The sequence below is a fragment of the Streptomyces sp. NRRL S-87 genome (genome assembly GCF_000719335.1).
GTDB lineage: Bacteria > Actinomycetota > Actinomycetes > Streptomycetales > Streptomycetaceae > Streptomyces.
On the sequence record NZ_JOGB01000015.1, the window covers coordinates 56,817 to 114,487 of the forward strand.

The 57,671-nt window shown below is 75.7% G+C and carries 43 protein-coding genes (2 of these 43 cut by a window edge); 20 read left to right on the top strand and 23 right to left on the bottom strand.

The genetic code is table 11. From position 1 onward, the window contains the following. From IF43_RS0111940 to IF43_RS0111950, 3 genes are all read right to left on the bottom strand, one after another. A protein-coding gene (locus tag IF43_RS0111940) for an alpha/beta hydrolase (protein ID WP_030198140.1) crosses the window boundary here: on the bottom strand, window positions 1-643 show its 5' portion. Its footprint begins 983 nt before the window's first position; 643 of the gene's 1,626 nt are visible here — the first part of the coding sequence; the start codon lies at window positions 641-643; its stop codon lies off the left edge, out of view. A gap of 16 nt (window positions 644-659) precedes the next feature. Further along, a complete protein-coding gene (locus IF43_RS0111945) occupies window positions 660-2,249 on the bottom strand; it encodes an alpha/beta hydrolase (protein ID WP_234332114.1) in 1,590 nt (529 codons plus the stop codon). A gap of 214 nt (window positions 2,250-2,463) precedes the next feature. Continuing rightward, window positions 2,464-3,810, bottom strand: a complete 1,347-nt coding sequence (locus IF43_RS0111950) for an MFS transporter (RefSeq protein WP_078910090.1) — start codon at window positions 3,808-3,810, stop codon at window positions 2,464-2,466. A 121-nt stretch (window positions 3,811-3,931) separates the two neighbouring features. On the opposite strand from IF43_RS0111950, the gene IF43_RS0111955 reads away from it, so the two are divergent. The 6 genes from IF43_RS0111955 (at window position 3,932) to IF43_RS0111980 (ending at window position 10,013) form a co-directional block, all read left to right on the top strand. Next, window positions 3,932-4,291 carry a helix-turn-helix transcriptional regulator gene (locus tag IF43_RS0111955; protein ID WP_030198150.1) on the top strand — a complete coding sequence of 120 codons (360 nt, stop codon included), beginning with the start codon at window positions 3,932-3,934 and terminating at the stop codon, window positions 4,289-4,291. Window positions 4,292-4,514: 223 nt separating this feature from the next. Then, on the top strand, window positions 4,515-4,718 hold the full coding sequence (locus IF43_RS0111960) for an NAD(P)-binding domain-containing protein (protein WP_030198153.1): 204 nt from the start codon (window positions 4,515-4,517) through the stop codon (window positions 4,716-4,718). An 11-nt stretch (window positions 4,719-4,729) separates the two neighbouring features. Next, entirely contained in the window at window positions 4,730-6,214 is a 1,485-nt protein-coding gene (zwf, locus tag IF43_RS0111965; RefSeq protein WP_030198155.1) for a glucose-6-phosphate dehydrogenase, read from the top strand. 4 nt (window positions 6,215-6,218) lie between these two features. Further along, window positions 6,219-6,962: a beta-phosphoglucomutase family hydrolase gene (locus IF43_RS0111970; RefSeq protein ID WP_030198158.1), complete on the top strand. Its 744-nt coding sequence runs from the start codon at window positions 6,219-6,221 to the stop codon at window positions 6,960-6,962. Beyond that, window positions 6,959-9,379, top strand: coding sequence for a glycoside hydrolase family 65 protein (locus IF43_RS0111975; protein WP_030198163.1), 2,421 nt, complete (start codon window positions 6,959-6,961; stop codon window positions 9,377-9,379). Before IF43_RS0111970 ends, IF43_RS0111975 begins: the two co-directional genes overlap by 4 nt. 124 nt (window positions 9,380-9,503) lie before the next feature. Then, window positions 9,504-10,013, top strand: a complete 510-nt coding sequence (locus IF43_RS0111980) for an SRPBCC family protein (protein WP_030198166.1) — start codon at window positions 9,504-9,506, stop codon at window positions 10,011-10,013. Window positions 10,014-10,153: 140 nt separating this feature from the next. Here IF43_RS0111980 and IF43_RS0111985 read toward each other — a convergent pair whose 3' ends face one another. The 13 genes from IF43_RS0111985 to IF43_RS0112045 all read right to left on the bottom strand — a co-directional run bounded on the left by IF43_RS0111985 (window position 10,154) and on the right by IF43_RS0112045 (window position 27,199). Beyond that, on the bottom strand, window positions 10,154-11,464 hold the full coding sequence (locus IF43_RS0111985) for an AarF/ABC1/UbiB kinase family protein (protein WP_030198169.1): 1,311 nt from the start codon (window positions 11,462-11,464) through the stop codon (window positions 10,154-10,156). Between the two features lie 44 nt (window positions 11,465-11,508). After that, a complete protein-coding gene (locus IF43_RS0111990) occupies window positions 11,509-13,884 on the bottom strand; it encodes an anthranilate synthase component I (RefSeq protein ID WP_063753316.1) in 2,376 nt (791 codons plus the stop codon). 167 nt (window positions 13,885-14,051) lie between these two features. Further along, window positions 14,052-15,494: a lyase family protein gene (locus tag IF43_RS0111995; protein ID WP_030198175.1), complete on the bottom strand. Its 1,443-nt coding sequence runs from the start codon at window positions 15,492-15,494 to the stop codon at window positions 14,052-14,054. Next, window positions 15,491-17,632, bottom strand: coding sequence for an FAD/NAD(P)-binding domain-containing protein (locus IF43_RS0112000; protein ID WP_078910091.1), 2,142 nt, complete (start codon window positions 17,630-17,632; stop codon window positions 15,491-15,493). The genes IF43_RS0111995 and IF43_RS0112000 overlap by 4 nt, the downstream gene beginning before the upstream one ends. A 34-nt stretch (window positions 17,633-17,666) precedes the next feature. After that, window positions 17,667-18,809 carry an acyl-CoA dehydrogenase family protein gene (locus IF43_RS0112005; protein ID WP_051795167.1) on the bottom strand — a complete coding sequence of 381 codons (1,143 nt, stop codon included), beginning with the start codon at window positions 18,807-18,809 and terminating at the stop codon, window positions 17,667-17,669. Next, a complete protein-coding gene (locus IF43_RS0112010; RefSeq protein WP_030198180.1) occupies window positions 18,802-19,308 on the bottom strand; it encodes a PaaI family thioesterase in 507 nt (168 codons plus the stop codon). The genes IF43_RS0112005 and IF43_RS0112010 overlap by 8 nt, the downstream gene beginning before the upstream one ends. Window positions 19,309-19,423: 115 nt before the next feature. Beyond that, window positions 19,424-20,542, bottom strand: coding sequence for a diiron oxygenase (locus tag IF43_RS0112015; protein ID WP_030198182.1), 1,119 nt, complete (start codon window positions 20,540-20,542; stop codon window positions 19,424-19,426). Beyond that, window positions 20,539-22,110 carry a class I adenylate-forming enzyme family protein gene (locus IF43_RS0112020; RefSeq protein WP_051795172.1) on the bottom strand — a complete coding sequence of 524 codons (1,572 nt, stop codon included), beginning with the start codon at window positions 22,108-22,110 and terminating at the stop codon, window positions 20,539-20,541. Before IF43_RS0112020 ends, IF43_RS0112015 begins: the two co-directional genes overlap by 4 nt. Before the next feature lies 1 nt (window position 22,111). Further along, window positions 22,112-22,423: an acyl carrier protein gene (locus tag IF43_RS0112025; RefSeq protein ID WP_030198186.1), complete on the bottom strand. Its 312-nt coding sequence runs from the start codon at window positions 22,421-22,423 to the stop codon at window positions 22,112-22,114. Further along, window positions 22,420-23,454, bottom strand: a complete 1,035-nt coding sequence (locus IF43_RS0112030) for a hypothetical protein (RefSeq protein WP_051795174.1) — start codon at window positions 23,452-23,454, stop codon at window positions 22,420-22,422. The genes IF43_RS0112025 and IF43_RS0112030 overlap by 4 nt, the downstream gene beginning before the upstream one ends. Continuing rightward, entirely contained in the window at window positions 23,451-23,765 is a 315-nt protein-coding gene (locus tag IF43_RS0112035; protein ID WP_051795176.1) for an acyl carrier protein, read from the bottom strand. The genes IF43_RS0112030 and IF43_RS0112035 overlap by 4 nt, the downstream gene beginning before the upstream one ends. After that, the gene (locus tag IF43_RS0112040; RefSeq protein WP_051795177.1) at window positions 23,762-25,555 is read right to left on the bottom strand and encodes an AMP-binding protein; all 1,794 of its coding nucleotides are present in this window, start codon (window positions 25,553-25,555) and stop codon (window positions 23,762-23,764) included. The genes IF43_RS0112035 and IF43_RS0112040 overlap by 4 nt, the downstream gene beginning before the upstream one ends. 3 nt (window positions 25,556-25,558) lie before the next feature. Beyond that, entirely contained in the window at window positions 25,559-27,199 is a 1,641-nt protein-coding gene (locus IF43_RS0112045; RefSeq protein ID WP_051795179.1) for a class I adenylate-forming enzyme family protein, read from the bottom strand. A gap of 447 nt (window positions 27,200-27,646) precedes the next feature. On the opposite strand from IF43_RS0112045, the gene IF43_RS0112050 reads away from it, so the two are divergent. The 3 genes from IF43_RS0112050 (at window position 27,647) to IF43_RS37970 (ending at window position 31,519) form a co-directional block, all read left to right on the top strand. Further along, window positions 27,647-28,189, top strand: a complete 543-nt coding sequence (locus IF43_RS0112050; RefSeq protein WP_030198196.1) for an SRPBCC family protein — start codon at window positions 27,647-27,649, stop codon at window positions 28,187-28,189. Between the two features lie 66 nt (window positions 28,190-28,255). Continuing rightward, entirely contained in the window at window positions 28,256-30,553 is a 2,298-nt protein-coding gene (locus IF43_RS0112055) for an MMPL family transporter (protein ID WP_051795181.1), read from the top strand. 255 nt (window positions 30,554-30,808) lie between these two features. Continuing rightward, window positions 30,809-31,519 carry a calcium-binding protein gene (locus IF43_RS37970; protein ID WP_078910093.1) on the top strand — a complete coding sequence of 237 codons (711 nt, stop codon included), beginning with the start codon at window positions 30,809-30,811 and terminating at the stop codon, window positions 31,517-31,519. Between the two features lie 99 nt (window positions 31,520-31,618). Here the strand turns inward: IF43_RS37970 and IF43_RS37975 are convergent, their stop codons facing one another. Beyond that, window positions 31,619-32,380, bottom strand: coding sequence for a 4'-phosphopantetheinyl transferase superfamily protein (locus tag IF43_RS37975; protein ID WP_051795184.1), 762 nt, complete (start codon window positions 32,378-32,380; stop codon window positions 31,619-31,621). Window positions 32,381-32,590: 210 nt separating this feature from the next. Between IF43_RS37975 and IF43_RS0112070 the strand changes: the two genes are divergently transcribed. Then, complete coding sequence (locus IF43_RS0112070; RefSeq protein ID WP_051795186.1) at window positions 32,591-33,079, top strand: hypothetical protein; 489 nt, start codon at window positions 32,591-32,593, stop codon at window positions 33,077-33,079. Window positions 33,080-33,275: 196 nt separating this feature from the next. Here IF43_RS0112070 and IF43_RS0112080 read toward each other — a convergent pair whose 3' ends face one another. Beyond that, window positions 33,276-35,522, bottom strand: a complete 2,247-nt coding sequence (locus IF43_RS0112080) for an MMPL family transporter (protein ID WP_037888226.1) — start codon at window positions 35,520-35,522, stop codon at window positions 33,276-33,278. A gap of 173 nt (window positions 35,523-35,695) precedes the next feature. On the opposite strand from IF43_RS0112080, the gene IF43_RS0112085 reads away from it, so the two are divergent. From IF43_RS0112085 to IF43_RS0112095, 3 genes are all read left to right on the top strand, one after another. After that, a complete protein-coding gene (locus IF43_RS0112085; RefSeq protein ID WP_030198209.1) occupies window positions 35,696-36,868 on the top strand; it encodes a sensor histidine kinase in 1,173 nt (390 codons plus the stop codon). After that, window positions 36,843-37,505: a response regulator transcription factor gene (locus IF43_RS0112090; protein WP_030198212.1), complete on the top strand. Its 663-nt coding sequence runs from the start codon at window positions 36,843-36,845 to the stop codon at window positions 37,503-37,505. The genes IF43_RS0112085 and IF43_RS0112090 overlap by 26 nt, the downstream gene beginning before the upstream one ends. 244 nt (window positions 37,506-37,749) lie before the next feature. Further along, window positions 37,750-39,003, top strand: a complete 1,254-nt coding sequence (locus IF43_RS0112095) for a YhgE/Pip domain-containing protein (RefSeq protein ID WP_030198215.1) — start codon at window positions 37,750-37,752, stop codon at window positions 39,001-39,003. An 84-nt stretch (window positions 39,004-39,087) separates the two neighbouring features. On the opposite strand, the gene IF43_RS0112100 is transcribed toward IF43_RS0112095, so the two are convergent. The 3 genes from IF43_RS0112100 to IF43_RS0112110 all read right to left on the bottom strand — a co-directional run bounded on the left by IF43_RS0112100 (window position 39,088) and on the right by IF43_RS0112110 (window position 41,172). Next, window positions 39,088-39,615, bottom strand: a complete 528-nt coding sequence (locus IF43_RS0112100; protein WP_037888189.1) for an RNA polymerase sigma factor — start codon at window positions 39,613-39,615, stop codon at window positions 39,088-39,090. Between the two features lie 181 nt (window positions 39,616-39,796). Further along, window positions 39,797-40,192 (bottom strand): hypothetical protein, encoded by a 396-nt coding sequence (locus IF43_RS0112105; protein WP_158939283.1) that lies wholly within the window; start codon window positions 40,190-40,192, stop codon window positions 39,797-39,799. A gap of 191 nt (window positions 40,193-40,383) precedes the next feature. Next, window positions 40,384-41,172 (bottom strand): hypothetical protein, encoded by a 789-nt coding sequence (locus IF43_RS0112110; protein ID WP_030198225.1) that lies wholly within the window; start codon window positions 41,170-41,172, stop codon window positions 40,384-40,386. A gap of 166 nt (window positions 41,173-41,338) precedes the next feature. On the opposite strand from IF43_RS0112110, the gene IF43_RS0112115 reads away from it, so the two are divergent. Beyond that, window positions 41,339-42,649 carry a chloride channel protein gene (locus IF43_RS0112115; RefSeq protein ID WP_078910094.1) on the top strand — a complete coding sequence of 437 codons (1,311 nt, stop codon included), beginning with the start codon at window positions 41,339-41,341 and terminating at the stop codon, window positions 42,647-42,649. A gap of 88 nt (window positions 42,650-42,737) precedes the next feature. Here IF43_RS0112115 and IF43_RS0112120 read toward each other — a convergent pair whose 3' ends face one another. After that, a complete protein-coding gene (locus IF43_RS0112120) occupies window positions 42,738-43,295 on the bottom strand; it encodes a gluconokinase (RefSeq protein WP_030198230.1) in 558 nt (185 codons plus the stop codon). Between the two features lie 96 nt (window positions 43,296-43,391). On the opposite strand from IF43_RS0112120, the gene IF43_RS0112125 reads away from it, so the two are divergent. Then, the gene (locus IF43_RS0112125) at window positions 43,392-43,844 is read left to right on the top strand and encodes an ATP-binding protein (protein ID WP_234332115.1); all 453 of its coding nucleotides are present in this window, start codon (window positions 43,392-43,394) and stop codon (window positions 43,842-43,844) included. Between the two features lie 155 nt (window positions 43,845-43,999). Here the strand turns inward: IF43_RS0112125 and IF43_RS0112130 are convergent, their stop codons facing one another. Further along, window positions 44,000-45,319: a geranylgeranyl reductase family protein gene (locus IF43_RS0112130; protein ID WP_030198236.1), complete on the bottom strand. Its 1,320-nt coding sequence runs from the start codon at window positions 45,317-45,319 to the stop codon at window positions 44,000-44,002. Window positions 45,320-45,619: 300 nt separating this feature from the next. On the opposite strand from IF43_RS0112130, the gene IF43_RS0112135 reads away from it, so the two are divergent. From IF43_RS0112135 to IF43_RS0112155, 5 genes are all read left to right on the top strand, one after another. Further along, on the top strand, window positions 45,620-46,486 hold the full coding sequence (locus IF43_RS0112135; protein WP_030198239.1) for a DUF4132 domain-containing protein: 867 nt from the start codon (window positions 45,620-45,622) through the stop codon (window positions 46,484-46,486). Beyond that, a complete protein-coding gene (locus IF43_RS0112140; protein ID WP_234332116.1) occupies window positions 46,483-51,591 on the top strand; it encodes a DNA-binding protein in 5,109 nt (1,702 codons plus the stop codon). The genes IF43_RS0112135 and IF43_RS0112140 overlap by 4 nt, the downstream gene beginning before the upstream one ends. A gap of 239 nt (window positions 51,592-51,830) precedes the next feature. Then, complete coding sequence (locus IF43_RS0112145) at window positions 51,831-53,003, top strand: AAA family ATPase (protein ID WP_030198244.1); 1,173 nt, start codon at window positions 51,831-51,833, stop codon at window positions 53,001-53,003. A 107-nt stretch (window positions 53,004-53,110) separates the two neighbouring features. Then, window positions 53,111-56,998 (top strand): DUF5682 family protein, encoded by a 3,888-nt coding sequence (locus IF43_RS0112150; RefSeq protein ID WP_234332119.1) that lies wholly within the window; start codon window positions 53,111-53,113, stop codon window positions 56,996-56,998. Further along, window positions 56,995-57,671 carry the 5' end (the start) of a hypothetical protein gene (locus IF43_RS0112155; protein WP_158939285.1) on the top strand. The gene runs 1,318 nt beyond the window's last position, so the window shows 677 of its 1,995 coding nt (coding positions 1-677); its start codon is at window positions 56,995-56,997; its stop codon lies off the right edge, out of view. Before IF43_RS0112150 ends, IF43_RS0112155 begins: the two co-directional genes overlap by 4 nt.

Consider the following 57,671-nt stretch of genomic DNA (forward strand, 5'->3'; position numbering starts at 1 on the left):
TGCGGTCCGCCCCCCGGCTCTCCACGCGGTCGCGGCAGACGCGGGTCGCCTCGACGTGCAGGCGCCCGGTGGACGGCGCGTTGGAGACCAGGCCGAGGGCGCGGGCGTTGAACTCGTCGATGTTCGGGCAGGTGAGTTCGGGGTCGGCCGAGTAGGTCCCCCGCTGGGACATGAAGACGACGTCGCGGTCGCGGTTCAGGTGGCCGGCCAGCGCCATCGGGATCTCGGAGACCGCGTCGTCGCCGGGTCCGCCGGCGAGCCACACGATCGGGTCGGGTGCCGGCGTGCCGGACTCGGCGGGCATGATCGCGACAGCGAGGGTGATCGTGCGCCCCGGGTGGCCCTCGTGGCCCTCGTGGCCCTTGGAGCCCTTGGCTCGGGAACGCTTCTCGGGGACGGTGAGCGTGCCGCAGCGGGCGCGCTCCAGGTCGGGGATCGGGTCCGCCGTGCGGGGGCAGGGGCCCGGTTCGTAGTGGGCGTCGCCCACCGTGCGGGCGACCGTGCCGATCGGGGCTCCGGAGCCGGAGTCGGCGCGCGCGGGCATCGCGGCGAGGCCGGCGACGAGGGCGCCGGCGGTGGCTCCGGCCAGCGCGGCCGGGAGCCGTCGTGCGGGGCGCCGACGGGGCGTCGGGCGAGGGGGCATCGTGCGTCCTCCGAGGTCAGGGAATGATGGTGAACGGCTTGGGAACGACACCCGCCACGCAGCCGGTGTCGGGCGAGGTCGGCCGCTTCAGGAAGGAGCGCAGGACCGACGCGGCGCAGGGCTCCTGGGGCACCACCCAGTGGGTGATCCCGGGAACCACCACGGCGGTCGAGCGGGGCAGCGTACGGCCCGTGAACGGACCCCAGCTCGCGCCGGTCTTCGCGTCGAAGGTCCCGGAGACGATGAGCGTGGGCACCTTGCTGCGGGTGGCCACCCGCTGCACCGCGGTGCGGTCCGGGACGTTCCAGGCGCGGCACAGGTCGTACTCGAAGGGCAACTGCGGTGCGTGGGCCAGGACCGAGTCCGGCCAGCCGGGGAAGGCCCGGCGGCCCGCCTCGAGCACGTCGCGCTCCGTGAAGCCCGGTGCCCACTCGGCGCAGGCCACCGAGTGCGTCAGCCCGTGGGCGAACTCGCCGATGGCGGGCGTCGCCCCGGCGGCCTGGGCCCGCGCGAGGCGCTCCGGATTGCCGCCGGCGAGTTCGTGGAGCGCCGCGGGAACGTCGGCGGACGGCACCAGCTGACCGTTGGCGACCAGCAGGTTCACCAGGGTTCCCCCGTCGAGGACGACCTTCACGGGGGTTCCGCCACCGGGCGGCGGCACGGTCAGCGTCAGCGGGTTCGCCTCCAGCCGCCGCACCTGCTCCGTGAGCGTGCGCGAGAGGTGCGGGTAGCGGGCGTTGCAGGCGGGTCGGGCCTCACATGCGGCGAAGATCGCGTTGATCCCCTCCTGGGCGCTGTCCCAGGCCCACGGCAGGCTCACGATCTGCGGCGGGACGACCGAGTCGATCGCCAGCGAGCGGATCCCCTGGGGGTGCCGGCGCAGGTAGGTGAGGCCGAGGTCGGTGCCGTAGGAGTAGCCGTAGACGTTCCACTTCCTGATGCCCAGGGCCTTGCGCAGGGCGGCGAAGTCCGCCGCGTTCTCCGTGGTGTTGTAGGAAGGGAGGTCGGCTCCCTCGGCGGTCAGGCGGTCCCGGCACTCCTTCGCCGCGCGCACCAGCCCCGCCCCGGTGGAGGGCGCGTCGTAGGGCAGGCCCACGGCGGTCGCGTTGAACCGGTCGATCTCCGGGCAGGCGAGGTTCGGCTGCGAGTGGAGGCCGCCGCGCTGGGTCATGACGATCAGGTCGCGGTCCGCGTTGACGCCCGAGGCGATGAGGAAGGGGATGGCCCCGATCGCGTCGCCGCCCGGACCTCCCTCCATGAACACCACCGGGTCCGGGGCCGGTGAGGCCGATTCCGCGGGGATGATCGCGACGGTCAGCCGGATGGTCCGACTGCCGTGGCGGGCGCGGTTCTCCGGGACCTCGAGGAATCCGCACCGCCCGGGGATCGGATCCGGCACGTCCGGGCACGGACCGGGTACGAACCGGGCCCCGGCTCCTGACGGGGACTCGGGGGCGGGCGGCGACGCGGCGCTGGTCGGGGTCGGGGCGATCGCGCCGAGCAGCGCCAGGCCGGCCGTGGCGAGCGCCGCCGCGGTGCGCGGGCGCGCGACGCGCCGCGGTGCGCACCGGTGGCGCGCTCGCGTGGGCCCGGCGGGCCCGAACACGGACCGTCGCCTCCCTTCGGGTCCGAAGCCTTGCTCTGCCATGTGACCCCATCTCTCGGGTGCCTTCGGCCCGCCCGGCCGGGACGGCAGCGGGCGTCCGCGCCCGCCTGCCCCCGGATGGCGGGCGGACACGACCGTCAGCCTGGGGCCGCAGGGGGCCGGCCACCACTCGTGGGCGCCACACGGAGCAGGGCGCTGTCACCCCGACAGGGCGTCACCTCGTGCGGGCGGGTCCCGAGGTCAGCGGGGCGTGCCGGATCCCGCGGGTGGCGGTCGCCGCGGGATCCGGAAGGAGACCGGTGGTGCGGTCGGCGTCGCGGGCGGGCCACAGCAGGACCGCGGCCACGGCCGCCGCCAGGCCGATCAGCCCGAGGGCCACGACGGCGGCGAGCAGTCCGGCCCGGGCCCCCACCCAGCCGGCCAGCGGGTACGTGACCAGCCAGGCGGCGTGGGAGAGGGAGAACTGGGCCGCGAACACCGGCGTGAGCTCCGCCGGCCGCACCGAGCGCCGCACGAGCCGGCCCGTCGGGGTCAGGACCATCGAGGTGCCGGCACCGAAGGCCGCCCACGCGACCAGCAGCGCGGGCCACCGCCAGCCGCCGCCGGAGGCGGCCGTGACCGCACCGGCGGCGGCGAACACGACCGTCAGCGAGAGGGCGCCGCGCAGCATGACCGTACGGTCGGCCACCGTCTCCAGGACCCGCGGCAGCAGCAGGGCCACCAGCATGGACCCGGCCCCGTAGGCGCCCAGGGCGAAGGCCACGTCGCCGGTGGACCGGCCGAGGTGGTCGCGGACGTAGACGACCGTGTTGACCGTGACCAGGGCGCCGGCCGCGGCCACGGCCAGGTTCAGCAGCAGCAGGGCGCGCAGCCGCGGGACGCGGAGCAGCACGCGTCCGCCCTCCGTGGCCCTGGCGTACACGCCGCGGGCCCGGGACGGCCGCGCCGCCGCGGCCGGCTCCCCGACCGGGGCGGGGGCGGGGGCGGGGGCCGGCCGGGGCAGGACGGCGGAGACGACCAGCGCGGCGGAGGCGAGGAACCCGCCCACGGTGCCGAGGAACAGCCGGTCGTAGCTCGTGAAGGCCAGCAGTGCGGCGGCCAGTGCCGGGCTGAAGAGGCTCTCCAGGTCGTAGGCGAGCCGGGACAGCGACAGCGCCCGGGTGTACTCCCGCTCCTCCGGCAGCACCTCCGGGACGACGGCCTGGAAGGTCGGGGTGAAGACCGCCGAGGCCGCCTGGAGGGCGAAGACCAGCACGTACACCTGCCAGACCTGGCCGACGAGCGGCAGCGCCAGCGCCACCGCGGCCCGGACCAGGTCGGAGCCCACCAGCAGCGCCCGGCGCGGGATCCGGGGGGCGACCGCGCCGACCACCGGGGCGATGGCGACGTACGCCACCATCTTGATCGCCAGGGCGGTGCCCAGGACGGACCCGGACCGGGCACCGGCGAGGTCGTACGCGAGCAGGCCCAGCGCGACGGTCGCCAGCCCCGTGCCGACGAGGGCGATCACCTGGGCGGCGAACAGGTGGCGGTAGGTGCGGTCGTGCAGCACGGAGAGCATCGGGCGCCCTTTCGGACGGAGGAGCTGACCCCTCCATCCTAAGCTCATGTGCGCATCTGCGCACATGTGTGACCCGTGGGGCTCCGGCCGGGGCCCGCCGCGGCCGACATACCCTGTTCGCATGCCCGCGAGCGAACCGATCCCAGCAGCAGACACCGCGCACGTGCGCGCCCCGGACGACGCGCGCCTCGCCGAGGCCGCCTCGGTGTTCGCGCTGCTGTCGGACGCCACGCGGCTGCACCTCCTGTGGCTGCTCGCCCAGGGCGAGTCGGACGTCGGCTCGCTCACCGAGAAGTGCTCCGCCTCCCGGACCGCGGTCAGCCAGCACCTGGCGAAGCTGCGCCTGGCGGGGCTGGTGGAGACCCGGCGCGACGGCCGGCACGTGTTCTACCGCCTCGGTGACGGGCACCTGCGCCGGCTGGTCGTCGAGGCGCTCAGCCACGCCGACCACCGGGTGACCGGGGAGGCCCCGCACGACTGACCCGCCGGCCGCCCCCGCCCCCCGGCGGCCTCTCGACCGCCCCCGGCCGCGCCTACACCGCCCCCGGCCGCGCCTCGACCGCCCCCGGGCGCGTCCCGGCCGTTCCCCGATGGCCCCACCGCCGCCCGTTCCCGGGTGCCGGATCCACCGTGTGCGTGCACAGTGGGTGGAGGTGGGGTGACCGGAGCGCTGCCGTTCAGGCGGCCGGGAAGGGGAGACGGCGATGGCCTCTGACGCCCCGATGCAGCTCGGCCTGGTCGGACTCGGCCGGAGGGGCGCCCCCCTCGCACCCCGTCTGATGCGGGACGGGCACCGACTGGCCGTCAACGACGTCCCGCCCGACGCCGTCCGGGCCCTGGCGCAGGAAGCGGTGACGCCCGCCGAGTGCGGCGACCACGCCGAGAAGCAGCCCGGAACGGACCGGTGAGGACGCCCGCCATGGACCGCTCCGACGCGCCCTCCGCGACCGGCACGCCCCCCGCGGCCCGCCCCGACGACCACGTCGTCGTCCTGTTCGGCGCCACCGGCGACCTGGCCCGCCGCAAGCTGCTGCCGGGCCTCTTCCACCTCGCCAAGGCCGGACTGATGCCCCGGCGCTTCCGCATCGTGGGCACCACCCCCGCGTCCGCGGCGCTGGGCGACGACGAGTTCCGCGCGCACGCGCGCCAGGCGGTGGCCGAGTTCGGGCGGACCCCGCCCGAGGGCCCCGCCTGGCAGGAGTTCGAGGCCGCGCTGTCCTTCGGCGCGGCCGACCCGGACGCGCCGGAACCACTGGTGGCGGCGGTGCGCGCGGCCGAGCAGGCCGTCGGCGGCACGCCGCGCCGGCTGTTCCACCTCGCCGTCCCGCCCGTCGCGTTCACCTCCGTCATCGACCTCCTCGGCGCCACCGGCCTCGCGCGGGACGCCCGCGTCATCGTCGAGAAGCCGTTCGGCACCGACCTGGCGTCCGCGCGTGCGCTCAACGCCACCATCCACGCCGTCTTCGACGAGTCCCGGGTGTTCCGCATCGACCACTTCCTCGGCAAGGAGGCGGTCGACAACATCCTCGCCCTGCGGTTCGCCAACGGGCTCTTCGAGCCCGTCTGGAACCGCGAGCACATCAGCCACGTGCAGATCGACGTGCCCGAGAAGATCGACATCCAGGGTCGGGCCCAGTTCTTCGAGGGCACCGGGACCTTCCGCGACATGGTCGTCACCCACCTCTTCCAACTGCTCGGGTTCGTCGCCATGGAGCCGCCGGTCGCCCTGGAGGCGCGGGCGCTGCGCGACGAGCAGGTCAAGGTGTTCCGGAGCATGCGGCCCCTCGACCCGGCGGACGCCGTCCGGGGCCAGTACGCCGGCTACCGCGACGAGCCCGGGGTCGATCCCGCCTCCGACACCGAGACCTTCGTCGCCCTGCGCGTCGCCGTCGACAACTGGCGCTGGGCCGGGGTCCCGTTCCACCTGCGCACCGGCAAGGCCCTGGCCGAGGGCCGGCACCAGGTCACCATCGGCCTGCGCGAGCCCGTCCTGCGCATGTTCCCCCTCGACGCACGGACCGCGGCAGGCGGCCGCGGCAACGCGCTGGTCATCGACTTCGCCGACCCGGGCAGCCTCACCACCCGCCTCCTCGTCAAGGAGCCCGGCGCCGACATGCGGCTGGCGGAAGCGGAGATGGTCTTCGGCTACGACACCTCCTTCACCTCCGAGCACTCCCTGGAGGGGTACGAGCACCTCATCCTGGAGGCCATGCTCGGCAACCAGTCCCTCTTCACCCGCTCGGACGGCATCGAGCGGCTGTGGGAGCTGTCGGCCCCGCTGCTCGACGCGCCGCCGCCGGTCCGCCCGTACGCCCCCGGGAGCTGGGGCCCCGACGCCATCGACGCGCTCGTGGCACCCCACCGGTGGTACCTCCCCGACCGGCACCGAGACGAAGGGCCCTGACGGCATGCTGGGACTCCCGGACCACGTGACCACCTGCCTGTTCGACCTCGACGGCGTGCTCACCCGGACCGCGAAGGTCCACGCGGCCGCCTGGAAGCAGATGTTCGACGACTACCTGCGGGAGCAGGCCGGCCGCGACGGGTCGGCGTTCGTCCCGTTCGACGCGGTCCGCGACTACGACGAGTACGTGGACGGGCGCCCCCGCGAGGACGGCGTGCGCACCTTCCTCGCCTCCCGGGGCATCACGCTGCCCGAGGGGACGCGCGACGACGACGCCGCGCGGGAGACGGTCAACGGGCTGGGCACCCGCAAGAACGCCCTGGTGCTGCGCATGATCCGGGAGGAGGGCGTGGAGGCCTACGAGGGCTCCGTGGCGTTCGTGCGCGCCGTCCGGGACGCCGGCCTGCACCGGGCCGTCGTCTCCTCCAGCGCCAACTGCCGCGACGTACTGGTCTCGGCCGGCATCGAGGACCTCTTCGAGCAGCGGGTCGACGGCGTGACCGTCGCCGAGCAGGGACTCGCCGGCAAACCCGCCCCCGACAGCTACCTGGCCGCCGCCCGCCTGTTCGGCACCGACCCCCGCCACGCCGCCGTGTTCGAGGACGCCCTGGCCGGGGTGGCCGCGGGCCGGGCGGGCGGCTTCGGCTTCGTGGTCGGCGTGGACCGGGCGGGACAGGCGGCCGCGCTGCGCGAGCACGGCGCCGACGTCGTGGTCACCGACCTCTCCGAACTCCTGGACCGCCGATGATCCCGCACCCGTCCTTCGCCACCGAGCCGTGGCAGCTGCGCGAGACCGAGCTCGACCTCGACGTCCTCGCGCAGAGCGAGTCCGTGTTCGCCCTGTCCAACGGCCACCTCGGCTGGCGCGGCAACCTCGACGAGGGCGAACCCCACGGCCTGCCGGGCAGCTACCTCAACGGCGTCCACGAGACGCACCCGCTGCCCTACGCCGAGGCGGGCTACGGCTATCCCGAGTCCGGCCAGACGGCCATCAACGTCACCGACGGCAAGGTCGTCCGGCTGCTCGTCGACGACCACCCGTTCGACCTGCGCTACGGCCGGCTGCACTCCCACGAGCGCGTCCTGGACTTCCGCACCGGCATCCTGAGCCGGACCGCGCAGTGGACCACGCCCTCCGGCCGCACCGTACGGCTGACCACGCAGCGGCTGGTGTCCCTGGCGCAGCGCGCCGTCGCCGCGATCGCGTACACGGTCGAGGCCGTCGACGGCCCGGCCACCGTCGCCGTGCAGTCCGAGCTGGTCGCCAACGAGCAACTGCCCACGGCCTCCGACGACCCCCGGGTGGCCGCCGTCATCGACCGCCCGCTGCGCCCCGAGGAGCACCACGCCCACGGCACCCGGCTGCGGCTGGTCCACTGCACCGGCGCGACGGGCCAGCGGGTCGCGGTGGCCGCCGACCACCTCCTGGACGGCCCCGAGGGCACCACGTACGCGGCGGAGAGCGAACCCGACGTGGCCCGCCTGACCGTCACCGCCGAGCTCGCGCCCGGGCAGCGGCTCTCGCTGGTGAAGTTCGTCAGCCACGGCTGGTCCGCCCAGCGGTCCCTGCCCGCGCTGCGCGACCAGGTGGAGGGCGCGCTCGCGGCGGCCCGCAGCACCGGCTGGGAGGGGTTGTGCGCGGCGCAGCGGACCTGCCTGGACGACTTCTGGGCCGACGCCGACGTCGAGGTGGAGGGCGACGACGAGGTCCAGCAGGCCGTCCGGTTCGCCCTCTTCCACCTCTTCCAGGCCGCGGCCCGTGCCGAGGAGCGCGCCCTCCCCGCCAAGGGGCTCACCGGCACCGGCTACGACGGCCACGCCTTCTGGGACACCGAGTCGTTCGTGCTGCCCGTCCTCACCCACACCGCGCCGCACACGGTCGGCCCGGTCCTGCGCTGGCGGCACTCCACCCTGCCCGGCGCCCTGGAGCGGGCCCGCCAACTGGGCCTGCGGGGCGCCGCGTTCCCCTGGCGCACGATCAGCGGCGCCGAGTGCTCCGCGTACTGGCCGGCCGGCACCGTCGCCTTCCACGTCAACGCCGACATCGCCGCGGCGGCCGAACGGTACGTCGCCGCCACCGGCGACCAGGAGTTCCACCGGGGCCCCGGGCTCGACCTGCTGGTGCACACCGCCCGGCTGTGGCGCTCGCTCGGCCACTTCGACTCCGGGGGCGTCTTCCACATCGACGGCGTGACCGGCCCGGACGAGTACAGCGCGGTCGCACGCGACAACCTGTACACCAACGTCATGGCCCGCAAGAACCTCCTCGCCGCGGCCGACGCGGTGGCGCGCCACCCGGAGCGGGCCGCGGAGCTCGACGCCGGTCCGGCGGAGGCCGAGGACTGGCGGCGCACGGCCGCCGCCGTCGCCGTTCCGTACAGCCCCAGGCTGCAGGTGCACGAACAGGCGGCCGGCTTCACCGACCAGGAGGTCTGGGACTTCGACGGCACCGCGGAGGAGCAGTACCCGCTGCTGCTCCACTTCCCGTACTTCGACCTCTACCGCAAGCAGGTGGTCAAGCAGGCCGACCTGGTGCTGGCCATGCTCACCTGCCCGGAGGCGTTCACCCCCGAGGAGAAGGGGCGCAACTTCGCCTACTACGAGCCGCTGACCGTCCGGGACTCCTCCCTCTCCGCCTGCTGCCAGGCGGTGCTGGCCGCCGAGACGGGGCATCTCGGGCTGGCCTGGGCGTACACGCGCGAGGCGGCGCTGATGGACCTGGACGACCTGGAGCACAACACCCGCGACGGCCTGCACATGGCCTCGCTCGCCGGCACCTGGATCGCCCTCGTCCAGGGCACGGGCGGGCTGCGCCTGCACTACGGCCTCCCGACGGGACCCGACACGGGGTCCGACAGCACCGCGGCCGACGCGGGCGCGTCCGAGGCCGACGGCGGGACGGGGACGCCCGTGCACTGCGCCCCGCGGCTGCCGTCCGCCCTGACCCGGCTGGCCTTCACCATCCGCGTCCGCAACCGCCGGCTCCGGCTGGAGATCGACCGGACCTCGGCCCGGTACGCCCTCCTGGAGGGACCGCCGCTGCAGGTGGCCCACCACGGCGAGACCGTGTGGCTCACCACGGACGCGGTGGCCGACCTGCCCGTCCCGCCGTTGGCCGAGGCGCCCGCGCCGCGCCAGCCCAGGGGTCGTGCGCCCCGGACCTGAGGCCGCCCGCGTCCGCGTCCGGCCGGGCGCGGCGGTCCCCGGACGCGCCACCGGCACGTATTACCGGCGGGTAGTCACCGGGGTGGCGAGGCAGTAGCCTCGGCGGGTCGAGAAGGGAAGGCCCATGCCCCGTACGTTCACGGTCTCCGACGGGATCGTCATCCACGCCCTCCCCGGTGAGGTCTACCGCCGCATCTCCGACCCCGCGCGGATGGGCGAGTGGAGCCCGGAGAACCTCGGCGCCACCGTGCACGGGGACCGCGGGGCCCGGGCCGGGTCGGTCTTCGACGGGAGGAACAAGCGCGGACCGCTGCGCTGGACCACGCGGTGCACCGTCACGGCCGCCGAACAGGACCGGCTGTTCCGGTTCCGGGTCCACGCCTTCGGCCTCCGGCAGCCGCGCATTCCGGTGGCCCTGGCCACCTGGGAGTACCGCCTGGAGGCCGTCCCCGAGGGGACCCGGGTGACCGAGACCTGGACCGACGACCGCCGCGCGTGGCCGTACCCCGTCGTGCAGGTTTTCGACCGCGTCGCGACGCGCGGGCGCACGTTCGCCGAGTTCCAGCGGTGGAACATCCGGACGACCCTCCACAACCTCAAGGCGGCGCTGGAGCGTCCCGCCGACCCGTCCTGACCCGGCCGGGTGAGGGCACCCTTCATCACCGGGTCGTCGTCAACACCTCCCGCCGGCCCCCGCCCTGAAGCCGGCGCTCTCGAGGGCGGCGAAGTAGTGCCACAGCGCCGGGGAGTCCGGAGGACAGCCCGGATCGCCCGCTACGCCGGGTCCGGAGCGTCCGCGCCGTCCGGGAGCCAGCGCAGGAGCTCCTCGCGGAACGGCAGGGTGCAGTCCAGCTGGGCCAGGACCGCGACCGCGCTGCCCACGACGCGGTTGACCAGCACGTACGAGGGCGGCAGGTTCAGACTGCGCAGCAGCGCCGTCCGGTGGGCGCCGGCGGCGTTCGCCACCTGCGCGCGCAGCCACTCCCGGCTGAAGCGGTGCCGTTCCGCGCGGGCCGGCTCGGCGATCGGCGTCAGGAACGCCCTGAGCGCGTCCTCCTCCAGCCGTGCGTCGGGCCGCAGGAAGCCCTCCTGCACGAGCACGGCTCGGGCGCCCTCCCAGTCCTCGGCCAGCGCGAGCCGCACCAGCCGGCCCATGGCGGGCGGGAACCCGTCCGGCAGCTCCTTGACCGCGCCGAAGTCGACGGCGCCCAGCCTCCCGTCCGGCAGCAGCCGGAAGTTGCCGGGGTGCACGTCCGCGTGCAGGTAGCCGGCCCGGCTCGGCCCCGACAGCAGGAACCGTACGTACGCCAGCCCGGCGGCGTCGCGTTCGGCCGGGCTGCCGTCCCGGACCACCCGCGAGAGCGGGGTGCCGTCCAGCCACTCGGTCACCAGGACCCGCTCCGTGGCGGCCACCACGTCCGGCACCACCACCTCGCCACCGCCCCGGTAGGCCTCCGCGAAGGCCCGCTGCGCCACCGCCTCCCGTCGGTAGTCCAGCTCCTCGGCCACCCGCTCGCGCAGTTCGTCGAGCATGGGCTGGACGTCGAGCCCCGGCGCGATGACGGAGCAGAGCTTGACGGCCCGCCCGAGACGGGCGTAGTCGCCGAGCAGGGCCTCACCCGCACCCGGGTACTGGATCTTCACGGCGACGGGCCGGCCGTCGCCCCAGATGGCCCGGTGGACCTGGCCGATCGAGGCGGCCGCCGCCGGCTCGTCCTCGAAGGACTGGAAGGCCGTGCGCCAGTCGGGGCCCAGCTCGGCGGCCAGCACCCGGTGGACCTGCTCGGCGGGCAGGGCCGGCGCGGCCTCCTGCAGCAGCGTGAGCGCCGCCCGGTACGGGCCCATCGCCTCGGCCGGCAGCGCGGCCTCGAACACCGACAGCATCTGGCCGAACTTCATGGCGCCGCCCTTGAGCTCGCCGAGCACCCGGAAGAGGTGCCGGCTCGTGCGCCGCTGGAGCTCCTCCGTCAGCAGCTCCGCCGGCTGACCGGCCAGCAGCTTGCCGGCCCGGACCGCGGACCGGCCGGCGAAGCCCAGCGGCAGCGCCGCCAGGCGCGCGCCCCGCGCCAGGGCGGACAGCGGCACCGTCCGCCCGGGACGCGGCGAACGGAGGGGAGGGGGAGGCGGGGTCATCGGGCACTCCGGATCAGCGAAGGGTACGGGTGGTGGGCGGCGGCGGTGGCCGGGCTCCCGGCCCGGTCCGCCCCCGCCCGGTCCGCCAGGGGCAGTTCGGCCAGGGGCCGGTCCGCCAGGGGCGGGACCGCACCGGGTCGGGCCAGGGCGGCGACGGCGTTGGCGATGATCCGCTCGCCCGCCCCGCCGGCCATCGACATGAGCGACTCCGGATGGAACTGGACGGCGGCGAGGGGGAGTTCGCGGTGCTCCACGGCCATCACCACACCGTCGTCCGTGGCGGCCGTGACCCGCAGCCCGGCCGGCACCTGCTCGGGCCGGACGTACAGCGAGTGGTAGCGGCCCACCGCCAGCCGGGACGGCAGCCCGGCGAACAGCGCCCCGGCGTCGGGCGCCACGGTGATCGTCGACGGCTTGCCGTGCACCGGCCGCTCCAGGGTGCCCAGACGCCCACCGAAGTACTCGACCAGCCCCTGCAGGCCCAGGCACACCCCGAACACCGGCAGTTCCCGCTCCCGCGCGGCGTCCAGCAGCGCGGCCATGCCGAAGTCGGCCGGGCGCCCGGGCCCGGGGGACAGCACGAGCAGGTCCGGGCGCAGCTCGTCGAGCAGGGCGGGCGGGAACCCGGCCCGGTAGGTGGTGACCTCGGCCCCGGTCCGGCGCAGGAAGTCGGCGAGCGTGTGCACGAACGAGTCCTGGTGGTCCACCAGCAGGACCCGCGCGGGCCGCCCGCGCGCGACACCGGCGGCCGCACCGTCCGCGGACCGGCCGCCCACCGCGCTGCCCGGGGACTCGTCCGCCGTGCCGTCCGCCCCGGCGCCGCCCCCTGCCCCGGCCGGCTCCAGCACCTCCAGCAGCGCCTTCGCCTTCAGCCGCGTCTCGCGCTCCTCCGCCTCCGGATCGGAGTCGTACAGCAGGGTGGCGCCGGCGCGCACGGAGGCGACGCCGTCCCGGTAGTGGACGGTGCGCAGGGTCAGCGCCGTCTCCAGGCCCCCGTCGAAGCCGATCCGGCCCACCGCGCCGCCGTACCAGCGCCGCGGGCTGCGCTCGTGGCGCTCGACGAAGGCGATCGCCGCCCGCTTCGGCGCCCCGGTGACCGTGACGGCCCACATGTGGGAGACGAACGCGTCCAGCGCGTCACGGTCCGGCCGCAGCCGCCCCCGCACGTGGTCCACGGTGTGGATGAGGGTGGCGTACAGCTCGATGTGGCGGCGCGCCAGCACCTCCACGGTGCCGGGCAGGCAGACCCGCGCCTTGTCGTTGCGGTCCACGTCGGTGCACATCGTCAGCTCGGACTCCTCCTTGGCCGAGCCGAGCAGCTCCCGCACCCGCTGCGCGTCCTCCAGGGCGTCCGCGCCGCGGGCCACGGTCCCGCTGATCGGGCAGGACTCGACCGTCCCGGCCGCGGCGTCCACCCGTACGAACATCTCCGGGGAGGCGCCCACCAGGTGCTCTCCCTCGGCGAGGTTCATCAGCAGCCCGTACGGGGCCGGGTTGCGGGCGCGCAGCCGCCGGAAGGCCGCCACCGGCGGGGTGTCGGCCCGGCGGTGGAAGACCTGCCCGGGAACGGCCTCGAACAGGTCGCCGGCGCGGAAGCGCTCCTGCGCCCGCCGCACCAGCGCGGCGTAGGCCCCCGGTTCGTGGTCGCCCGCGGCGGGCGGGTCGGCGGGCGGGGCGGCCTCGGCCGGCGGGTTCGTACGGGGCAGGCAGTGGCTGGACCGGCCCCGGTACTCGAACTCGTAGCGGTGCAGCGTCCCCGCCCCGGTGTGCGGGTCCCGCTCCAGCACCGTGTCGGGCAGGTGCAGGACGACCGTGCGCTCGCGCGGGTCCCGCTCCTGGTGCCGGGGCACCGGGTCGAAGTCGAGGGCCAGGTCGTAGCCGAAGGCCCCGTACAGTCCCCACACCGGATCCTGCGGGCTGGCCAGCGCGGCCACGACCGCGCGCAGCGCCGCGAACAGCGAGGCCCGCCGGGTGCGGTCCTCCTCGGGCGCGCCGGCGGCCGGGGCGTCCCGGTCAGGATCGGGCAGGTCGGCGACCAGGTGGTGGGCGCCCTGCCGCTCGACCGGGAACAGCGGCTGCAGCGCGTCGCCGAGGGCGTCGAGCAGGATCAGGCCGCGGTCGTTGAGGGCGGCCAGCTCCAGGCGGCCGGCGCGCAGGGTGAGTTCCAGCGGCGGGTCGGCATGGCCGAGGTCGTACGGGCGATAGCGGCCCGGCTGCTCGGTGCGGCCGGAGAGCAGCAGGCCGCGGCGGCGCCCGAGCCGCGATTCCAGGTCGGCCAGCGCCTCCTGGGCGTGGCGCGGGTCCAGAGGTTGGGAAGTGCGGGTGACGCGGAGCCCGCCGGGGGTCGGCCACGAGTGCACGGACAGGGTCATGGGAGCGACGGTCCTTGGGAGAGAACGGAAGGGAACGGAAGGGAAGGGAACGGAAGGGAAGGGAACGGAAGGGGAGGGAAGGGAACGGAAGGGGAGGGAAGGGAGCGGGAGGGGATGGGAGGGGAGGGGAGGAGACCCGGGCAAGGGAAGGGAGGGCGGGACGGGCTTCAGCGGGCGGTCCGGCCGCGCGCGTCGTGGCGGGCCACGACGCGGTCCACGAAGAGTCCGGCGGCACCCGTGTACCGCTCGGGCCCGCACAGCGCGTGCAGCGCGGCGGCGTCGAACCGGCCCCCGGGGTCCGGCCGTCCGGCCAGCAGCTCGGCCAGTACGTCGGCCAGGTGCCGGCCGTCCGCCGCCGCCAGCGCGCTGGCGCCGCCGACGACGGCCTTGGCCTCGGCGCGCCCGAGGTCGGCCGCCAGCACCGCGGCCAGCCGCTCCGACACCACCAGGCCCCGGGTGAGACGGAGGTTGGCGGCCATCCGGTCCTCGTGCACCACGAGCCCCTCGGCCAGCTCGGCGGCCGTCCGGGCCGCGCCGCCCACCAACCGCAGGCACTCCCGCAGCGGCTGCCACTCGGCGTGCCAGGCCCCGGCCGGCCGCTCGTCGTCCACCACCGCGGTGTGCGCGAGCGTCGCCAGCATCGAGGGCACCTGGTAGGCGGCCGAGCGGACCAGGGCGGACAGTGCCGGATTGCGCTTGTGCGGCATGGCGGAGGAGGCGCCCCGGCCGGCCGCGCCGGGCTCGCTCAGCTCGCCGGTCTCGGTGCGGGCGAGCAGCTGTACGTCCGCCGCCACGGTGCCCAGTGCGGTCGCCGCCCCGCACAGCGCCGCCGCCAGCCCGAGCAGCGGCGTACGGACCGACTGCCACGGCACCAGCGGGTTCGCCAGCCCCAGCCGCGCGGCCACCAGGGCCGGCAGCCGGGCGGCGAACTCGCCGGGCGCCGGAACCTGCGGGACGCCGCCCGAGCGGGACGCCAGTGCCGCGTACTCGAGGTAGCCGGCCATCGTGCCGGCGGCCCCGCCGAGCTGCACGGGCAGCCCGTCGGCGTGCAGGTCCCGCAGCCGGTCGGCCGCGTCCATCACGCCCTGCAGCCAGCCCGCGGCCTTCAGCCCGAAGGTGGTGGGCACGGCGTGCTGGCCGAGCGTCCGGGCCGGCATCACCGTGTCGCGGTGCCGGACGGCCAGGTCGCGCAGGGCCGCGGCGGTGCGGTCCAGGTCGATCAGCAGGGGCTCCAGGGCGCGCGAGGCCACCAGCATCAGCGCGGTGTCGAGCACGTCCTGACTGGTGGAGCCCTGGTGGACGTAGTGCGCCGCGGCCGGGTCCAGCGCGGCCACGCGGTCGGCGAGCACGGCCACCAGCGCCACCACCGGATTGGCCGACTCCCGGCCGCGTCGGGCCAGTTCGGGCAGGTCGAAGTCCTCCGCCCGGGCCGCCGCGCGGATCGCCCGGCCGGCCTCGGCCGGGACGCTGCCCAGCCGCACCTGGGCCAGCGCGAGCGCGGCCTCCACGTCGAGCATCGCCTGCAGGCAGGCGGTGTCGCTCGTCGCGGCCTCGGCCGCGGTGCCCGCCCGCACGGGGGAGAGCAGCCCCGCGTCGCCGTACGCCCTCATCGGCCCCCCTGCCCACGGCCACCGGCGACCAGCGCGCACGGAACGGGCACGGGATCAGGCCCCACCGCCGGCCGCCCCGGCGCGGGAACGGTCGCGGGCCCCCGTCCCGCCACGGCTGCGGCCACCGGCCCCGGAGCGACCGCCGTGCCACCGACACCTTCCCGGTCGCTCCCGCGGCCACCCCCGCCGGCGGTACCGGCGGCGCAGACGCCGTCACCGGCCCCGGCCCGTCCCGGACCCGCCGGTGCCAGCACCGCGAGGGCGATGGCGTCGGCGTCGGCGAGCGTCACGGAGTTGACCCCGGGCCGCACCCCCGCCGCCGTGACCCAGTGGACCCCCTCCGTCGGCACGCCGTACGCGAACCGGCGCGGATGCGTCCGCCCCGCGGCGTCCAGGACCCGGTAGGGGCGCCCGGTGACGGCCAGCCCGCCGGTCTCGTACCCCGCCCCCTGAGGGCCGGGTACCACGTACGGCCGGCACCCGCCCGCCTCGCGCAGCGAGACCAGCAGCGGATCGGTGCTCGTGCGCAGGTCCGGGGCCGGCAGCCGGGCCTCGACGAGCGCGGTGGCCCGCACCGCCGAGCCCGCCACCCGGGGCGAGGAGACGGTGAAGGCGCCGGCTGCGGCGTCGGCGGTCACCTCCATCCCCGGACCCACGACGTCCACGACGCCGGCCTCGATCAGCGCGACCAGTTCCTCGATGCGCCGCGCGGGCGGCCCGATCGACAGGAACGCGTTCAGCGGGGTGTACCAGCGCTCCAGGTCGTCGCGGTGGGACCGGCCGGTCAGCCCGCCGTGGTCGACCAGCAGCCGGATCTCGTTGCGCAGGTCGCGCAGGGCGTCCAGGGCCGCCTTCAGCGGACCGCTCACGTTCCCCGCCGCCGCGGCCGCCACGTCGGCCCGCAGGACGCCCAGCAGCCACCGGCGGTGGGCCCCGGGGTCGTCGAAGGACCAGGCCGACGCGGGGTCGGCCAGGCGCGCCCAGTCCCAGCGGTCGGCCTCGGCGACGCCGAACCGGTCCAGCACGCGGGCCTCCTCGGCCGAGCCGTGCGGCACCGGCAGGAAGGCCCGCCGCAGGCGCGCGGCCTCGCACCCGCAGGACCGCCCGGCCAGCAGCGCCCCGTAGTAGACCGTCTCCACCTCCTTGGCGACCAGCGGCCAGACGTCGCGGCCGAAGTCGAGGCCGCCGTCCGCGGCCCGCTCCCGTAGCCGCGCCACCCGGTCGGCGGTGAGCACCAGGGGCTCGTGCCGGCCGTGCGCGCCCTTCTCGTTGCGGCCCCGGCTGTGGTACGGCAGCCCGCGCCGGGACGAGGCGTACAGCCGCGGCTCGCGCCCCGACGGCACGTACACCAGCCGGCCGAGACGGCGCTCGAACCGGCCGCCGCGCCCGACGGTCAGCAGCGCCATGTGGTCGAAGAAGTTCAGCCCGAGGCCGCGCAGGGCGACCGCCTCGCCCGGCACGATCCCGGACAGGTCCGCGTCCGCCGGATTGCCGGGGGCGACGTACGTCAGACCGTGGGCGGCGGCGAAGGCACCCAGCTCCCGCTCCCGGGCGGTGGGCCGGGCGGCGCCGTGGCCCTGCGCCAGTACCACCGCGTCCAGTCCGGTGAGCACGGTGCCGTCGTCCAGGGTGACGCGCTGGCGGCCGCCGGGCCCGTCGTCGACCGACGTCGCGGTGGCGGGGTGCACCACGATCCGCACGCGCTCCGGCGCGGTGGCGACGATCCGCCGGAACGCCCAGGTCAGGTAGTGGCCGTAGAAGGCGCGGCTGGGGTAGGAGTCCGGGGTCAGGGCCCGGGCCTCGGCCAGGACCTCCTCCTCGTAGTCCTCCAACGGACCCATCAGGACCAGGTAGTTGGCCCACTCGTACAGGCTGGGTCCGGGGGAGAGCCGGCCGGCCATCTCCACGCTCGCGTCGGTGAACACCGTCACCTGCGAGGCGATGGTGTTCATCAGCAGCAGCCGGGACTGGTCCGTGCGCCACACGGCGCCGGCACCCGGCGGGTGCGGGTCGGCCACGTGCACGGTCACACCGGTGACCGCCCCGTCCGCGGGGGCGTTCGCGCACAGCCGCTCCAGCACGGCGAGGCCCCGGGGCCCGGCTCCTACGATGCAGACCTCAAGGTGTCCGTCTCTCACGTGTCTCTCCGTGTCACGGGGATCATCGGGGCGCTCACACACCGAGATCGCGGCCGATGATCTCTTTCATGATTTCGTTCGTGCCGCCGTAGATCGGGTGCACGCGGTTGTCCACGAAGGCCCGGGCCACCGGCGTCTCGCGCATGTAGCCGTAGCCGCCGTGCAGTTGCACGCACCGGTCCAGCACCCGGCGCTGGACGTCGGTGGCCCACCACTTCGCCTTGGCGGCGTCCACCGCGGACAGCCGGCCGGCGTTCAGCTCGCCGATCGCCCGGTCGACGTACGTACGCGTCACGTCCAGTTCGGTGGCCATCTCGGCCAGCTCGAACCGGTTGTGCTGGAACGATCCGACGGGCCTGCCGAAGGCCGTCCGGGTGCGGCAGTACTCCAGCGTCTGCTCCAGCGCCGTCTCCGCCGCGGCCACCGCGTACGCGGCGATGCCCAGGCGTTCGCGCGGCAGGTTGTCGGACAGGTGCAGGAACGCCCGCCCGGGGGTGCCCAGGACGTTCGCCACCGGCACGCGCACCTCGTCGAAGAACAGCTCGGCGGTGTCCTGCGCCCGCATGCCGATCTTGTCGAGCTCGGGGCCGCGCGTGAAGCCCGGCATGCCGGCCTCGACCACCAGCAGGGTCAGCCCCCGCGCCCCCGAGCCGGGGCCGGTGCGCGCCACGACCAGGACCAGGTCGGCGTGGATGCCGTTGGTGATGAAGGTCTTCGAGCCGGTGAGCACGTAGGCGTCGCCGTCGAGGCGGGCACGGGTACGCACCGCCTGGAGGTCGCTGCCCGCGCCCGGCTCGGTCATGGCGATCGCGGTGACGAGGTCGCCGGAGCAGAAGCCGGGCAGCCAGCGCCGGCACTGCTCCGGGTCGGCCAGCTCCAGCAGGTAGGGGGCCACCACGTCGTTGTGCAGGGCGAAGCCCACGCCCGTGGCACCGACCCGCATCAGCTCCTCGCTGATGATGACCTGGTAGCGGAAGTCGGCCGTGCCGCCACCGCCCCACTCCACGGGGACGTCGATCCCGAGCAGGCCCAGGGCGCCGGCCTTGCGCCAGACCTCGCGGTCCACCAGCCCGGCCCGCTCCCAGGCGGCGTGGTGCGGGACGATCTCCTTCTCGACGAAGGCGCGGACCGTGGCCCGGAAGGCCCGGTGCTCGTCGTGCAGTTCGCCCTCACGCACCGGGCACCCCCTGCGGACGGTGCAGGATCTGCTCGACGCGGCCGGCGCTGCCGGTGTGGCCGTCCTGCTCGAAGGCGACCTCGACGACGGCCAGGCGGGTGGTGCAGAGCGACAGCTCGGCGCGCACCTCGACCGGGCCGGGGCGCAGCGGAGCGTGGTACGTGACCTTCAGGTCCGAGGTGAGGAAGCGGGTGCCGTCGGGCAGGGCGGAGAGCATCACCAGCCCGGCGAAGTGGTCGACGAGGCAGGCGATCCAGCCGCCGAACACCACGTTCGGGGTGAGGGTGAGGGGCTCCTCGAAACGGGTGGAGCACGTGACGCGGCCGGCGGCGAACCCGGTGGCCGGCGGCAGGCGCAGGGTCCCGGCGGCGGCGGGGCCGGGGACCGAGCCGTCCACGAGCCCGGCGAGCAGGCGGCGGCCCTCGGTGGACAGGCCCGGGGCGGCCATGCCGCGCAGCTGCGCGGGGACGTCGGCCGCGGGGGCGGAGGGAACGGGCATGGGTGTTCCTTCGGAAGGAGGTACGGGGGCGGGGGCGGAGGGTCCGCCGCGCGCAGCGGGCGCGGCGGACCCGGGACCCGTGCGGGTCCGGCGTCGGAGGCCGGCCCGGGGGCCGTCAGATGCCGGTCTGCAGGCCGGTCCGGCCCAGGTCGACGACCTGGGCGATGTCGGCCCGCCGCTCCTCCAGCTCGCGCCGGGTCAGCGCGTCCACGGCGGCCTTGTCGTCGAGCTCGCGCAGCGCCGCCTCGTCGACCTCGGAGAAGCCGAGGACGCCCATCTTCCGCAGGCCCTCCTGGACCCGCGGCCCGAACATCCCGATCTCCTTCAGGCCCGGCACGATCCGCATGAAGACCAGCCGGCGGAACTCGCGCTTGGCCGGCGACCGACGGGCCGCCTTGACGGCCTCCTCCCCGTAGCCGAGGGTCTGCCAGATGTCGTCGTCCACGTACCGGTCGCGCAGCGCCCAGCAGCCCTCGACGACGAAGTCCTCCCGCTCGCGGATCTCGGCCGCGCTCAGCTGCGGGTAGAAGTCGCGCAGCACCAGCCGGCCGAAGGCCACGTGCCGGGCCTCGTCGCGGGCGACGTACGCGCTGAACGCCTTGGCGAGCGGGTCCCGGAGGCGCTCGCGGTGGACGCCGAAGGTGGCCAGCCCCATGTTCTCGATCAGGATGTGCGCGGCGAGCACCGCGAAGTCCCAGCGCGGCTCCTTCATGGCGTGCTCGAACATCGCGCTGATCGACGGCGACAGTCCGTACCGAAGGCCGATCTTGGAGTGCAGGAAGCGGTTGAAGCCCTCGACGTGCCGGGCCTCGTCCACGATCTGGGTGGCCGCGAACAGCTTCGAGTCGAGCTCGTCGACGGCCAGCAGGATCTTGCCGCAGCCCACCAGCGCGGCCTGCTCGGCGTGCAGGAACTGCGAGTACAGCCAGCCGCTGGTGTGCCGGCGGACCACCGCCCGGTCGGACTCCGGCAGCCGCTCCCACAGCGGGGAGCCGGCGATGGAGACGAACTCGTCCGGCAGGCCCAGCGGGTTGTCCGGATCCACCTCGTGGTCCCAGTCGAGCCGGTCCTCCATGTCCCACTGGCGCTGCTTGCCCTGCGTGTACAGGCGCAGCATGCGCTCGTTGCGCTCGTCGTAGTCCCAGGAGATGACGGCGTCCCCCTGGACGGGCACGATCCACTCGCCGGCCAGGGCGGTGAGCACCTCGGGCCTGGTGTAGTCGGTGGTGCTCACGCGGCGGACTCCTTCACGGGGGTCGAGGGCCCGGTGGCGCCGTCGTCGGCACCACCGGTGGTCAGGGTCAGGGCCAGCTCCCGCAGCCGGACCCGCAGGGCCTTGCCGGAGGGGTTGCGCGGGATGCTCTCCAGCGGCAGGAAGTGGCTCGGCCGCTTGTAGGCGGCCAGGCCGGCCACGCACCGGTCGAGGAGGTCGAGCGGGTCGAAGTCGTGGCCCTCGGAGGACTGCACGAAGGCGACGGGCGTCTGTCCCCACACGGGGGACGGCAGCGGTACGACGACCACGTCGGCGACCTGCGGGGAGCGGCGCAGCACGTGCTCGATCTCGGCGGGGTAGACGTTCTGACCGCCGCGCAGGATCAGGTCGTTGCGGCGGTCGACCACCCAGACGCGGCCGTCCGGGCCGCTGCAGCACAGGTCGCGGGTGTTGAGCCAGCCGTCGGCCAGCACCTCGCCGGACGCCTCGGGGTTCTTCCAGTACCCCTGCATCAGCCCGTCGCCGGCGAGCCGCAGCTCGCCGACCTCGCCGGGCGGGACCTCCTGCCCGTCCGGTCCGGTGATGCGGACGCGGGTGCCCAGCATGGGCGTGCCCAGGCAGACCGCTCCCGGCAGCGGTGCCGGGCCCGGTTCCTCGTCGGGGCGCAGGGTGAGGGCGGGACCGCCGCCCTCGGTGATGCCGTACACGGTCTGCAGGTCCGCGCCGAGCCGCTGCCGGGCCTCGCGGGCGAGGTCCTCGGGCATGGGCGCGGCGCCGTGCAGCAGCAGGCGCAGCCGGCCCAGGTCCGCGCCGGCCAGCCCCTTGGCGTCGAGCAGCAGCCGCACCATGGACGGGACGAGGAAGGCGTGTTCGACCCCCCAGTCCTGGAGCGCGGTCAGGCAGCCCTGCGGGGTGAAGCGGTCCATCACGCACACCGTGCCCCCCGCGGCCAGGTGGTCGAGGGCGATGACCATGCTGCCGTGGAAGAGCGGGCCCGCGTTCAGGAACACGGTGCCCGGCTCCGGGCGTACGTCGGCCAGCCAGGACAGGGCGTTGAGCTGCAGGGAGCGCTGGGTGACCACGACGCCCTTGGCGCGGCCGGTGGTGGCGGAGGTGTGCAGGATCGCGACGGGGGCACCGAGTTCCGCGCCCTCGTCCGGCCCGGGCCGGGGTGCGTCGTCCGCCGGGAGCCCCGCGAGCCCGGTGATGTCGAGGACGGGCAGCTCCCGGCCGGGCCGCCCGCCGGTCAGCCGGCCGAGCCGGTCCGCCTGGGCGGGGTCGGCCACGGCCAGCACGGGTCCGACCGACTCGATGACGTCGGCCAGTTCGCGGTCGGTCAGGGCCGGGTTGACGGGGCAGGCGACCAGGCCCGCCACACCGCAGGCCAGATAGGCCTCCAGGACCTCGACTCGGTTCCCGGAGGCGACCAGCACCCGGCTGCCGGGGCCGCCGGCAGCGCGCAGCCGGGCGGCCAGGGCCGACACCTCGCGGTGCAGCTGACGCCAGGTCAGGTCACGGCGTACGTCGCGCAGGGCGAGGGCCTCCGGCCGGCGGGCGAGACCGCGTTCCAGCAGATGCCGAAGCCACATCTCAGCGTGCTCCTTCCGATGCGGGGGCGGGGGCGTGGGCGTGGGCGGGCGCGGGTGTCGGCGAGGGGACGGGTGCGGGGTGCGGGTCCGGGGCGGTGGTGCCCAGCAGGCCCGCGACGGCGCGGACGCTCGTCAGGGCGGCCAGCTCCGCGTCGTCCAGGGGTCGTCCGAGCAGGTCCTCGCAGGCCAACGCCACGCGGATGAGTTCGCCGGAGTTCACTCCGGCCCCGACGAGGTCGTCCTCGTCGGCCACCCGGTCGAGCAGGCCGGGGTGGTCCAGGTGGCGGCGCACCAGCTCGCGCGCGGTGTTCACGGGGTCCTCCGGGGGCGGGCGCTGACGCCGGCCATCGCCCAGTACGGGGCGGGCTCGCCGTCGAAGTAGACGAGGGGTTCGGCGTCGTCGGTGACGCACGGCAGCAGCCGGTTGAACCGGCTGCCGCGGCAGGCTGCGGCGAACTCGGGCGACTCCTTGACGCCGCGCTCGTCGCCGACCGTGGCCACGAACGCGAAGACGGGGTCGAGGGACTTGGCCACGCCGTCCTCGACGACCTCGCACCAGGCGTGGTCGCTGCCGAACAGGCCCAAGAGGTACCCGCGCCGCGCCCGGGCCTCGAACCCCTCCGCGCGCAGCCGCTGCGCCAGGAGGCGGGAGGCCACGATGCAGTCGACGACCCCCAGTCGCCACGCCCGGTCGTGGTCGGCGCGCAAGACCTCGGGCACGGTCTGGTAGACGACCTCGCGGGCGGTGAGCGGGCCGACCACGTCGTCCCACGCCGCCAGGATGCGCCGGTCGCGGACCTCGTGGCGGGCGCCGTCGAGGCGTACCTCGGCCCGGTAGCCGCCGGCCAGCAGCGGGGCGTCGAAGGCGGGCGAGAGCCCGGTCACGCCGGGGGCGGCGAAGTCCGGGACGCGGGCGGTCACGGCGGGCAGGTCGGCGCGTGCTGCCGACCCGCTGTCGCCGGCACTTCCGCTGCCGACGACGCTGCCGGCTGTGCGGGCCGGGTGGACGCCCACCTCCCACTCGCGCGGCTCGAACCAGCTGTGCCCGGACGAGCCGGCGAACCGCATCAGGAAGCGCAGTCCCAGTTCGGGGACGGTCTGGCCGGTCCCGCAGAACATGCCGACGTTCATGACGTCGTCGTAGTCGAACAGCGGGCCGAGCTCGGGGTCGTCGCGGTGCGGCAGCCCGGCCCCGGCCAGCTGCAGGACCTGCTCGGGCGTGGCCCGCAGGGCCTGGGCCGCGGTGTGCGCCGAGGTCTCGTACCGGGCGAGGTCGGCCGGCACGGTGGTGAACCGGCCCAGGGCGCGCACCAGCGCGTCGGGAGCCGCGGTCTCCACGCTCATGCGGTGTCCTCCTGGACGAGGCCGGCCACGAAAGCGGCGAGGTCGCCGACGGTGGCGGTCTCGAAGAGGAAGTCGTCGGGGATGGCGATGCCGAGCTCGTCCTCGATCTCCGTGATGGCGCGCAGGGCCTTGACGGACTCGATGCCGGGGATGGCGGCCAGCGGCTTCGCGGTGTCGATGGAGGCCGGCCGGGCGCCCGAGTGGGCGGCCAGGGCCCGTACGACGACGTCCAGGACGGTGCCGGTGCCGGTGCCGGGAGTGGCGGCGGCGGTGGGGGCGGGGGCGGGGGCCGTGGTGTCGGCGAGGGTCATGACGTGGTTCCTTCCAGGGTGGCGGCGGCCGTACGGGCAGCCGTGGTGGTGGGGGCGGCGGCGCGGGCGGCCGCCGCGGGACCGGTCGGCGGGGCCGCCGGCCGGGGTCTTGCGGTGCCGGCGTCGTCGGTGCCGGCCTCGGCGAGGTGGGCGCGGTAGAGGTCCGCCGCGCCGGAGCGCCTGACCTTCCCCGAGCTCGTGAAGGGCAGGGCCGAGGTGGGGACCGGGACGACGTCCACGGCGCCCAGCCCCAGGTGTTCGGCGAGACGGGCGGCGATCGCCCGCCCGACGGCGGCGGCCGCCGCGCGGTCGAGCCTCGTCTCCCACAGCACGACCATGCGTTCCTCCGCGCCCTCGTCGTCGGCCGCTCCCCAGGCGAAGGCGGCGCACTGGCGGCCCGCGCCCGGAGTGGCCTTGACGACCTCTTCGACGTCCTCGGCGTAGTAGTTGTGGCCGCGGACGACGGCCATGGCCTTGAGCCGGCCCAGGAGGTGCAGCTCGCCCTGGTGCAGGAAGCCGATGTCCCCGGTGCGCAGCCAGCCGTCCGGGGTGAACGGCTGCGCCGCCGTGGGCAGTCCGAGGTAGCCGGCCGTCACGGGCGCGCCCGTGATCTGGACCTCGCCGGCGGTGTCCGCGGGCAGCTCCGCGCCCTCGGGCGTGCCGATCCGCACCCGGACGCCGGCCACCGGCTGCCCGCAGGAGACGACGGTGCGGGTGCCGGGACCGGGTTCCGCGGCGTAGCGCAGCCGGTCGCCGAGGCCCACGTGGGCGCGGTCGACGTCCACGCTGCGGTACGGCGAACGGGGCGCGCCCGTGGAGACCATCAGCGTGGCTTCCGCCATGCCGTAGTTGGGCTGCACCACCTGCGGCCCGAGCCCGTGGGGGGCGAAGGCGTCGCGGAAGGCGTGCAGGCTGGCGAGCCGCACCGGCTCCGATCCGTTGCCGCCGTACCGCCAGCGCGACAGGTCCAGCCCCTCCGGCACGCCCTCCCGGGCGGCCGCGGCGACGAGGTAGTCGTAGAAGAAGTTGGGCGCGGGCGTCATGGTGGCCCCGCAGGCCGCGAACTCCGACAGCCACGCCAGCGGCCGGCGCACGAAATCGCCCGGCTCCCACAGGTGGACGGAGGAGCCCCGGCGCAGCGCGTTGAGCAGGCTGAACAGGCCCATGTCGTGGAACAGCGGCAGCCACTGGCCCAGCACGTCGTCGGGCGCCCAGCCGGTGCCCGCCGCGATGACGTCCAGCCCCGCGGCCGCGTTGTCGTGGCTCACCAGGACGCCCTTGGGCGCCGACGTGCTGCCGGAGGTGTACTGGACGACCGCCGGCCGCGCGCCGCCCCCGGTCAGGCCCGGCAGCACCGCCCGCTCGGCCGGCGGCTGCGCGATGTCGACGAACCGGACCGCCGGGACGGCCTCGGCCACGCGCGAGACGATCCGCCGGCCGACGCTGCCGTCGACCAGCATCACCTCCAGCCCGGCGTCGTCGGCGATCCGCCGGACGTGCTCGGCGTACGCGTCCGCGCCGCCGAAGGCCACCGGCAGCGCCAGCGGCACGGCCGCCGCATCCAGCCGGAACGCGGCCAGCAGACCGCGCACCCACGGCTCGCCGTTGGCCATCAACAGCCCGACACGGGTGGGCCGTACGCCGTCCAGCGCCGCCAGCACGGCGCCCGCCGTGCGCTCGGCCCGGGCCAGCAGCTGCGGGCCGGAGACCGGCTCGGTGCGCCGTCGCGGCGTGTGCAGCAGGGTGTCCTCGCGCAGGGACCGCTCCAGCAGGGTCCACAGGTGCACCACGGCTCAGGCCCCCTTCAGGGCGGTCACGGTCGCGGTCGCGGTCGCGGCCTGGACCGGGACCGGGACCGGGCGGCCCGCGCCGACGCGCCGGGCGAGCCGCTCGCGCAGCACCGAGCGGCGCACCTTGTACGAGCCGGTGACCGGCACCGCCTCCCAGTCCCAGAACCGCACCTCCACCTCGGGGAGCCCGGCCTCCGCCGCCGCCGCGTGGAAGCGCCCGGCGTCCGGAGCGGAGCCCGGCCGGGGGCAGGCGACCGCCAGCAGCGCGCCGTCCCCGGACTGGATGAGCACCAGTTCCACCAGCTCGGGCAGCGCCTCCAGCAGGTGGTCCTCCTTCTCCAGGAGGCTGCCCACGCCGTCGACGTGGTCGACGACCCGGTCGAGCAGTTCCAGGGAGCCGTCGGGCAGGATCCGGCCGATGTCGCCCATGGGCCACCAGGCGTCGTCCGCCGGCATGGGACCGCCGCCGACGTAGCCGCGCATGCGGCCCATCGACCGGGTCTCGATCCGGCCGGCGGTGCCCACCGGCAGTGCGCCGCCGGTCTCGTCGACGACCCGCATCTCGAAGCCGCCGCCGGCGTGGCCGACGTTGCGCGGGGAGTAGTCCGCGGACTCCTCGCGGGTGACGATCCGCAGGCAGATCGGACCCGTCTCGGTCTGCCCGTACGCCTGGAAGTAGTGGGCGCCGGGCCGCTCGGAGGCGGCCAGCAGGGACCTGACCGTGCGCGGGTGCATGGCGTCGAAGGTGCTGATGAACCGTTCCACCGGGGCCAGCGGCCGGTCCGGGTCCTCGGCCAGCGGCTCCCACTGGATGTACATGTTGGGGTGGGTCTCCAGCGACGTCGGGCGGTGCTCCAGCAGCAGGCGCTTGACGTTGGCGGGGTCCGGATCGGCGATGGCCAGCGACGGCATCCCGATCTCCAGGGAGGCGAGCGTGCCGGCGCAGGTGCGGGCGTGCACGAAGGACAGGTGCTTCGCGTTCAGGTCCGTCAGGGAGTACTGGTCCCGGAATATCATGATCATCGGGGCGACCATCCCGAACAGCGAACGCGTCGAGTGCGCACACATCTTGGGCGCACCCGTGGTGCCGGACGAATGGGTGATGACGAACCACTCGTCCTCGTCGCGCGGCTCGGCCGTGTGCGCGGAACGCTCCAGGGCCGGAACCACCCAGGAGTGCTCGCTCTCCCCGAGCGAGAGCACCCGGCGGGTCAGCTGCCCGAGCGCGTGGCGGGCCGCGCCGAGCCGGTCGAGCCCGGTCCCGTCGACCAGCAGGTACGGCCGCTCCAGCCGGGCCAGGCACTCGAGCAGCTCGCCCGGCTCCATGGCCGAGGACAGCAGGGCCGGCAGGGCGCCGATCCGGCCGAGCGCGCACATCACGCCCTCGACCTCGATGTGGTTGCGCTGCACGACGGCGACCACGTCGCCGCGGCGGATCCCGGCCGCCCAGAAGCGGTCGGCGTAGTCCTCCACCGCACGGGCGAAGTCGGCGATGGTCGCCACGGTGCCGTCGAAGGCGTTCCAGCCGCTGTCCGACAGGAAGGGCGTGTCCGGGAACTTCTCGGCCGCGATCTCGGGCAGCAGGCCCAACGGGGCCGTGGGGCGCGGCACCGCGTCGAGCTGGAGGGCGGAGACATCAGGCATGCGGAATCCTCTGGTGAACCTGGAGACGGGGAAGGTCGGCGGCTGCGGCGCGCTGCGGCCCGCTCCCGGCGGCGCGGTCCGCGCCCCGGTCGGCAGCCGGGCGGTGTGTGGGCCCGGGCCTGCTCGCTCCGACACCAGACAAGAGCCGCGCCGCCCCCGGTCGTACTCCATCGAATGTCGGGAAAGTTTCCGGAGCCATGGATTCCGGCCCGGGGCGGTGGACGCGGGCGGCCCCGCGCGTCCCCTCCGCCCTCCGCGTCCCCCAGGGAGTACGGGCGCCCGTCCGCCCCTCTGTGAGGTGACACCCCCCGTGACGGAAGAGAGACCAGCGATGGCCGCGCCGCCTCCGACAGCCCCCCGCACCCCCTGTTACCGGCACCGCCCCGACCGGACCCGGACCGGCTCGCGCGCCGCGGTCGCGGGCCGGGCGGCCCGCGCGAGCCGGTGGTGAGCTCCGCACACGAGCCCGAGCTCGATCCCGTCCGCCGCATGCGCGTGATGGCGGCCGCGCTGCCGCTGCACTGCCATGCCGAGGCCTTCCTCGAGGCCCCGTTCGTCGACGTCTGGGCCGTGGCCGGCGACCCGGAGGGCGGGCTGCCCCGCCTCCTTCCCGGCCTGCGCCGACTCGTGCTCGTCGACGGCCCCGGTCCGCACCAGCGCGCCCGCGCCCACGGTCCGTGGGGCCGCGTCGTCGAGGCGGACGTCCTGCGCCAGCCGGGCTGGTGCCTGATGCAGAGCGAGCGCACCTTCCTCGGCCTGGCCGCCGTACCGCAGGACCACGGCACCCGGTTCGGCTTCTTCGCCGGCCCCCGGACCGCCCGGAACGCGGCGGCCGGGCACGTCCTGGAGCGGTACGGGGACCTCTACGCCCGCCGCGTCGTCGCCCGGCTCCGGGCGAGCGTGGCCGACGGCCGCACCGGGCGGCCGCCGGGCCCCGCGGGACCCGATCGGAGATCCGACGGAACCTTCCGCCACCCGCCCGGCTCCTGACCTCCCGGACGGGGCACCGCGAGCCCCCCTTCCCCTGCAACCCACCACACACGCACCGGAGAAACCGTGAAGAACAGGCGCAGCCTCGCCGAGGCGGCCGGACGCTGGAGCGCGAGCCACCGCTGGGCGGCCGTACTGCTCTGGCTGACCTTCGTCGTCGCCGCCACCGTCACCGGGTCAGCCGTGGGCACCGCCGCCCCGACCCCGGCCGAACTGACCAACGGCGAGGCCCGAAGGGCCGAGGAGATCCTGGAGCGGGCGGGCTTCGAACTCCCCGCCCACGAAGTGGTCCTCCTCCAGTCCGAGTCCACCACCGTCGACGACCCGGGCTTCCGGGCGGCGGTGACCGACACCGTCCGCGCCCTGCGGGACAGCGGCAGGACGCAGAACATCGTCTCCCCGCTCGACCCCGCCGGCCGCCCGGCCGTCTCCGCCGACCGCCGTTCCGCCCTCGTGCAGTTCGACATGCGCTCGGCCACCGTCACCGCCAAGGAAGAGGTGCAGCCGGTCCTCGACGCGGTCGACCGCATCGGCAGGGCCCACCCGGGCCTGCGCGTCGAGCAGTTCGGCGAGGCCTCCTTCCAGCACGGCTACGACACCAAGCTCCACGAGGACTACACCGAGGCCGAGAACCTCTCGTTCCCCGTCACCCTGGTCATCCTGCTCCTGGCCTTCGGCGCCTTCGTCGCGGCGCTGCTGCCCGTCGTCCTCGCCCTCACCGCCGTCGTCGCGGCCGGCGGCCTGCTCGCCCTGACCAGCCAGATCGCCCACGTCGACCAGAACGGCACGTCGGTGATGTCGCTCATCGGCATCGCCGTCGGCGTCGACTACTCCCTCTTCTACATCCGCCGCTTCCGCGAGGAGCGCGCCCGCGGCCAGGAGGCCCAGGCCGCCGTAGCCGCCGCGGCCGCCACCTCCGGGCACTCCGTCGTCGTCTCCGGCCTGACCGTCATCGTCTCCCTCGCCGGCCTGTTCCTGTCCGGCAACGGCATCTTCGTCGGCATGGCCGGCGCCACCATCGTCGTCGTCGCCACCGCGGTCCTCGGCTCCGTCACCGTCCTGCCCGCGCTGCTCTCCCTGCTGGGCGACCGCGTGAACACCGGCCGCCTGCCCCGCCTCCGCCGCCGTACGAAGAGCCAGGACCCTGCGCCGGGCGCGGGCACCACGGGACCGGCCGCCCCCGCGTCCCCGCGCACCGGCCGCGGCTGGAACGCCCTCCTGCGCGGCGTCCTCAAGCGCCCGCTGGTCGCCGTCGCCGTGTTCGGCGGCCTGCTGACCGCCCTGCTGCTGCCCGCCTTCTCCCTGCACACCGGCGAGCCGGGCGTCAGCGACCTGCCGACCCGGGCGCTCCCGGCGCTGGGCACGTACGAGCGCATCCAGCACGCGTTCCCCGGCTCGGCCACCCCCGCCAAGGTCGTCGTCCACAGCACCGACCTCGGCGGCCCCGAGACCCGCGCGGCCCTGGACCGCTTCCGTACCGCCGCCGAGAACACCCCCGGCCTGCACGGCCCGGTGACCTTCCGCACCGGCGGCGACGGGACGGTCGCCATCGTCACCGTCGGCCTGGCCGGGACCGGCACCGACGAGGCCTCCGTACGCGCCCTGGGCACCCTGCGCGCCACGGTCGTACCCGCCACCTTCGGCGCCGTCCGGGGGGCCGACGTGGCCGTCGGCGGCACCACCGCCGCCTCCGTCGACAGCGGCGAGCACCTCTCCGACGCCACCGGCCGGGTCGCCGGCTTCGTCCTGGTGTTCACCTTCCTCGTGATGCTCTTCTCCTTCCGCTCGCCCGCCATCGCGGCCGTGACGCTCGTCCTCAACCTGCTCTCGGTCGGGGCCGCCTACGGCGTGGTCGTGCTGGTCTTCCAGCACGGCTGGGGCGAGGGCCTGCTGGACTTCACCAGCACCGGGGCCATCGCCTCCTGGGTGCCGCTGTTCCTGTTCGTCTTCCTCTTCGGCCTGTCGATGGACTACCACGTGTTCGTCGTCAGCCGGATCCGCGAGGGCCACGACCGGGGCCTGTCGACCGACCGCGCCATCGAGGAGGGCGTCACCGGGACCGCCGGTGCCGTCACCGGCGCCGCCGTGGTGATGGTCGCCGTCGCGGCCGTCTTCGGCACCCTGCCGCAGCTGTCCATGAAGGAGTCCGGCGTCGGCATGTCCGTGGCGGTCCTCCTCGACGCCACCGTCATCCGCGTCGTGCTGCTGCCCGCGGCCCTCAAGCTCCTCGGCGACCGGATCTGGCGCACCCCGCGCCTCCTCCGCAGGACCCCGGCTCCGCACCCCGCGGGCCCGGCGACCGCCGCCGCCGATGCCGAGCGGTCCGCCCACGACGACCGACGGCCCGTCACCACGGGCGCGTAGCGCCACCTGCACCGAACGAGCAGGCCGCCGGACCCGAGGGGTCCGGCGGCCTCGTGCGGTGCGCCGCGACAGGCCGAGAGCCCCCGGCACGTGCGGCGACCACATCGGGGTCCGGCATGCGAAGGGGTTCCGACGGTGAGACGCTGAGAGGTGGCGGGCCGCGAGAGGGGGGTGGCCTGGCACGTGACGTGCCGAGGCACCGGAGCGCCGATCCCGTACGCCGGCCGACCTCACTCTTCCTGGTGGTGATTGTCGATGCCTCGACTTGCCTTCTGTGCGCGCGTCTGCCTGGTCGCCGCCCTGGCCGTCATGTCGCCCCTCGCGGTTTCCGCGCAGGGGGAGGAGCAGCGGAACGCCAAGGTCCCGGGCAACACGACCGTCGACTACGACCTCTCCGGCTACCTCCAGATCAGAGCGGCCCCCGGCAGAGCCAACAAGATCACGATCCACGGGGGCACCCCGTTCGGAAGCGTCAAGGTCTACGACGACGGAGACGTGGTGTCGGGTCCGCAGGGGGACGAGCTCAACCTGAACAGCACGGGTATCTGGAGAATCAACGTCGAAGCCGGAGACGGCGACGACGTCGTCTCCAACCTCACCGACCTGAAGATGGTCGTCCACGGCGGCCCCGGAAACGACGTCCTCAACGGCAACTCCGGTTCCGACACGTTCTACGGCGAGGCCGGTGACGACCGGATCGACGGTGGAGACGGCCCCGACTGGGCCTACGGCGGACCCGGGAACGACACCATCGAAGGCGACTACGGGAACGACAGGTTGTACGGGAACACCGGCGATCCGGCGGCGCCGGACGGAGACGACGCCATTCGCGGCCAGGAGGGTGACGACACCATGTACGGAGAGGCCGGGAACGACTCGCTCGACGGAGGTCCGGAATTCGACACGGCGTACGGCGACTCCGGAGTCGATGCGTGCCCGAACAGTGAAGTCAAGGTGGACTGCTGAACCCGACGCGAAGACCTCCGTGCGGCGCGGTCCTGGAAACCCGCCCCATCGGAGGTCTTCGCCGTGCTCAAGACGTTCCGGTGACGACCACGCGCGTGGTCAGTCCACCTGGTCCCGCCCGTCCGGTCCGTCCCGCCCGTCCGGCCCCTCCAGCCCGTCCCGCCCGCCCAGCACGGCCCACGCGAGCATCCCGCCGGGGACCGGACGGCACGTCACCAGTGCCTCGGGACCGGGCCCGGCGGCCGGGCCGGCGGTGAAACCGCCCGCGCGCGGGCGCAGCCGCACGGCGCGCAGACCCGGCAGTTCCGCGCCGAGCAGCGGGCTCAGCGCCTTGAACGCCGCCTCCTTCGCCGCGTAGAGCTCCAGCATCCGCCGCTGCGCCGCCGCCGAGGCGCTCACGAGATCCCGTTCGGCCGGGCCCAGCACCAGATGGGCGGCGGCCGGGGGCGGCCCGCCGAACTCCAGGTCCACGCCCAGCCCGGCCACTTCGGCGGTCCGCGCGACCACCGCCACCGCCACCCCCCGGGAGTGGCTCACCGAGCCCGTCACGCCCGCCGGGAACTTCGGCCGGGGTCCCTCCCGCAGCACCGGCCCCGCCGCGATGCCCGCGTCGCGCAGCGCCCGGCGCAGGGCGCACCTGCCGACGAGGAAGTCCGCGCGCCGCGCGGGCGGCATCTGCGCGGCCAGCGCCAGCTCCGCCTCGTGCACCGCCGGCGGCGGGCCCTCGTGCACGGACGCGATGCCGAAACCCACGCCCCGCAGTCGCGGCCGTACGCGGTGCAGGTGCCGCGGCAGCGTCTGTACGGGCACCCAGTCACGCGCCGGGGCCGGCCTGCGGCCCGCCACGCTCTTCACCGTCACAGGTACTCTCCTTCGGGTCCTCGGAGCACTCGCCCGTCCACCGCGGGAGAGTCCACTGAGGAAGAGGACCGGGCGCCGCGGAGTACTCCCGCCACGTGCCGGGTCCCGTCCTTGAGACGGCCGTTCACCTGCTCACCTCCGGGTGTGACAATGGCGCCGGGGCGCTCCCCGACGAGGAGCGCGACCTTCCGGTACGGAGGAGCAGACGACATGAGCGATCTCGGCGCGGCCGCCTGGCCCCAGGCGGATCTGGACCCTTTGCGGCGTCTGAAGGTCATCGCCGCCGCCGTCCGGGCGCCCATGTACGCGGAACGGCACTACGACGTCCCGCCGGAGCGCCTGTGGGCGGTGGCCGCCGACCTGGAGAACGAACTCCCGCACATCATCCCGGCGTTGAAGTCCTTCACCCTGCTCGGCGCGGAGGGGGAGCGGCTGACGGCCCGCGCGGTCGGCCGACTGGGCCTGCCGGAGGCCTTCGACGTCGTCCTGCGTCCCGGGTGGTGCCTGATGCAGAGCCGGACGCTCATGGGGGCGATGGCCGCGGTGCCCCACGACGGCGGCACGACCTTCGCCTTCGCCTCCGGGCTGCGCAGGCCGGGCGGCGCGCTGCTGAAGCGGCTGGGCCTGTTCGGGACCGAGGCCCGCGGCCATGCCCTCCTCGACCGCCTCCAGGAACGCATCGACGCCCGCTCCCAGTAGGTGTCCGAGGCCGCCCGGGCCCACAGCGATCTGGAGGCCCGGCGTACCACCGGCAAGCTGCTCGTCATACCCGGTGCGGCCGCTACCGGACGCCGCGAGGAGACGCAGGGCTGATCGCGGGTGACGACGTCGGGATCTCGGCGACATGAGAGGTCGAGGGCACGGCCGACCGTCATCGCCGAGATCCCCGACGGCGTCAGGCACTCAGCAGGCGTCCCCGGTCGGCATCGACTCCGCCGACCGGGCCGCGGGGAAGCATCCGGTCCAGCCACTTCGGCAGCCACCAGTTGGTCCGGCCGAGGAGCGTCATGGTCGCCGGTACGAGCACCATGCGCACGACCGTGGCGTCGATGAAGATCGCGGTGGCCAGGCCGAGCCCGAACATCTTGGTGGAGGGGTCCTCGGCGACGGCGAACGACAGGAAGACCGCCACCATGATGAGGGCGGCCGAGGTGATGATCCGGGCGGTGCCCGAGACGCCCTCGACGACCGCCGTGCCGTTGTCGCCGGTGCGCAGGTACTCCTCGCGTACGCGGGAGAGGAGGAACACCTCGTAGTCCATCGACAGGCCGAACAGGATGGCGAAGAGGAACATCGGGATGAACGACACGATCGGAACCGTCGCTTCCAGCCCGATGAGCGCGCCTCCCCAGCCCCACTGGAAGACCGCGACCATGATGCCGTAGGCCGCGCCGATGCTCAGCAGATTCAGCAGCACCGCCTTGAGCGGTACGAGTACCGAGCGGAAGACCAGCATCAGCAGCAGGAACGACATCGCCAGCACGGCGGCGACGAGCCCCGGCAGGCGTTGGCTGGTGCGTCGGCCCACGTCGGACAGACTCGCGGCGGCGCCGCCGACGTGGGCCCGGGCCGGGCCGTGCCCGACCGCGGTGGGCAGCACGCGGGTGCGCAGCCGGGCGATGGTGTCGGCCGTGGCCTTGTCCTGAGGACCGGTGGTCGGGAACACCACGAGGGTCGCGATGCCGGTGGCCCGGTCGATGTGCGCCGGCGCGACGGACGCGATGCCCGGGTCCGCCGCGACCGCTGCGACGAGCCGGTCCAGCACTGCCGGGTCACCGGCGGGGTCCGCGGCGACGACGAGGGGACCGTTGGTGCCCGGACCGAACCCCTCGGCGACGAGGTCGTAGGCGCGGCGCTCGGTACGGCTGCGGGGCAGTGAGCCGTCGTCGGGCAGGCCGACGCGCAGGCCGAGCACGGGCAGCGTCGCGGTGAGCAGCAGTCCCGCCGCGCCGATCGCGTACAGCACCGGGTGCCGGCTGACGTGCCCGATCCAGCGCCGCCAACCGCGGGCGGGAGCGGCGCCCGCCACCCTGTCCCGCTGCCGTACGAGTCGGCCCGGCTTCCCGCTCTGCAGAGCCCGGCCGATCCGGCCGGGCCGGGCCAGGCGGAGGCCGGCGGCGCCGAGGAAGGCCGGCAGAAGCGTCACCGACGCGACCACCATGGTCAGAACGACGATCGAGACGGCGAGCCCGCCCACCGTCATGAACGGCACGTTCGCGACCGCCAGGCCGAGGATCGATACGACGACGACGCCGCCGGCGAAGACCACGGGCCTCCCCGCCGTGGCCACCGCCCGCCCCGCCGCCTCGTGGGGATCGAGCCCGCGCGCGAGGTACTCCCGGTGCCTGGCGAGCACGAACAGCGCGTAGTCGATGCCCACTCCGAGCCCGACCATGCTGCCCAGGACGGGGGCGAAGGTCGGGACGTCCGTCACCCCCGCCAGTACCGTCATCGTGGCAACTCCGATGGTCAGCCCGAAGACCGCCATGCCGATCGGCAGCGCGGCGGCGACGAGCGAACCGAACGCCAGGAACAGGATCGCGGCCGCGGCGAGGAGGCCGATCAGCTCGCTCGCGCCGCCGTCGGGGTCGGAGAAGGCGTAGAAGAGGTTCCCGCCCATCTCGATGCGCAGGGGCAGCTCGGCGCGCAGCCGGCCACCGAGATCGACGAGGGCGTCGAGGTCTTCGGCCGACAGCCGGCTCTGGTCGGGATACTGCACCCGGACGACCGCGATCCGCCCGTCGGCCGAGACGAGGCCGCCGCGCACGGCGGTGTCCCCGCGTGCGTCGAGTGCCCCCGCCGGGTCGCTCGTGCCGAGCACGTGCGGCAGCCGCTTCACCTCGGTCTGCAGACGCGTGAGAGCGGTGCGCGCGCTGCCGCGGTCGAAGAACGTCGCACCGTCGTCGAGGGGGGTCACGACCACGTGGGCGGTCATCCCCTCCTGGCCGGGCCCGGCCCGCTCGATCAGTTGCGCGGCCCGTTCGGAGTCCAGTCCCGGAGCGGTCATCGAGTCCGCGGTCCGCCCGCCGACGGCGATCGCGGCGAGGACGGCGAGCGTGGCGGCGGTCAGCCATGCCGCGATCACCCGCCAGGGATGGCGGGCGGCGCTTGCGCCCAGGCGCAACAGGGCTTTCGAGAGCATCGGGTCCTCCAACCACCTCGTCGGCCGTCTTGTACGGCCGCCGATGCCGAGGCTCGTCGCCACGGCGCTCCGCGGCATCGGCCCGCGGGCCGCGGATCCGTCGGCCCCAGGGCGGAGTGACGACCCGTCCTTTCGGCCGATGCGCGGCACGCCGCGGTCCCTAAGGTGAGAACGTGCTGCGAAACGACCTGAAGACCCTGTGGACCGAACCCCGGCCGCCCGACGCGCCCGCCCGGCTGCGGCGGGACTGGGCGCTGCTCGCCGCGGGCCTTGCCGGTGTGGCGCTGGAGGCCACCCTGCGCGAGAACGTCGTGTGGCGGCCGGTGGCGGTGGCGCTCGCCGTATGGCTGTGGCTGCTGCCCCTGTGGCGCCGGACCCGCCCGCTGGCGATGGTGGCGCTGGGGTTCGGCTCGGTGGTCCTGCCTCCGTTGGCCTCGCTCGTCGCCGCACCGCGCGAGCCGGTCGGCCTGTACACCGGCGCGGTCGTGCTCGTGCTGGTGTACGCGCTGCCCCGGTGGGGATCGGGACGCGAGATCGTGCTGGGCGGCGCGGTGATCCTCGCGGCGGGCGCGCTGTGTGTCGTCACGGACGGGACCCCGGTCGTCGAAAAGGTCGTGGGCTTCGTCTTCCTGCTGCTGCCCGGCGTGGTCGGGGCTGCCGTGCGGTTCCGGGTGACCGCTCGCGAGCGGCAGTTGGAGCAGCTGCGCTCCCGCGAGCGCGAGCAGCTCGCCCGGGAACTTCACGACACGGTGGCCCACCACGTGTCGGCCATGGTGATCATCGCCCAGGCGGGCCGGGTGCTCGCGGGCACCGACCCGTCCGCCGCCGTCGAGGCGCTGGAGGGTGTCGAGGAGGAAGGGGCGCGCACGCTGGAGGAAATGCGCGCCATGGTCGCCGCGCTGCGCGACCGCGGGGTCGGCGCCGAGCTGGCGCCCCCGGCCGGAGTCGCGGATCTGGAGCGCCTGGTGCGCACCCCGGGCGGTCGCCTCAGGGTCGACCTGGGGCTCGACGGCGAACTGGACGCGCTGCCCCCGGCCGTGGACGCCGCCGTCTACCGGATCGTGCAGGAGTCGGTGACCAACGCGCTGCGCCATGCGGTCGACGCGAGCGAGCTCGTCGTCCGGGTCGCCGCGGAACGGCACACGGTACGGGTGAGCGTGCGCGACAACGGCCGGCGCACCGGCCGGGGTCGTGACGGATACGGACTCACCGGACTGCGCGAGCGCGCGACCCTGCTCGGCGGCACACTACGGGCCGGCCCGGGTACCGAGCGGGGCTGGCACGTCGAAGCCGAACTGCCGAGAGCGAGGAGCGAGAGCGGTGTCCATTCGCGTCCTCGTCGCTGACGACCAGACGATCATCCGCACCGGGTTGCGGATCATGCTGAACGCCCAGCCCGGCATCGAGGTGGTCGGCGAGGCCGCCGACGGGCGGGAAGCGGTACGGCTGGCCCGCGAACTACGTCCCGACGTCTGCCTCTTCGACATCCGCACGCCCGTGCTCGACGGGCTCGAGGCCACCCGGCTGGTCGCCGGCCCGGGCGTCGCCGACCCGCTGGCCGTGGTCGTCATCACCACGTTCGACCTCGACGAGTACGTCTACGGCTCACTGCGCGCCGGCGCCCGCGGATTCCTCCTCAAGGACACGGGACCGGACCTTCTGGCGCAGGCCGTACGGTCGGCGTCCGACGGTGAGGCGCTCATCGCGCCCAGCGTCACCGTCCGTCTGCTCCAGGCATTCGCGGACCTGCCCACCGGCCGGCCCGCGGCCCAGCCGGTCTCCCCCCTCACCGCCCGCGAGGAGCAGGTGCTCCTCGCCGTCGCTCGGGGGCTGACCAACACCGAGATCGCCGATGCACTGCACATCAGCCTCAGCACGGTGAAGACGCATCTGGCCAGCCTGATGGCCAAACTCGGCGCCCGCAACCGGGTCGAGATCGCGATGTGGGCCTACGAAACGCGCCGTGTCCTCCCCGGAACCTGAGCCGGGTGCCGGGCCATGTCCCGTAAGCGCGCCCCAGGGCTGCCCGGCGGATCAGCGTACGGGTGAAGGACGAAGCGCCCCGGGCAGATGTCGCGGAAACCCGGGGTGGCGGGGGCATGCTGAGGTGTCGACGGCCGCATGACGCGCCCCGGTCACCCCCGGCCGCCGACCCACGGCCCCCGACCGCCACCGCAGACCGCCGCCCGTCGTACGACGCCCGCCCGCCGGGAAGCTACGGAGACCCATGTCCGCGCCCCCCGCCCCCGAAGCCACGGCCGCCACCCTGCTGCGCCGCCCGCAGATCTGGGTGGTCCCCACCGTCCTGACGGGACTGCTCGCCCTTCTGGTGTCCCTGCTCTACATGGGCGGCATCGTCAACCCCAACGGGGAGCTCCACGACCTGCCCATCGCCCTCGTCGACGACGACACCGGCCCGCCGGACCTGGGCGGGAGGATCACCGCTGCCATCGCCGCCGACTCCGCGGGCGGCAAGGCCGACTGGCGGGTGATGACCCGCGCCGAGGCCGAGGACCAGCTGGACTCCGGGAAGGTCTACGGGGCACTGGTGGTCCCGGCCGGCTTCTCGGACGCCGTCGCGGCGCTCACGACGTCCGGCGCCACCCACCGGCCGACGATGCTCGTGCTCACCAATCCCGGCAAGGGCAGCCTCGGGTCCTCCCTGGCCAGCCAGATCAGCACCAAGGCGGCCCGCACCGCGTCGCTCTCCGTCGGCCGCCAGCTGACGCAGACGGGCGCCGCCGCCCGGGCCACCCCCACGACCAAGGTGCTGCTCGCGGACCCGGTCGACGTGGTCACCCGGGTCGGGCACCCCATCGGCGGCCACAGCGGTCTGGGCCTCTCGGCCTTCTACTACACCCTGCTGCTGGTCCTGGCCGGGTTCATGGGCGGCAACGTCATCAGCAACGGCGTGGACACCGCCCTCGGTTACGCCGACAATGAGATCGGCCCCTGGCACACCCGGCGGCCCACCGTACCGATCAGCCGCACCCAGACCCTGCTGCTCAAGATGGTGATGACGGCGGGCATCACGGTGGTGAGCGCCGCACTCGTGATGCTGGCCTGCATCACGATCCTGGGCATGGACGTCTCCCACGTGCCGCTGCTGGGCATCTACTCCTACTGCGCGGCCCTCGCGGTCGGCCTGGGCGTCCAGGCCATCAACGCCGCCTTCGGCGGGATCGGCCAGCTGGTGTCCATGTTCGTCTTCATCGTGCTCGGCCTCCCGTCGTCGGGCGCCACCATCCCCCTCCAGGCGGTCCCCGCGTTCTACCGGTTCCTGTCCTACTTCGAACCGATGCGCCAGCTCAGCGACGGCGTCCGCGCGATCCTCTACTTCGACGCCCGCGGCGACGCCGGTCTCACCCGCTCGTGGATCATGATCGGGGTCGGCACCGTGCTCGCGCTGCTGTTCGGCTTCGGCATGACGACCTACTACGACCGCACGGGCCACAAGCGGCTCACGCCCCAGCCCGCCTGAACCCCCCAGCCCGCCTGAACCCACCGGCCCGCCTGAACCCACCGGCCCCCGGGCACCCGCCCGGGGGCCGGTGGCGGCCCAACGTCAGGCCCAGGCCTTGCGGAACGCCTCGCGCGCGCGGAAGAGCCGTGACCGCACCGTGCCCACCGGGATCCGCAGGGCTTCGGAGACCTCCTGCTCGTCCAGCCCCTCGACGTGCCGCATCGCGAGCACGAGCCGGTGCTCGGGAGTCAGGCGACCGAGCACGTCCTCGATGTCGGCGGACAGTTCCACGTCCACGCCCTCCGCCGCGCGGTCGGCGATCTCGGCCACCACCACGCGGCTGCGGCGCTTGGCGTACCGCAGCGCCTCCCGGGCGGCTATCGCCCGCGCCCAACCGAACAGCGCCTCCGGCGACTTGAGCTGGCCGATGTTACGGAAGATCGCGATCAGCGCCTCCTGTGCCGCGTCGGGACCGTCCTCCAGGGCGATCGGTCCGCAGACGCGCGCCACCCGCGGCGTCAGTACGCTCAACAACTCGTCCATGGCCAGCGCGTCCCCCCGCTGTGCCCCCCGCACGAGCTCCGCCACCCGTTCCGGCTCCTCCGCCGTCCCGTTCGCAGTGCCTGCCATTCCTGTGCCCCCATTGCCGCCCGGCGGTCGGGCCCTGCAACAGGCCCCGCCCGACGGCACTTTCCATCATCGAACCGACAGATCCCTTGCTTGCGCTCGCACGATCCGCAGGTAACACATGAGCCCCCTGTTCTGTGCCGGCGTCCGACCCCGCGCCGCGCCGTGGCGGCGGGGTGCGGCATCAGGTGCGCCAGACGCAGAGCCAGGAGCGTTCCGGGGGACGGGGCCAGGGCGGGACGTGCACGGGCGGGTCCGCTCCGACGACGACGGCCTCCCCGTGCACCGGGGCGAGCCGCGACACCTCGAACAGGTCCCGGCCCACCGGCTCGGGCCCGCCCGCGGAGCCGTGGGCGCACGCGGACAGGCGCACACCGGGTGGTCGTTTTGCAGCCGCCCGCTCCACGGACACGGTGTACTCCGCCGCCGCGGCGGTGGCCGTCCCGGCCGTCAGGTGCGCCCCGGCCACCCGGTCCGGCGCGGCGGTGCACGGCGGGACCAGGACGCCGCCCAGCAGCAGGACGCACACCAACACGACCGCCCTCCAAGAGGCGTGCGCCGGCGCGGCCCGTCTGATCATGCGCGCCATGCTAGGGGACAGATGATCGTTTCCGGCCGGTAAGTTCCCATGTACCCAGGAGTAGTCCCATATGCCGTCTGACCTGCCTCAATTCGTGCGATCGACCGGCAACCGCGAGGACTCGGCTCCTCGCCCCCTGCCCGGCAGTGGGTCCTCGACGGCGCACCCGCGGAACGCGGGCCCTGGTGCTCCTACTTGTAGATCTCGAGGGCCGTGGCTGCCCGGCACAAGGCGTCGACGTCCTGGAGGAAGTACAGCATCGCGGTCACGCCGCCCGCTTCGGCCCCGGTCGACTTCCAGGGGTTCCGGCCCTGGACCAGGAGCCGTTCGCAGGCGTGCTGGGCCTCTGCGGCCACCGCCTCGGGCCAGTCCTGGCCGTGCAGGGTGGGGCGTACCTCCGTGTTGAGGACCGTCCACCGGACCCGGATCCGGCTGCGCCACTCACTCACGGCGGCCCGCTCTTCGGTGTGGTGGAGCGCGCCGAGGCTGGGGCGCGGATCTCCGGACGGGCTGGGCAGGAGGCGGTCGAACGCGGCGAGGAAGTCGTGCACGGCCTCGGACCGGGCGGGGTCGTCGGCGCGCTTGAGGCGGAGGTCGGCGAGCTGCGCCTGGAGAGCCGCCACCCTGGTGGTCAGGTCGGCGAGGTCGGAGGCCTCGAAGCCGGAGAGCAGGGACTGCTGGAAGGCGGTGGCCTCCTCGCCGGCCCGCTGCCGGGCCTGCTCGGCCTGGCGGACTTCGTCCTGCGCGCTGGTGAGTCTGTTGAGCAGGAGCAGGGCGACGGGGATCCCGAAGCACGCGCCGGTCAGGCCGGAGTAGACGTTGAGGAGGTAGTCGTGTCCCGTCCACCCGTCGGTGGCGTCCAGGCGCAGGCCGACGAAGAACAGGACGGTGCCGAGGGGGAGGAGCAGGACGCTGAGGCGCCTGATCTGCTTCGGGGTCTCGGCCCAGAAGCGGGCTATCGCGGTGTTCGGTCGGTGCACGTGCTCCCCCTGGTCGTGTGCGTGAGGGGACGGTAGCGCACTCCTCTCGACAAGATCGCCGGCAATTGGACGGCCGGTCGGGCGCCCGGCTCACGGGTGGGGGAAGGACACCTCCGGCTTCGCGGTGACGCAGTCCCTTTCCTCCCGGTTCGGCTAGAGTTCCGGGGTGGCTGACGGTGGATCCCGGGGCAGCTGGCCGTGGCGGTTCGCCGTGGCCACGGTGGTCGTGGGGGTGCTGGCTGGCCTCGCCGGGACCGGCCTGGCACTGCTGCTGCACACCGTGCAGCACCTCGCCTACGGCTACACGGAGGGCTCGTTCCTGTCCGGCGTCGTGGCCGCCGCACCGGCCCGCAGGGTAGCGGCCATGGCGGTGGGCGGGATCGTGGCGGGCACGGGCTGGTGGGCCCTCTACCGCTTCGGGCGGCCGCTGGTCGGCGTGGAGGAGGCGGTGGCCGCGCGCCGCCCGCGCATGCCCGCGCTCTCCACCACGTGGCACGCCCTCCTGCAGATCGTGACCGTCGGCCTCGGCTCGCCGCTCGGCCGCGAGACGGCCCCGCGCCAGCTGGCCGCGCTCTTCGCCACCGCGGTCTGCCGCCATCCGGGCCTGACGGCCGGCCAGCGCCGCGTGCTGGTGGCCTCCGCCGCGGGTGGCGGCCTGGCCGCCGTGTACGACGTCCCCCTGGGCGGGACCGTCTTCACCCTGGAAGTCCTGCTGGGCACCTGGGCGGTCGGCGCCCTCGTCCCGGCTGCGGCCGTCGCCGCCCTGGCGACGGTGATCTCGTGGATGGCACTGCCCGACGAGCCCGCCTTCCACCTGACCCGCCTGACCGTGGGCGCCTCGCTCGTCGTCTGGTCCGCCGTCGCGGGCCCGCTCATCGGCCTCTGCGCGCACCTGTTCGCCAGGGCCTGCGCCCGCGCGGGACGCCGCGCGCCGCGGGACCGCATGCTGCTGCTGACCGCCCCGGCCGCGTTCGTCCTCGTCGGTCTGCTGAGCGTCCCGTACCCCCAACTCCTGGGCAACGGCAAGGGACCGGCCGAGGTCGCGTTCGCCACCCAGCCGGCCCTGGGCCTGACCGCCGTGCTCCTGGCCCTCCGCACGCTCGTCGTGCTCCTGACCCTCCGCGCGGGGGCCCGAGGGGGCCTGCTCACCCCCTCGGTGGCCAACGGCGCACTCCTCGGCGTCCTGGCGGGAGGCGCCTGGGCCCTGGTGTGGCCGGGTACGACCCTCGCGGCCCACGCGGTCGTCGGCGGCGCAGCCTTCCTCGCCGCCGCCGAGCGCATCCCCCTCACGGCCGTGGTCCTGATGCTGGAGTTCACCGACGCGCCGCGGACCCTGGTCGTACCGATGCTGTTCGCGACCGTGGGAGCCGTGGCCGTCGAACGGCTGTGCGCGGCCCGCCCCGCGCGGGCGCACCGCCGCGACCGCCCCCCGCCCGGCGGAACCCCGGCGCCGCAGCCCCCACCGCCGGCCCGCTGAGCGGTCCGGTCGGCCCGCATCCCGGTGCGCGCGGCCCTCACGGCAGCGGCCGCCTCCCCGCGGACCGGTGTCGTCCGGCGCGCGGTCCTCACCGCGGCGGGCAGCCCCCCGCCGGTCCGCCGTGGGGCCGCCCGCCCGGCCCCCGCAGCCCGCGCAGTGCGTCCAGGGCCAGCCGGGCGGTCTCCTCGGGAGTGCCGTCGACCGGAACGACGACCCCCCGCTCGTCCGACCCGAGCGGTTCCAGGGCGGCGAACTGGGAGTCCAGCAGCTCGACCGGCATGAAGTGCCCGGTGCGCGCGGCCATGCGGCGGCCGATCAGGTCCCGGTCGCCGGCCAGGTGCACGAAGACCGCGTCGGGCGCGGCCGCGCGCAGCCGGTCGCGGTACGCGCGCTTCAGGGCCGAGGCCGACACCACGCCGCCGCGGTCGCCACGTTCCCGTGCCCACGCGCCCACGGCGTCCAGCCACGGCCGGCGGTCGGCGTCGTCCAGCGGTGTGCCGGCGGCCATCTTCGCCACGTTCCGCGGCGGGTGGAAGTCGTCCCCGTCGGCGTAGCGGACGTGCAGAGCGGCGGCCAGGAGACGACCGACGGTGGTCTTGCCGGTGCCCGACACACCCATCACGACGACGACCGGTTGGGGTTCCATGCCCCCACCCAACCGCACCGCGGACCGGGACGGGGCGTGGATGGGTCGACGGGGCCGGGGTAGACGCGGGATGTCGGCGTGTCAGGACTCGGGCGGGTGAGGACGTTGGAACTGCGCGCGGTGGGCTGGGCCCATTCGTTCCCGGTGACGAAGGGGGTGCGCGCGGCCCGCGCATGGACCGCCGAGCACCTGTCCGCGCTGGCGTGGACCCGCGACGCCCCGGACACGGTGCACTCCGTGCTGCTCGCCGTCTCCGAACTGGTGACCAATGCACACGTGCACGCCGCGAGCACGGCCCATCTGGTCCTCACCTGGGACGGCGGCTGCCTGCACGTGAGCGTCGCGGACACCGACCCGCACCACCCGCCGCGCCCGGAGCCGGCCGCGGCGGGGGCGACGTCCGGGCGGGGCCTGGGGATCGTCGACGTCCTCGCCGACGCCGTGGACGTCCACCCCTGCGCACGGGGCAAGGCGATCACCGCCTGCTTCCGACCGCCCGGCGTCGCCGACCGGCCCGGCGTCGCCGACCGGCCCGACGGCGCTCCGTGACACCGCGCACCGGCCCGGGCCGTCCCCCGGCCGGTGCGTGCCCGCGGCCCCGGGCCGGCCCCACGGCCGCCCCCGCCGGTGCCGGGCGGGAGTCCGCCCGGACGTGCGCGGTCCGCCGGCCGCAGGGCCGTCACCTCCCGCGGTGCGGCGGGTGGTTACCGGCGGGACGCGGGAACGAGGCGGACGAGGGCGTGCAGGAGGGCGTCGACGCCGTCGTGGGCCGGACCGTCCGTCACGTCGGTGAGCAGCCGGGCCAGGACGCCCAGGAGCCTGGGCGAGGCCATCACACGGGGATGCAGCACGGGCCGGAAGCCGTACCGGGAGAAGACGAGGTCGCCGACCAGGCTGCCCAGCCGGTAGTAGCGCGCCCAGCGGCGCCGGATCTCCGCCGGGTAGTGGAGCAACGCGTGCTCCCGCCGCGGCCCCGCGGGCCGGGCCAGGGCCAGGGCGATGGTCTCCGCGGCCACCTCCCCGGCCTCCAGCGCCTGCGCGATGCCCTCGCCGCTCCACGGACTGACCATGCCGGCCGCGTCCCCGACCAGGAGCAGACCGCGACGGTACTGGGGCCGCCGGTTGAGCCCCATCGGCAGCGGAGCGCTGCGCAGCGGTGAGTCCGCGTTCTCCTCCCGCAGGCCCCAGTGGGCGGGCACCCGGGTCAGCCAGTGGTCCAGGGCCGCCCGCAGGTCCACCGGACGGCTGTGCCGGTGCTGCGGCAGCGCACCCAGACCGACGTTGACGCGCCCGTCCCCGAGGGGGAACACCCAGCCGTAGCCGGGCAGGTCCAGGCCGGTGCCCGGGCAGCGCAGATCGGCCCAGAGCTCCAGGTACGGGTCGTTCGTCCGGGCCTCGCTGCGGTAGTAGCGCCGGGCCGCCGCGGCGACCGGCCGGCGGGCGTCGCGTTCCAGGCCCAGCGCCAGCGCCGTCCGCGCCGAGGCGCCGTCCGCCGCGACCACGAGCGGCGCCCGGTAGCGGACCGGTTCCTTCGCGGGCCCGCGGGAGGCGGTCACGCCGACGACGTACCCCGCCCGGTCGGTCAGCGGGGCCGTCACCTTGACCCCCGTGCGCAGCCGCGCACCCGCGGCGGCGGCGAGATCGGCCAGCAGTGCGTCGAAGTCGTGCCGGGTGCGGGTGAGTCCGAAGTCCGGGAGCCTGCCCAGCCGGGGCCAGTCCAACTCCACCTGGCGCCCCTCGCACACCCAGCGCATCCCCTTGTTGCGCATCCACCCCGGGCCGTTGATGTCGACCCCCATGCGCACCAGCTGGTACACGCTCCGCGGTGTCAGCCCGTCGCCGCACACCTTCTCCCGGGGGAAGCCGCCCTTCTCCAGCAGCAGCACGTCCACCCCGGCCCGCGCCAGGTGCACCGCCGCGGCGGACCCCGCCGGCCCCGCCCCGACCACGATGACCTGAGCCTCTTCATCGGCTGCGGCTTCCGGCTCCGAGGAGCCGCCACCGGCCTTGTCACGTTCGGTGATCACGTCACCACTATGGCCCTCGCCGGGCGGCCCGGCCGTGCGGCAGCGCCGACGGCTCCGGCTGTTCTCGTGCCGGCGCGGGCCGGAACGGCCTCCCACCCACGTCGACGGGCCGGAGCGGTGACGGTCCGTAACGGGCCGTCGGCGGCTGGTGTCTGACCCCGGGCCAGCCGGCCCCCGGGCCGGACCGTTGTCAGTGGCCCCCGCTACTGTCCCGCACATACCGCAGCTCAGGGGGCAGTTGGGCCCTCTGGTTCCGGCTGCGCGGATCGCGACGGGTCGCACGAGGGGGCACCGAGGATGGGCTGGCTGGCAGTGGGCGACAGGTACGAAATCGCCCTGGTGGAAGGCAAGGTGGCGGCACGCGCTGTCACCGGTCGGGCCGCCGGGCGTCCATTGAAGACGCTCCCCAAGGGCCTGCGGGAGCACCCGGAGGTGGACCGGCTGCGCCGGCTCGCCGAATGGCTGGACCGGCACGCCGCCGCCTGCGTGGCGCAGGTGGACGGCTGGATGGTCTCCTCCCTGCCCGTTCCCACCGCCCTGCTCGCCCGGGTCTGGCCCGACGAGGCCTGGCAGAACGCGCTGCGCGACGTCGTCGTGGTGGGCGCCGACCCCGACGACGCCGGCTTCCTGCGCGACGCCACGGCCGCCGGCGAGCTGCGCGTGGTCAACCTCGACGGCGAGACGGTCCGGCTGTCGGCCCCCACGGTGACCCTGCCGCATCCGGTGCTGCTCCCCGACCTGGAGGACGTACGGGAGTTCGCCGCGGAACTGGGCGTCGTCCAGCGGGTCGAGCAGATCCACCGCGCGACCTGGACCAGGCCGGCGGACCTCGCGGCCGACGCGACCGAGGTACGCGACTTCGCCGGCGGCGGCTACCCCTCGCGGTTCCGCCTCGCGGCCCGGGCCACCGGCCTCGGCTACCGGGTCTCCGGCGGGTACGCCACCTGCACGGTCAGCGACGCGGGCCGCAGGCTCGAGGCGGCCGTCTGGATCGGCGAGCCCTACTGGGACGGCGACTCCACCACCGGCGCCCTGACCTGGCAGGACGAGGAGGGCCGCGCGGTCCCGCTGGGCGAGGTCGGCCCGGTCGCCTGGTCGGAGGGGATGCGGATGGCCGCCGCGCTGTACGCCGGCCGCCGGATCGAGGAGGGCGGCGGCGCATGACCACCCCCACCGCGGCGCCGGCCGCGACCACCGGTCCGGCCGCGACCACCGGTCCGACCGCGCCGGCGACTTCCGCCGCGACTGCGGCGAGCGCCCCCACCGGCACCACCACCGACCTCGTCACCTCCACCGACACCACCCACGGGACCATGGACACGAAGACGAACGGCGACAGCGCCGCCACCGCCCAGGAGCGCGTGCGCGCGTCCGAACTGCTGCTCAAGGCCGGAGCGGTGCTGCCCGTCGGCACCCGGGACGCCGGACCCGAGGCCGTGGACCTCACGGCCCGTACCTACCGCCACCCCGGGCTCGCCGACGACCGCGTCGTGGTCCGGCTCGCCCCGGCCGAACTCGCGGCCGCCGAGGACCTCTCCGCCGGGTTCCTCGGCCTGGTGCCCGAGGGCGAGCCGGCCGTGGTCGGCATCGGCCGCCGCCAGTCCCTCGGATTCCCCGAATGGGTGCTCGTCCACCATCCCGCCGACGGCCACCACGCCCTCGCCCTCGTACCCGAGCTGGAGCGCGTGGCCCGGCAGGCCGCCACCAAGCCCAAGGCCGCCATGGAGGCCTGCCAGGAGATCGCCGGCCGGCTGGCCGCGGCCGTCCCGCACTTCCTCCCGGTCTTCCTCGAGCAGGCCGGACGCGTCTTCCTGTCGGCGGAGAACCCGACCTACGCCGCGCAGCTGTTCACCCGGGCCCGCAAGAGCGAGGCCACCCACGGCCTGACCGTGGACCAGGACCGGCTCGACGCGGTCTTCCTCGAGTTCGCGCTCGCCGGCGCCCTGCCGGTCCGCGTGCTCACCGGCTACGCCAACGACCTGGCCGCGCGCCTGACGGCCGAGGAGGCGTACGAGCGGTTCCGCCGCCTGTGCGTGCGGCGCACCGCGGGCGGCATGGCCCCCTCCGCCCAGGCGGCCGTCGCCCTGCGCCGCCTGGCCCGGGCGGCCGGCCTCGACGCCGCGGAGGCCGAACAGGACTACCTCGCCGACCTGCTGCCGCTGCCGGCCACCCTCCGGGCGGCCACCGGCTGGTGGAAGGCGCACCGCACCGCACTGGTCGCCCTGGCCCGCCGCACCCCCGCGGTGCGCGGCACCCTGCTGTCCGCCATGCCCGCGTGCGAGGGCGACAACGGCGAACTCTCCGCCCTGTGGCTGGACATCCTCGTCGAGTCCGGCGCCACCGCCGGCCTGCTGTCACCGTCCGTTCCGGCCGAAGAGGCCGGCCCGGACGGCGCCGCCCGCTGGCTGGAGCGCTTCCACACGGCCCGGCACTCCGGGTGGGGTTCCCGCCCGACCCTGCCGCTGCTGCTCGACCTCGTCGAGCGCTGCGCCGACCGGCTGCGCGACGAACTCGCCGCGCCGGGACGCGAGGCGGGCCTGCGCATCGGCGTCCAGGACGTCGACCTGCTGGACCTGCTGCTTTCCCTGGACCTCCCGGTCGCCCCGCCGGGCCCGCAGGACGCGCTGGACCTGGACGACTGGGCGCGGGCCGAGCGGCCCCGCGACCTGCTCGGCCTGGCCGCCGACGAGCGGTTCCGGCCCGCCTTCCGGCGCGCCGCGTACGCCCTCAACGGAACCGACCAGAGCAAGACCGTCCTGCGCCGCCTGGCCGCCGCCCCGGGCGGTCGCCCGCTGCTGGCCGAGTGGGTCGCGGACGTGGCGCGCTCCTGCTCCGACACCGGCCTGCCGCTGTTCCCGCAGGCCGTCGAGCGCCTCACCTGGCTGCCCGCCGAGGCCCTGGCCCTCGCCGAGGACGAGGTCGCCGCCGCGGCCGCCACGGACCTCGGCGCCCTCGCGGGCCGCACCCTGCGCGGCGGTCTCTTCGAGGAACTCACCTGGCCCGCCTGGGAGGAGGCGCTCGCCGAACTCGCCCCCCGGCCCGACTCCCCGGAGCTCACCGTCCTGACCGCGTGGCCGCACCTGATCGTGGCCAACCGCAACCAGGTACGCGTGATCGACGCGGACTCCACCGTCCTCGTCCACGACCTGCGCATCCCCGGCAACGACCAGCGCAACGTGGGCTACCACTACGTCGACGGCGCGCTCCTGGTCTGCTGGCGCTCGTGGCAGGGCGGCGCGGACACGCAGGCCTACTGGCACACCGCCCCGGACGACGTCTTCACCCTCGACACCGGCCAGCAGGCCTGGCGCCTGACGCTCGACCAGGTCGGGCTGCCCCTGCCCGACGGCGGCCGCACCACCGGCGCGGGCGTCCTGCACCGCGGGGACACCCGGCTGCCCCAGGAGCGCCCGGTCATCACCGACGGCCGGTCGTACTGGACCTGGGACACCGAGGAGAAGCCGGCGGGCTGGCGGGAGTACGACCCGGACGGCGGCACGCTCGGCCGGCGGTCGCTCCCCGGCTTCCTCGCCGACGCCCTCGACGGCCACCCCGAAGGCAGCATCCTGGCCGAGCGGTCGAGCTGGCTGCGCCCCGTGCCCGCCGTCCCCGACTCCGTGCTCGGGGCCCCCGCGGACGGGCTCCTCGGCTGGCGCGTCGTGCACGTACCCGAGCAGGGCTGGCGGGCGGCCGACACCGCCGGCCGCACGGTCCGGGTCCCCGAGGGCGGTGAGATGCCCGTCGCGGCGCTCGTCCTCCCCGGCGACGACCGGCCCCGCGCCCTGGCCGAGACCTGGCAGGAGTTCCGGCTCACCGACCCCGACGGCGCCGTCACCGCCCGCTCGCGCTGGCACGAGGGCTACGGCTCCCGCTCCCGCACCTCCAAGCTCCCGCCCGTGGCCCACTGGTTCTGCCTGCGCCCGCGCGACCCCGAAGGCTCCCTCGAACTGCGTGCGGTGGACGCCGAACGGGCCGGCGCGCTGTTCACCGCAGCCGTCGCGGCCTCCGGCGCCGCCGGAGAGGAGGCGACCGACCGCACCGAGGCGGTCACCGCCGCGGTCCGCGCGGCCCTGCCCGCCGTCAGCGACCCCCTCCTGGTCCGGGGCGTGGTCGACGTGCTCGCCTTCGCGCTCGCCCAGCGCACCGCCCTGGAGCGGATCGCCGCACGCCTGGCCGCCGGCCCGCACGGCGAGACCGACGCACGAACCCCGGAAGGCCCCGAGGACCGGGTGCTCGACCAGGCCCTGTCGGGCCTGACCGGAAGCGTCCGCCACCGGTGGGGCGGCGGCGAGGCCGACGCGGTCTTCCGCGCCCTGAGCGCGTTCGCCGACGCGGCCGCCGACACCGAGGCCGTGGCCGTACCCGGCCGGCTGCACTGCCAGCTGCCCGTCCTCCCGTACTCCGTCCTGGCCTGGACCCCGCTGCTCGACCACCCCGCCGCCCTCGCCTACCGGGCGGTCGCGGCCGGCACCTCCGACGAGCACCGCGAGGCGCTGCTGGCCCTGCTGGCGCGCCTCGACGGACTGGGCCTCGCCGCCGCCACCGGCCGGTGGCGCCGGCAGCGCGTGCACCTGGCCCAGCGCCACCTGCGCCGCCCGGACGGCGGCGAGTACGGCGCGTACCACCGCAGCGTCCTGCCCCTGGGAGGCGGCGCCTTCCTCGCCACCACCGAGCACTGGCAGCAGGTCAGCGACGGGATCGAGCTGGAGGTGCTCCGGTACGACCCCGCCGGCACCTGCACCGTGCCCGAGCCCTACACGCCGCGCGGCGACGCCCCGCTCGGCGACCCCGGCCGCCCGCTCGACTGGCTGACCCGCTTCCTGAAGGAGGCAGACGAGCGCGGCCCGGCGCCCTGGCTCCCCGAGGCGGCCGAGGAGTTCGCCCGGCTCACCGGCGTGTCCACCACCCTGGCCCGACTGGTCGTGGCCGGTCTGCCGCACGTCGACGACTACGAGCGCAGCTTCCTGCCCGCCGGGCAGCGCACCCTGCTCGGCGTCAAGGTCACCGAGGCGGCCACGGCCAAGGAGGAGCTGAAGCAGCTGACCGCCGAGGTGCGCCGCGAACTGGTCGCCGCCCTGCTGCCCACCGACCCCGCCCGGCTGTGGACGCACGGACCCGACGCCGCCGCGGCCGCCGAGGTGTGGAACCGGCGCGTCGGCCGCCGCACCCCCGTCCCCGAGTGGCTGGTCACCGAAGCGCACCGCGGCATCAGGGCCGCCTGGCCCGCCCTGCGCTCCCTCCCCGCCGTCCTCGATCCGGCCGCCTCCCCGGCGCTGGGCACCGACGTCCCGTGGGAGGTGAAGGGCGACCGGGCGCAGCCCCAGGGCCCCGAGGGCGCCGAGGCCTTCTCCGCCGACGTCCTCACCGGCGCGGTGGCCATGACCGCCTGGCTCGCCCACCGGCTCCCGGCCGGGGACCCGGTGCGCGCCCTGCTGCCGCCGGCGCTCACCGCGATCCGGCAGCGGCTGGCCGCCCCGGAGCTCCTGCTGACCCTCTGCGGGTACGCGAACCTGCCCGCGTTCCGCAAGGCCGCGGGCGCGCCCACCCGGACGACCGAGCGCTACGAGCAGTACGGGGCGGTGGTGATGGCCACCCACGACCAGCAGCCCATGCCGGCCCTCGTCCCCGCGCTGCTCGACTCCGCGGGCGGCGACCCGTACGTGCCGCTGCTGCGCGGCGCCGACCAGCAGCCCTTCCCGGTCGAAACGGCGCTGCGGCTCGTCTCCGGCGGCCGCTTCGCCGAGCTGCTCGCCGACCCGGGCACCCCCGCGGCCGGCCCGGCGCCGGACGGGGACGGCACGTGGTGGCCCCAGGACCCGACCCGCTCGGTGCCCGACCTCGTCGCCGAAGCGGCCGCCGGGCACGGCCTCGGTGCGGACGCCGCGGCCCTGTACCTCATGCTGCTGGCGATGCCCGACCCCACCGACCGCAACACCGCCCGGTGGACGGGCTGGAAGCCGGCCCGGATCCGGGCCGCCCGCGCCGAACTGGCCGACACCGACCTCGTGGTGACGGCCCGCCGGACCCGCGCCGGGCGCAGCCTGTTCCTGCCGGGCGGATGGGCGGAGCCCGCCTCGCCGTGCCTGCCGGTGGAGGAGTGGAAGGCGCCCCTCTACGAGCTGCTCGCCGGCCGCACGGCCCCGCTCGGCGTCATCGTGCCCACCGAGCCCGTCGCCGACCTGTACCGCAGGGCGTGGCAGCGGGTCCGCGAGGGCGACGTACCGCGCTTCGGGGAGCTGACGGTGCGCCGGCGCGGGCGCCGCCGCTGACCGGCCGCCGGCCCGCTCGCGACCGAGCGGGCCGGCGACCCCGGGGCCGTCCCCGCCTTCACCGCGCTAGGGCCTAGCACCCCGCAGCCGGACCGCGGTGTCCACCCGCCTGCGCCACCCGCCGCTGCGTCACCCGACCCGCACCCGCGTCACCCGCCTTGCGTCCGCTCCCTTCCGTCGTGACGACGCCCAGTCCGTCTCCCGACGACCACCCACTCGATCCACCCGATGAGGACCCGATGACCGTCACCCCGCAGCCCCCGCAGCCCGCTGCCGCACCCGCCGCCCGGCAGGTGCTCCCCGCCGAGGAGCGGTTCGCCACCGAACTCGCGTTCCTCGCGGCCCAGGACACCGGCCCCCGCCCGCCCGGCTGGGCCCTCACCCCGCGCGCCGTGGTCACGTTCGTCTGCGGCAGCGGCGGCGAGGAGCTGGCCCTGCCGCGCCGCCGCGCCGGCCTGCCCGCCAAGCTGGCCGTCAGCCCGAAGTTCGTCGGCGAGCGCGCCCTCGTGGAACGCTGCGTCGTCACCCTCGCGGGCGAGCGCGGACTGCTGCTCGTCGGGGACCCGGGCACCGCCAAGTCCCTGCTGTCCGAACTGCTGTCGGCCGCCGTCTGCGGCACCAGCGCCCTCACCGTCCAGGGCACCGCGGGCACCACGGAGGACGCGTTCCGGTACGGCTGGAACTACGCCCTGCTGCTCGCGCAGGGACCGACCCCGCAGGCTCTGGTCGACTCCCCGGTCCTCACCGCGATGCGCACCGGCCGCGTGGCCCGGATCGAGGAGATCACCCGCTGCCTGCCGGAAGTCCAGGACGCCCTCGTCTCCCTCCTGTCGGAGCGGCGCGTCATGGTGCCCGAACTGACCGCCACCGAGGACGCGGTGGTCAGCGCCGCCCCCGGCTTCACGGTCATCGCCACCGCCAACCTGCGCGACCGCGGCGTGTCCGAGATGTCCGCGGCCCTCAAGCGGCGCTTCAACTTCGAGACGGTGCAGCCCATCCCCGACGCGGACGCCGAGGCCGCCCTGGTCCGCCGCCAGGCGGTCGCCGCGGTGGAGCGCGCCGGGGCCGCGTTCGCGGTCGACGACGCGGTGCTGGACGCGCTGGTGACGGTCTTCCGCGACCTGCGGGGCGGCCGCTCCGCCGAGGGCTGGGACGTGGAGCGGCCCGGCACGGTGATGTCCACCGCCGAGGCGGTGCAGGTGGCGACCTCGCTCGGGGTGGCCGCCGCGTACCTCCCCGGCGGTGACGTCCTGGACCTGCTGCCGGGCCACCTGCTCGGCGTGGTCCGCAAGGACGACCCCGCCGACCACGACCGGATGCTCGGCTACTGGGACGGTCCGGTGCGCCGCCGGGCCGAGGAGGGCTCCGCCATGTGGCGCCGCCTGTGGGACCTGCGCGGGAGCCTGCGGTGACGGACCGGACCCAGCTGACCGCCCAGCCCCGCGACGGCGGGGGAGCGGGACCCGGCGCCGGGCCGGGCGCCGCGGTCGACGCCCTCGGCGCCTCCCGCGCGCCCTACCTGATCGGCGTACGCCACCACAGCCCGGCCCTCGCCGCGGTCACCCCCGCGCTGCTCGACGCGGCCGGCGCGCAGGTCGTGTGCGTGGAACTGCCCGTCGACTTCCAGGGATGGCTGGAACACCTGGCAGATCCCGAGACCAGGGCGCCGGTCGCCCTGGCCGGCACCGGCCCGTCCGGCCTGCCGGCCTTCTACCCCTTCGCGGACTTCTCGCCCGAACTGGCCGCGATCCGCTGGGCGCGCGAGCACGGGGTCGAAGTGCTCTGCTGCGACCTGCCGCTCGCGGACGCGGGCTGGACCGGGCACGAGGCGGACGCGGTGGCTCCGGGACCGGGGGAGGCCCTGGACGTCGAACAGGCCGCGCAGGACGCGGCGGCCGGGGCGGACGGGGCGGACGGGGCGGACGGGCGCGCGGCGGCCGCCACGCCCCCGGTCGCCGGGCGTTCCTTCGCGGAGGCCCTCGCCGCGGCCGGTACGGGACGCGACGGCGAGGACCTGTGGGACCGTGCCGTGGAGGTGCGGGCCCCGGGCTGCACGCCCGAGGCGGTCCGCCGCGCCGCCCTCGGGGTGGGCTGGGCCCTGCGCCGGGACGCCGAGGCCGCCGGCACCGTCCCCGCGCGGGACCTGGCCCGCGAGACTCACATGCGGCGGGTGATCCGCGCCGCCTCGGCGGGCGGCCGCACCGTCGCGGCGGTCGTCGGCGCCTTCCACGCCCCCGCCCTGGCGGCTGCGGACGACCGACGGCACGCCGAGGAGGAGCGGTCGGCGACCGCTGCCCCGTCCGAAGCGGTTGCCGGCGCCGATGCCGCTGCGGATCCCGACGTCGACGACGGTGCGGTGGGCGGGGTCGACGTCGACATCGACGCGGGCGACCGCGCGGCGGACCGGGCCGGGTCCGTACCGAGGGGCAGGACCGGCGCCGACACCCGGCCCGGCTCCGTCCGGCGTCCGGGCGGCGGAGCCGAGAGCGCCCCGACCGACCCGGCACCCGTGACGTCCCTCGTGCCCTACTCCTTCGATCTGCTCGACTCACGCTCCGGTTACCCCGCGGGCATCCGCGACCCCCTGTGGCAGCAGGCCGTCCTGCGGGCGGCCGGCGATCCCGAGCGGATACACGGGGCCGCCGCACGCGTCGTCACCGCGGTGTGCCGCGAACTGCGCGCCGCCGGACACACCGCCGGAACCGGGGAAGCCGCCGAGACGCTGCGGCTGGCCGGGGACCTGGCCCGGCTGCGCGGCCTGCCGGCGCCCGGGCGCGCCGAACTGGTCGAGGCCGTCACCACCGTCCTCGGACAGGGCGAGCCGCTCGGGCGCGGCCGGGCGCTGGCCCGCGCCATGGAAACCGTCCTCGTGGGCACCGACCGGGGACGGCTCTCGCCCCGCACCCCGCGATCGGGCCTCGGGCCGTCCGTGGAACGGGAACTGGCCGCCCTGCGGCTGCCCCGTCCCGAGGACCCGGCCCCGCGCGAGATCCGCCTCGAGCCGCTGCGCTCACCCACCGACGCCCGGCGCGAGGTCCTGCTGCAGCGCCTGCTCGTCTGCGGCGCCTCGTACGGCGAGCCGCTCAGGGTGGCCACCACCGGAGACGGCACGGCCCTCGGGACCAAGTGGCGGCTGTCCTGGACCCCGGCCGTGACCGCCCGCCTCGACCTCGCCGGCGTACGCGGCGTCACCGCGGCCCAGGCGGCGGACGGCACCCTGCGCGCCACCGCACGACAGGAGGCCGCCGAGGGCGGCCCGACGTGCGCGCAGATCCTGACCGGCCTGGGGGACGCCGCCCGCTGCGACCTGCCCGACCTGGTCGCCGTACGGCTCGCGGAGGCCGCGGAGGTGCTGCCGGGCTGCGCGAGCCTGCCCGAGCTCCTCCAGGCGCTCGACCTGCTGGACGCCCTCCACCGGGGCCACCTCCCCGGTACCGGCCCCGAGGCCCGTGCCGAGGCGGCCGCGCTCGCCGCGGTGCTCCTCGAAGCGGCGGTGCGTACGCTGCCCGGCCTGGCGGGCAGCGACGAGCCGGCGGACGCCGCCGCGTTGGTGGCACTGGCCGACCGGGCCGCCGCCCACCGCCTCGGGCTGCGCCTCGACCAGGCCCTGGCGGCGCTCGCGGACACCGGCTCGCCCCTGATGCAGGGCGCCGCCCTGGCCGTACGGGTCCTGCTGCACCTGGAGCCTGCGGCCGGCCTCGGTGCCCGGGCCGCCGGCTGGATCGACACCGCGACCGACCCCGATGGCCGCCGCCGGCTCACCCGCCGCCTGAGCGGCCTGCTCGCCGCCGCCGGGCCGCTGCTCCAGACGTCCGCGGACGCCCTGGACCCCGTGCTGGACCGGGTCGAGGCCTTGGCCGACCGGGAGTTCCTGGACCGGCTGCCCGCCCTGCGCGGCGGGTTCGACGTACTGGCGCCCGCGGCGCGCGGCCGCCTGCTGGACGTGGTGGCCGGCCGGCTCGGCGACCGGCCGGACCTCTCCCTCGAGGCGCCGCCGGCGCTGCTCGCCCTGTGGGCGGCCGCCGACGCCGCCGGCGCTGCCGCGCTCAAGGAGCTGGCCCTGCCGGACGTACCGGGCCCGCGCACGGCGGCCGCCCGCACCCCGGAACCTACGGCGGGCGGACGGGCGGACGGTCCCACCCCTCCGTCCGATCGGCCCGGCGGTCCGGTCGACGACTCCGCGGCCCCGTCCGCCACCCTGGCCGACGGCTCCACAGGTCCGTCCGCCACCCTGGCCGACGGCTCCCCGGACCGTGCCGCCGCGTCGGGAACCGGCGCGTTGCGGATCGGGTCGGCCGACCGGTGGCGGCTGCTGCTGGGGCGGGAGCACGACCGGCTGCCCGCCGCCTCCCGGCGCCACGCCCGCGCGCTGGACGAGCTGTACGGGGCAGGGCGCGGCGAAGGCGCCGCCGACCTGGACCCGCACGGTGCACCGGGCACGGGCGGGGGACAGGAGGCCGCCTTCCCCACGGCCCGGGAGTGGGCCGCGGAACTCGAGGCGCTCTTCGGGGCCGACGTCCGGGAGGAGGTGCTGGCCGCGGCCGTCGACACGGGTCGCACCGACGTGCTGGCCGAGCTCGACCCGGCGTCCGTACGCCCGTCGGTGGACCTGCTCGCCTCGGTGCTGTCGCTGGCCGGCGGCCTGCCCGAGCACCGACTCGCCCGGCTGCGGCCGCTGGTCAGGCGCCTGGTCGAGGAGCTGACGAAGCAACTGGCCACCCGGACGCGGCCGGCGCTGTCGGGACTCACCACCCCGCGTCCGACCCTGCGGCCGGGCGGGCGCCTCGACCTCGCCCGCACCCTGAGGGCCAACCTGGCCCACACGCGCAGGCTGGCGGACGGCAGCGTACGCGTCGTACCCGAGCGGCCGGTGTTCGGCACCCGGGTGAGCCGGGAGGCCGACTGGCGGCTCATCCTGGTGGTCGACGTGTCCGGCTCCATGGAGGCGTCGGTGGTCTGGTCCGCGCTGACCGCCGCGGTGCTGGCCGGCGTACCGACGCTGTCGACCCACTTCCTCGCCTTCTCCACCAGCGTGGTGGACCTGACCGACCGCGTGGACGACCCGCTGTCGCTGCTGCTGGAGGTACGCGTCGGAGGCGGCACGCACATCGCGGCCGGCCTCGCCCACGCCCGCTCGCTGATCACCGTGCCCAGCCGGACGCTCGTCGTGGTGGTCAGCGACTTCGAGGAGGGCTACCCGGTGGGCGGGCTGCTCGGCGAGGTGCGGGCGCTCGCGTCCTCCGGGGCCCACCTGCTGGGCTGCGCCGCCCTCGACGACCGGGGCACGCCCCGCTATTCGGTCCCGATCGCCCGGCAACTCGTCGCCGCCGGGATGCCGGTGGCCGCTCTCAGCCCGCTCGCCCTCGCCCGCTGGGTGGGCGACCGACTCCGTGGAGAAGCCCGTTGACCCCCGACCCGAGCGTGCCCGTCACCGCCCTCCCGCCGGTCGCACCTGCCGTCCTCGCCGAGGCCGTCGAGTCCCTGACCGCCCGGCTGCGGAAGAAGCTGGACGCGGCGATCGCCGACTGCGCCGCCAACGCGGTGGCCGCCGCGGACGGTTCGGTCTCCGTCCGCTTCGGCGAGGACGCCGTGGTGACCGTCCGTCCCGGCCCGTCGGGCGTGGTCACCGCGCCGGGGGAGGCCGTGTGCGGCTGCCTGCTGGCACCGCGCTGCCTGCACCGGACCGCGGTCCTGGGTGCTGCTCCGATCGCCGACTCGGATGTCGGCTCGGGTGTGGGCTCGGACGTCGGCTCGGACGTCGGGGCGGGTGTCGACTCGGGTGTCGGCTCGGCCGCCGGGTCTGGAGGTGGCTCGGGTGACGGATCCGGCCCTGGTTCGCGTGCAGGCTCGGGTGCAGGCTCGGGTGTTGGATCTGGTGTCGGTTCTGGTGCCGGTTCGGGTGCCGGCTCGGGTGCCGGCTCGGACGTGGACGCCGGGCTCGTCGAGGCCCGGCCCGAGCCGCTCGGCCCGGCCCAGACGGCCGCGGCCGGTGCCCTGTGGCAGGTGGCCGCGACGGCCCTGGCCGCCGGTGTGCCGGCGGCGGGCGCCGTCGTCCAGGCCGAGCTCCTGCGGGCCGCGCA

Excerpts from the sequence above, each read along its gene's own strand:
- IF43_RS0111950 (WP_078910090.1), bottom strand. The coding sequence starts at position 3,810 with ATGCTCTCCGTGCTGCACGACCGCACCTACCGCCACCTGTTCGCCGCC.
- IF43_RS0111955 (WP_030198150.1), top strand. The coding sequence starts at position 3,932 with ATGCCCGCGAGCGAACCGATCCCAGCAGCAGACACCGCGCACGTGCGC.
- IF43_RS0111960 (WP_030198153.1), top strand. The coding sequence starts at position 4,515 with ATGGCCTCTGACGCCCCGATGCAGCTCGGCCTGGTCGGACTCGGCCGG.
- zwf (WP_030198155.1), top strand. The coding sequence starts at position 4,730 with ATGGACCGCTCCGACGCGCCCTCCGCGACCGGCACGCCCCCCGCGGCC.
- IF43_RS0111970 (WP_030198158.1), top strand. The coding sequence starts at position 6,219 with ATGCTGGGACTCCCGGACCACGTGACCACCTGCCTGTTCGACCTCGAC.
- IF43_RS0111975 (WP_030198163.1), top strand. The coding sequence starts at position 6,959 with ATGATCCCGCACCCGTCCTTCGCCACCGAGCCGTGGCAGCTGCGCGAG.
- IF43_RS0111980 (WP_030198166.1), top strand. The coding sequence starts at position 9,504 with ATGCCCCGTACGTTCACGGTCTCCGACGGGATCGTCATCCACGCCCTC.
- IF43_RS0111990 (WP_063753316.1), bottom strand. The coding sequence starts at position 13,884 with ATGACCCTGTCCGTGCACTCGTGGCCGACCCCCGGCGGGCTCCGCGTC.
- IF43_RS0111995 (WP_030198175.1), bottom strand. The coding sequence starts at position 15,494 with ATGAGGGCGTACGGCGACGCGGGGCTGCTCTCCCCCGTGCGGGCGGGC.
- IF43_RS0112010 (WP_030198180.1), bottom strand. The coding sequence starts at position 19,308 with ATGCCCGTTCCCTCCGCCCCCGCGGCCGACGTCCCCGCGCAGCTGCGC.
- IF43_RS0112020 (WP_051795172.1), bottom strand. The coding sequence starts at position 22,110 with ATGTGGCTTCGGCATCTGCTGGAACGCGGTCTCGCCCGCCGGCCGGAG.
- IF43_RS0112030 (WP_051795174.1), bottom strand. The coding sequence starts at position 23,454 with ATGAGCGTGGAGACCGCGGCTCCCGACGCGCTGGTGCGCGCCCTGGGC.
- IF43_RS0112035 (WP_051795176.1), bottom strand. The coding sequence starts at position 23,765 with ATGACCCTCGCCGACACCACGGCCCCCGCCCCCGCCCCCACCGCCGCC.
- IF43_RS0112045 (WP_051795179.1), bottom strand. The coding sequence starts at position 27,199 with ATGCCTGATGTCTCCGCCCTCCAGCTCGACGCGGTGCCGCGCCCCACG.
- IF43_RS37970 (WP_078910093.1), top strand. The coding sequence starts at position 30,809 with ATGCCTCGACTTGCCTTCTGTGCGCGCGTCTGCCTGGTCGCCGCCCTG.
- IF43_RS0112070 (WP_051795186.1), top strand. The coding sequence starts at position 32,591 with ATGAGCGATCTCGGCGCGGCCGCCTGGCCCCAGGCGGATCTGGACCCT.
- IF43_RS0112080 (WP_037888226.1), bottom strand. The coding sequence starts at position 35,522 with ATGCTCTCGAAAGCCCTGTTGCGCCTGGGCGCAAGCGCCGCCCGCCAT.
- IF43_RS0112095 (WP_030198215.1), top strand. The coding sequence starts at position 37,750 with ATGTCCGCGCCCCCCGCCCCCGAAGCCACGGCCGCCACCCTGCTGCGC.
- IF43_RS0112100 (WP_037888189.1), bottom strand. The coding sequence starts at position 39,615 with ATGGCAGGCACTGCGAACGGGACGGCGGAGGAGCCGGAACGGGTGGCG.
- IF43_RS0112105 (WP_158939283.1), bottom strand. The coding sequence starts at position 40,192 with ATGATCAGACGGGCCGCGCCGGCGCACGCCTCTTGGAGGGCGGTCGTG.
- IF43_RS0112120 (WP_030198230.1), bottom strand. The coding sequence starts at position 43,295 with ATGGAACCCCAACCGGTCGTCGTCGTGATGGGTGTGTCGGGCACCGGC.
- IF43_RS0112135 (WP_030198239.1), top strand. The coding sequence starts at position 45,620 with ATGGGCTGGCTGGCAGTGGGCGACAGGTACGAAATCGCCCTGGTGGAA.
- IF43_RS0112140 (WP_234332116.1), top strand. The coding sequence starts at position 46,483 with ATGACCACCCCCACCGCGGCGCCGGCCGCGACCACCGGTCCGGCCGCG.
- IF43_RS0112145 (WP_030198244.1), top strand. The coding sequence starts at position 51,831 with ATGACCGTCACCCCGCAGCCCCCGCAGCCCGCTGCCGCACCCGCCGCC.